This window comes from Streptomyces sp. NPDC001732 (assembly GCF_053596315.1).
The window spans coordinates 1-45,269 of the sequence record NZ_JBSFFY010000057.1 but is presented as its reverse complement, the minus strand read 5'-3'; the positions used below and the strand labels follow the sequence as shown (position 1 = coordinate 45,269).

The 45,269-nt window shown below is 71.0% G+C and carries 40 protein-coding genes, 4 pseudogenes and 2 riboswitches; of the genes and pseudogenes, 19 read left to right on the top strand and 25 right to left on the bottom strand.

Annotation, left to right across the window (positions count from 1 at the left end; all coding sequences use genetic code 11):
• Positions 1-155: 155 nt before the first annotated feature.
• On the bottom strand, positions 156-773 hold the full coding sequence (locus tag ACWCXX_RS32845; protein WP_451133668.1) for a TetR/AcrR family transcriptional regulator C-terminal domain-containing protein: 618 nt from the start codon (positions 771-773) through the stop codon (positions 156-158).
• A 67-nt stretch (positions 774-840) separates the two neighbouring features.
• Between ACWCXX_RS32845 and ACWCXX_RS32840 the strand changes: the two genes are divergently transcribed.
• Entirely contained in the window at positions 841-2,103 is a 1,263-nt protein-coding gene (locus ACWCXX_RS32840) for a beta-ketoacyl-[acyl-carrier-protein] synthase family protein (RefSeq protein ID WP_451133666.1), read from the top strand.
• A gap of 296 nt (positions 2,104-2,399) precedes the next feature.
• Positions 2,400-3,573 (top strand): annotated as a pseudogene (locus ACWCXX_RS32835) (transposase).
• Positions 3,574-4,013: 440 nt separating this feature from the next.
• On the opposite strand, the pseudogene ACWCXX_RS32830 reads toward ACWCXX_RS32835, so the two are convergent.
• Positions 4,014-4,124 (bottom strand): annotated as a pseudogene (locus ACWCXX_RS32830) (HipA family kinase); the annotation flags it as partial.
• A 408-nt stretch (positions 4,125-4,532) separates the two neighbouring features.
• Here ACWCXX_RS32830 and ACWCXX_RS32825 point away from each other — a divergent pair.
• The 3 genes from ACWCXX_RS32825 to ACWCXX_RS32815 all read left to right on the top strand — a co-directional run bounded on the left by ACWCXX_RS32825 (position 4,533) and on the right by ACWCXX_RS32815 (position 8,374).
• Positions 4,533-5,240 (top strand): TetR/AcrR family transcriptional regulator, encoded by a 708-nt coding sequence (locus ACWCXX_RS32825; RefSeq protein WP_451133664.1) that lies wholly within the window; start codon positions 4,533-4,535, stop codon positions 5,238-5,240.
• 158 nt (positions 5,241-5,398) lie between these two features.
• Complete coding sequence (locus ACWCXX_RS32820) at positions 5,399-7,021, top strand: amidohydrolase (protein ID WP_451133662.1); 1,623 nt, start codon at positions 5,399-5,401, stop codon at positions 7,019-7,021.
• Between the two features lie 78 nt (positions 7,022-7,099).
• The gene (locus ACWCXX_RS32815; protein ID WP_451133660.1) at positions 7,100-8,374 is read left to right on the top strand and encodes an ankyrin repeat domain-containing protein; all 1,275 of its coding nucleotides are present in this window, start codon (positions 7,100-7,102) and stop codon (positions 8,372-8,374) included.
• A gap of 106 nt (positions 8,375-8,480) precedes the next feature.
• Here the strand turns inward: ACWCXX_RS32815 and ACWCXX_RS32810 are convergent, their stop codons facing one another.
• A complete protein-coding gene (locus tag ACWCXX_RS32810) occupies positions 8,481-8,861 on the bottom strand; it encodes a YunG family protein (RefSeq protein WP_451133658.1) in 381 nt (126 codons plus the stop codon).
• A gap of 172 nt (positions 8,862-9,033) precedes the next feature.
• On the opposite strand from ACWCXX_RS32810, the gene ACWCXX_RS32805 reads away from it, so the two are divergent.
• Positions 9,034-9,483, top strand: a complete 450-nt coding sequence (locus ACWCXX_RS32805; RefSeq protein ID WP_451133656.1) for a Rieske (2Fe-2S) protein — start codon at positions 9,034-9,036, stop codon at positions 9,481-9,483.
• Here ACWCXX_RS32805 and ACWCXX_RS32800 read toward each other — a convergent pair.
• Positions 9,467-10,120 (bottom strand): cysteine hydrolase, encoded by a 654-nt coding sequence (locus ACWCXX_RS32800; protein ID WP_451133654.1) that lies wholly within the window; start codon positions 10,118-10,120, stop codon positions 9,467-9,469. The two genes, ACWCXX_RS32805 and ACWCXX_RS32800, sit on opposite strands and share 17 nt — an antisense overlap.
• 109 nt (positions 10,121-10,229) lie before the next feature.
• On the opposite strand from ACWCXX_RS32800, the gene ACWCXX_RS32795 reads away from it, so the two are divergent.
• Positions 10,230-10,706, top strand: coding sequence for a pyridoxamine 5'-phosphate oxidase family protein (locus tag ACWCXX_RS32795; RefSeq protein WP_451133652.1), 477 nt, complete (start codon positions 10,230-10,232; stop codon positions 10,704-10,706).
• Between the two features lie 91 nt (positions 10,707-10,797).
• On the opposite strand, the gene ACWCXX_RS32790 is transcribed toward ACWCXX_RS32795, so the two are convergent.
• The 4 genes from ACWCXX_RS32790 to ACWCXX_RS32775 form a co-directional block, all read right to left on the bottom strand.
• Positions 10,798-11,436 carry a response regulator gene (locus tag ACWCXX_RS32790; RefSeq protein WP_451133650.1) on the bottom strand — a complete coding sequence of 213 codons (639 nt, stop codon included), beginning with the start codon at positions 11,434-11,436 and terminating at the stop codon, positions 10,798-10,800.
• The gene (locus ACWCXX_RS32785) at positions 11,433-12,665 is read right to left on the bottom strand and encodes a sensor histidine kinase (RefSeq protein WP_451133648.1); all 1,233 of its coding nucleotides are present in this window, start codon (positions 12,663-12,665) and stop codon (positions 11,433-11,435) included. The genes ACWCXX_RS32790 and ACWCXX_RS32785 overlap by 4 nt, the downstream gene beginning before the upstream one ends.
• A gap of 5 nt (positions 12,666-12,670) precedes the next feature.
• Positions 12,671-14,869, bottom strand: a complete 2,199-nt coding sequence (locus ACWCXX_RS32780; protein ID WP_451133646.1) for an MMPL family transporter — start codon at positions 14,867-14,869, stop codon at positions 12,671-12,673.
• Between the two features lie 122 nt (positions 14,870-14,991).
• On the bottom strand, positions 14,992-15,900 hold the full coding sequence (locus tag ACWCXX_RS32775) for a LysR family transcriptional regulator (protein ID WP_451133644.1): 909 nt from the start codon (positions 15,898-15,900) through the stop codon (positions 14,992-14,994).
• Positions 15,901-15,938: 38 nt separating this feature from the next.
• Between ACWCXX_RS32775 and ACWCXX_RS32770 the strand changes: the two genes are divergently transcribed.
• Positions 15,939-16,979, top strand: coding sequence for a DMT family transporter (locus tag ACWCXX_RS32770; protein WP_451133676.1), 1,041 nt, complete (start codon positions 15,939-15,941; stop codon positions 16,977-16,979).
• A 19-nt stretch (positions 16,980-16,998) separates the two neighbouring features.
• Here ACWCXX_RS32770 and ACWCXX_RS32765 read toward each other — a convergent pair whose 3' ends face one another.
• Positions 16,999-18,330: an aminotransferase class I/II-fold pyridoxal phosphate-dependent enzyme gene (locus ACWCXX_RS32765; RefSeq protein ID WP_451133642.1), complete on the bottom strand. Its 1,332-nt coding sequence runs from the start codon at positions 18,328-18,330 to the stop codon at positions 16,999-17,001.
• Positions 18,331-18,365: 35 nt separating this feature from the next.
• Here ACWCXX_RS32765 and ACWCXX_RS32760 point away from each other — a divergent pair, with 35 nt between their 5' ends.
• Positions 18,366-19,058 carry a pyridoxamine 5'-phosphate oxidase family protein gene (locus ACWCXX_RS32760; protein ID WP_451133640.1) on the top strand — a complete coding sequence of 231 codons (693 nt, stop codon included), beginning with the start codon at positions 18,366-18,368 and terminating at the stop codon, positions 19,056-19,058.
• Positions 19,059-19,275: 217 nt separating this feature from the next.
• Here the strand turns inward: ACWCXX_RS32760 and ACWCXX_RS32755 are convergent, their stop codons facing one another.
• Positions 19,276-20,304 (bottom strand): EamA family transporter, encoded by a 1,029-nt coding sequence (locus ACWCXX_RS32755; RefSeq protein WP_451133638.1) that lies wholly within the window; start codon positions 20,302-20,304, stop codon positions 19,276-19,278.
• 109 nt (positions 20,305-20,413) lie between these two features.
• Positions 20,414-20,992: a Clp protease N-terminal domain-containing protein gene (locus ACWCXX_RS32750; protein ID WP_451133636.1), complete on the bottom strand. Its 579-nt coding sequence runs from the start codon at positions 20,990-20,992 to the stop codon at positions 20,414-20,416.
• A 244-nt stretch (positions 20,993-21,236) separates the two neighbouring features.
• Between ACWCXX_RS32750 and ACWCXX_RS32745 the strand changes: the two genes are divergently transcribed.
• Both ACWCXX_RS32745 and ACWCXX_RS32740 read left to right on the top strand, forming a co-directional pair.
• Entirely contained in the window at positions 21,237-21,458 is a 222-nt protein-coding gene (locus ACWCXX_RS32745) for a hypothetical protein (protein WP_451133634.1), read from the top strand.
• 61 nt (positions 21,459-21,519) lie between these two features.
• Complete coding sequence (locus ACWCXX_RS32740; RefSeq protein ID WP_451133632.1) at positions 21,520-21,951, top strand: type II toxin-antitoxin system Rv0910 family toxin; 432 nt, start codon at positions 21,520-21,522, stop codon at positions 21,949-21,951.
• A gap of 89 nt (positions 21,952-22,040) precedes the next feature.
• On the opposite strand, the gene ACWCXX_RS32735 is transcribed toward ACWCXX_RS32740, so the two are convergent.
• Complete coding sequence (locus ACWCXX_RS32735; RefSeq protein WP_451133674.1) at positions 22,041-22,658, bottom strand: PadR family transcriptional regulator; 618 nt, start codon at positions 22,656-22,658, stop codon at positions 22,041-22,043.
• Positions 22,659-22,821: 163 nt separating this feature from the next.
• On the opposite strand from ACWCXX_RS32735, the pseudogene ACWCXX_RS32730 reads away from it, so the two are divergent.
• The 4 genes and pseudogenes from ACWCXX_RS32730 to ACWCXX_RS32715 form a co-directional block, all read left to right on the top strand.
• Positions 22,822-23,331: pseudogene (locus ACWCXX_RS32730) on the top strand (maleylpyruvate isomerase N-terminal domain-containing protein); the annotation flags it as partial.
• The gene (locus ACWCXX_RS32725; RefSeq protein ID WP_451133672.1) at positions 23,316-23,627 is read left to right on the top strand and encodes a hypothetical protein; all 312 of its coding nucleotides are present in this window, start codon (positions 23,316-23,318) and stop codon (positions 23,625-23,627) included. The pseudogene ACWCXX_RS32730 and the gene ACWCXX_RS32725, both read left to right, overlap by 16 nt.
• A gap of 207 nt (positions 23,628-23,834) precedes the next feature.
• A pseudogene (locus ACWCXX_RS32720) lies at positions 23,835-23,960 on the top strand (HAD family phosphatase); the annotation flags it as partial.
• Positions 23,961-24,433: 473 nt separating this feature from the next.
• A complete protein-coding gene (locus tag ACWCXX_RS32715) occupies positions 24,434-25,255 on the top strand; it encodes a PhzF family phenazine biosynthesis protein (protein WP_451133630.1) in 822 nt (273 codons plus the stop codon).
• A 95-nt stretch (positions 25,256-25,350) separates the two neighbouring features.
• Here ACWCXX_RS32715 and ACWCXX_RS32710 read toward each other — a convergent pair whose 3' ends face one another.
• The gene (locus ACWCXX_RS32710; protein WP_451133628.1) at positions 25,351-26,130 is read right to left on the bottom strand and encodes a CPBP family intramembrane glutamic endopeptidase; all 780 of its coding nucleotides are present in this window, start codon (positions 26,128-26,130) and stop codon (positions 25,351-25,353) included.
• Between the two features lie 183 nt (positions 26,131-26,313).
• On the opposite strand from ACWCXX_RS32710, the gene ACWCXX_RS32705 reads away from it, so the two are divergent.
• Positions 26,314-28,104, top strand: a complete 1,791-nt coding sequence (locus tag ACWCXX_RS32705) for a substrate-binding and VWA domain-containing protein (RefSeq protein WP_451133626.1) — start codon at positions 26,314-26,316, stop codon at positions 28,102-28,104.
• A gap of 227 nt (positions 28,105-28,331) precedes the next feature.
• Here ACWCXX_RS32705 and ACWCXX_RS32700 read toward each other — a convergent pair whose 3' ends face one another.
• Positions 28,332-29,837, bottom strand: coding sequence for a glutamate-cysteine ligase family protein (locus ACWCXX_RS32700; protein WP_451133624.1), 1,506 nt, complete (start codon positions 29,835-29,837; stop codon positions 28,332-28,334).
• 481 nt (positions 29,838-30,318) lie between these two features.
• Between ACWCXX_RS32700 and ACWCXX_RS32695 the strand changes: the two genes are divergently transcribed.
• Together ACWCXX_RS32695 and ACWCXX_RS32690 are read left to right on the top strand one after the other, a co-directional pair.
• The gene (locus ACWCXX_RS32695; protein ID WP_451133622.1) at positions 30,319-30,915 is read left to right on the top strand and encodes a hypothetical protein; all 597 of its coding nucleotides are present in this window, start codon (positions 30,319-30,321) and stop codon (positions 30,913-30,915) included.
• Positions 30,916-31,228: 313 nt separating this feature from the next.
• Positions 31,229-31,435 carry a DUF5999 family protein gene (locus ACWCXX_RS32690; RefSeq protein WP_451133620.1) on the top strand — a complete coding sequence of 69 codons (207 nt, stop codon included), beginning with the start codon at positions 31,229-31,231 and terminating at the stop codon, positions 31,433-31,435.
• A gap of 90 nt (positions 31,436-31,525) precedes the next feature.
• Here ACWCXX_RS32690 and gcvP read toward each other — a convergent pair whose 3' ends face one another.
• Positions 31,526-34,411: an aminomethyl-transferring glycine dehydrogenase gene (gcvP, locus tag ACWCXX_RS32685; protein ID WP_451133618.1), complete on the bottom strand. Its 2,886-nt coding sequence runs from the start codon at positions 34,409-34,411 to the stop codon at positions 31,526-31,528.
• Between the two features lie 61 nt (positions 34,412-34,472).
• A riboswitch (glycine riboswitch) is annotated at positions 34,473-34,605 on the bottom strand.
• Positions 34,606-34,702: riboswitch (glycine riboswitch) on the bottom strand.
• Between the two features lie 101 nt (positions 34,703-34,803).
• Between gcvP and ACWCXX_RS32680 the strand changes: the two genes are divergently transcribed.
• The gene (locus ACWCXX_RS32680; protein ID WP_451133616.1) at positions 34,804-35,184 is read left to right on the top strand and encodes a PRC-barrel domain-containing protein; all 381 of its coding nucleotides are present in this window, start codon (positions 34,804-34,806) and stop codon (positions 35,182-35,184) included.
• Here the strand turns inward: ACWCXX_RS32680 and ACWCXX_RS32675 are convergent.
• The 10 genes from ACWCXX_RS32675 to ACWCXX_RS32630 form a co-directional block, all read right to left on the bottom strand.
• Complete coding sequence (locus tag ACWCXX_RS32675; RefSeq protein WP_451133614.1) at positions 35,109-36,587, bottom strand: DNA polymerase IV; 1,479 nt, start codon at positions 36,585-36,587, stop codon at positions 35,109-35,111. The two genes, ACWCXX_RS32680 and ACWCXX_RS32675, sit on opposite strands and share 76 nt — an antisense overlap.
• A gap of 57 nt (positions 36,588-36,644) precedes the next feature.
• Positions 36,645-37,262: a MerR family transcriptional regulator gene (locus tag ACWCXX_RS32670; protein ID WP_451133612.1), complete on the bottom strand. Its 618-nt coding sequence runs from the start codon at positions 37,260-37,262 to the stop codon at positions 36,645-36,647.
• 168 nt (positions 37,263-37,430) lie between these two features.
• The gene (locus tag ACWCXX_RS32665) at positions 37,431-37,904 is read right to left on the bottom strand and encodes a bifunctional nuclease family protein (RefSeq protein WP_006123076.1); all 474 of its coding nucleotides are present in this window, start codon (positions 37,902-37,904) and stop codon (positions 37,431-37,433) included.
• A gap of 53 nt (positions 37,905-37,957) precedes the next feature.
• Positions 37,958-38,701, bottom strand: coding sequence for a transcriptional regulator FtsR (gene ftsR / locus ACWCXX_RS32660; RefSeq protein WP_451133610.1), 744 nt, complete (start codon positions 38,699-38,701; stop codon positions 37,958-37,960).
• Between the two features lie 17 nt (positions 38,702-38,718).
• The gene (locus ACWCXX_RS32655) at positions 38,719-39,636 is read right to left on the bottom strand and encodes an FHA domain-containing protein (RefSeq protein WP_451133670.1); all 918 of its coding nucleotides are present in this window, start codon (positions 39,634-39,636) and stop codon (positions 38,719-38,721) included.
• A gap of 61 nt (positions 39,637-39,697) precedes the next feature.
• A complete protein-coding gene (locus ACWCXX_RS32650) occupies positions 39,698-40,510 on the bottom strand; it encodes a DUF881 domain-containing protein (RefSeq protein WP_451133608.1) in 813 nt (270 codons plus the stop codon).
• A gap of 5 nt (positions 40,511-40,515) precedes the next feature.
• Entirely contained in the window at positions 40,516-40,848 is a 333-nt protein-coding gene (locus ACWCXX_RS32645; RefSeq protein WP_003970459.1) for a small basic family protein, read from the bottom strand.
• Positions 40,845-41,765: a DUF881 domain-containing protein gene (locus tag ACWCXX_RS32640; RefSeq protein WP_451133606.1), complete on the bottom strand. Its 921-nt coding sequence runs from the start codon at positions 41,763-41,765 to the stop codon at positions 40,845-40,847. Before ACWCXX_RS32640 ends, ACWCXX_RS32645 begins: the two co-directional genes overlap by 4 nt.
• Before the next feature lie 98 nt (positions 41,766-41,863).
• Complete coding sequence (locus ACWCXX_RS32635; protein ID WP_451133604.1) at positions 41,864-44,359, bottom strand: sugar phosphate nucleotidyltransferase; 2,496 nt, start codon at positions 44,357-44,359, stop codon at positions 41,864-41,866.
• Positions 44,360-44,473: 114 nt separating this feature from the next.
• Positions 44,474-45,082: a CDP-alcohol phosphatidyltransferase family protein gene (locus tag ACWCXX_RS32630; protein ID WP_451133602.1), complete on the bottom strand. Its 609-nt coding sequence runs from the start codon at positions 45,080-45,082 to the stop codon at positions 44,474-44,476.
• Between the last annotated feature and the right edge of the window lie 187 nt (positions 45,083-45,269).

Below are 45,269 nucleotides of genomic sequence, written 5' to 3'. Positions count from 1 at the left end.
TCCCCGAGCTCTCGGCTGCGCTCGAGCAGGGGAGACCCCATCCTCGCTGCGTTGTCGGAACGTCCGAATACATCCAGTATGCGGACGCCCCTCCGCCTTGCGATGCACCGCATCCGACGCCGCGCGCTGATCCACCGGGGATTACGGGACAGCCCTTAGCCGCGCTCGGGTTCGTCGTGGATGGTCAATGCTCCGGCGAGGTCGAGGTCGGCGACAGTGCCATGCGCCCCGGCACGGACGAGCAGTACTGCGCCGAGCGCGGTGCTCCAGAACGTCCTGGCCTCCACGCTGAGTGGTCGACGGGACCTCCAGCCGCGACTGTCGATGAGCTGGCTCACGAAGCGCTCGGATTGCCGGAACAGCAACTGGAGGTGCCGGTCGACCACGGGGGCGAGTTCGGGCTTGGAGATCCCGGCGGCGAGTGCTCGCGCGACCGATGGGAGCGAGGGCATGGCCAGTACGGCGCGGGCGATGTTGCGTCGAAACGCCGCCGCATCGGGGGCTTGGCGACCGATGCGCTCGGCCCGTCGGGCGTCGTGCAGCAAGCCGAGAAAAGCGGCGTGCACGAGCAGCGAGTCCTTGGAGCCGAAGTAGTAGGTGACCTGATTGGGGAAGACACCTGCCGCGTTCGCGATCTCCGCGACGCTGACCTCAGCGCCGGGCCGCTCCTTGCAGAGCCGTGCAGTTGCCTCAATCAGCCGGCGCCTCGTCGCGCGACCGCGGTCCCGCGACCGGGCCGGCGTTGATCGAGCTTCGGTTCGCTTCTTCTCCACATCTGAATTGTATGTGATACAACAAGGTTTCGTTCGTTTGTATCGCATACAAGAAAGGCCCAAGGGCATGCACCGGACTGAAGTAGTCGTGACCGGACTCGGCGCGATCACGCCACTCGGTGGAGACGTGGAGTCCACCTGGGACGCCCTGCTCGCCGGCGAGTCCGGCATCCGCGGCGGCGTCCTGCCCGGCCACGAGGACGTCGGCCTTCCCGACACCGTCGCAGGGACGATGGCGATCGACCCCGCCGAGTCACTGCCGCCGGCGCAGGCCAGGCGGCTCGACCGCTCACAGCAGGCAGCCTTCACCGCGGCGGCCGAAGCCTGGGCCGATGCCGGTGCCCCGCGGGTGGACCCGGACCGGCTCGCATCAGCGATCGGCACGGGCATCGGGGGTGTACGGACGCTGCTGAAGGAAGACGACGTACTGGAGGCGGCCGGGACACGGCGCGTCTCGCCACGCACGGTCCCGATGCTCATGCCCAATGCGGCGGCAGCGCTGATCAGTATCGAATACGGTGCACGGGCCGGGGTCTACACGCCCGTCTCGGCGTGCTCTTCCGGTGCCGAGGCGATCGCCCTGGGGGCCAGGCTCATCCGTGCCGGCGAGGCGGACGTGGTCATCGCGGGTGGAACCGAGGCCGCGATCGCCGCGATCACCGTCGCCGGCTTCGCCCAGGCACAATCGCTGTCGCGATACACCGCCGAACCCGCCTCAGCCTCCCGGCCGTTCGCCGCCGACCGCAGCGGATTCGTCCTCAGTGAAGGCGCGGCTGTCGTAGTGCTCGAAAGCGCCGAACACGCCGACGCCCGAGGCGCGCGCGTCCACGCGGTACTCGCGGGCGCCGGCATCGCCGCCGACGCTCACCACATCACGGCGCCCGCTCCCGACGGCTCCGGTCAGATCTCGGCCATGCGGAAGGCCCTCGCGCAAGCCGGCTTGGCTCCCGAGCAGATCAGCCACATCAACGCCCACGCCACCGGAACTCCGGTCGGCGACATCGCCGAGGCGCGCGCGATCGGGGAGGTCTTCGGCCGCGCCACCGTGACAGCCCCCAAGGCGGCGCTCGGCCATCTCTTTGGCGCCGCCGGCGCAATCGAGGCGCTCATCGCCGTCCTCAGCGTGAAGCACGGCGTCATCCCGCCGACCCGCAACCTCACCGCGGCCGGCGTCGGTCCCGACATCGACCTCGATGTCGTCGCAGAGCGACGGGACGTCCCCCAGGAAGCCGTGCTCAGCAACTCCTTCGGCTTCGGGGGGCAGAACGTCTCACTCATCGTCACCGGCGCACGGCACCAAGCGTCCTGTACCGCCTCGACCACATCATGACCCACGCGAACGCACCATTGTCCGTGGAGGTGCGCCGCCGATTGTTCCACCGCCCCCACAGCGCCGCTGACGGAGAACCTCCTGCGTCGCGGCTACGCCAAGGTGTCAGTATTTTCCTGACCTCCTACAACTAGCAGGAGCTTCGTCCTATTTCAGGCGACTGGACACAGCCCGCCCAGACTCTGTCTACACGGCGTTGGGGCTGGCCTCGCCGTTTCGGTTGGGTACGGCGGCTGTTGGGGCGGAAACGCGAAAGCGCCTTCCCGACCTGGGACGATGAACCTTGCTGAAAGGTTCTGTCGGTCCAGGCGGAGGGCACTTTCTACGTGCAGGCTATCGGGTTGCGTCCCAGGGTCCAGGTCAGTGCAGATGGTTCGGGGGTGGTCGGTCATGCCGGGGCACGGTTACTGGCCGATCTCGCTGATGCCACCGGGCTCACCGCCGCGTACTCCACCACGCTCAGGCCGCTTCGGCCGCGCGGGACTGGGCGTGATCCGGGCCGGATCGCCACCGACCTGGCGGTGATGCTCGCCGGCAGCGGTGAGGCCATCGCGGACCTGGCCGTACTGCGCGGGACCAGGTAGGGGTGTTCGGTTCGGTCGCCTCGACACCGACGGCCTGGCGACTGCTCGCCGACACCGGCGAGGCACTGTCGGGCCGACTGTGTCCTGGAAACGCCGGTGCCAACACCGCGAGCGACCACATCACGGTGTTCGACCAGGCATTCGCGCAAATCCCCGACGCGCATCGGCACGGCACCGACATCCTCGTCCGCACCGACAGTGCCGGATCGCGAAAGCCTTCCTCGCCCACGTCGGCAACGTACGGAAACGAGGAGTCCGTACCTTCTTCTCGGTCGGATACGCCATCACCGAGCCGGTCCGCCGCGCTGTCCGGGCCGTGCCCGACCGCCTCTGGCATCCCGCCCTGGACCAGGACGGAACTCTGCGTGATGGCACCAAGGTCGCCGAGCTGGACGGCTACCCGGCCGGCACCCGCATCATCGTGCGCCGAGAGCGGCCGCACCCCGGAGCCCAGCTGTCCCTGTTCGACCAGGACGAAGTCCTACGGCATCAGGTGTTCCTCACCGACACCCCGTACTCCGGTGGCGGTTCCGCCCAGTTCCCAAAGGTCCGCCACCGCGGACATGCCACTGCCGAGGACCACATCCGGTGCGGTAGGACCACCGGATTCGGCCGCGTCCTCTCCCGCGACTTCGGCATCAACGCCGTCCGGCTCGAACTCAGCCTCGCCGCGATCGACCTGCTCGCCTGGACCCGTGTCCTCCTCCTGGGCGGGGGCTGGCCACCGCCGAGCCCAGAAGAACTCCGCTACCGGCTACTGCACGTCGCCCGCCTCGCCTGCGACGGCCGAGGCCTCCACCTGCAAATATCGGCGACCTGGCCCTGGAGACCCGAACTGGCCACGGCCTTCCACCGCCTCGCCGCACTGCCCCGACCCGCCAGCTGACCGGCAAACCCCCGTCCGCCCACGACCCGGAAGAACCCGGAGAACCCGACCACCGCGCCGGGACTCCGACCTGCTCAAGCACCGAAATCACGTCGGCCACCCAACACTCGGCGATCAGCGACGCCGCCTCAGCCCAACCGAAACGGCGAGGCCAGGCCACTCGAAGACCGCAACGGCACCACGCATACGCGGATACTCAGCGATCAACTGGATACCCCTCTGTAACGCCTGTGAGGCACCTACCAAGGTGAGCACGGCGTTGCTGGTTCCTCGGTTGCGGTATTTCGTCGGGGAGGATCTGGGGAGCACGAGGGGCTCTGGGGAGCGTCCGGAGAGAATCGACTGCACAACGCAAGACAACTCTGAAAGACACCGAAAGGCCTATCTGCGCAGGTCAGAGACGATGCTGACCCCATCGCTGCAGGTCAGGGCACCTCACTGGACAACTTCATGACGCAGGTTCCGGAGTCGTCGGCCTCGACGGTCCCGGGGAGCGAGCCGCCCTCACGCAGGGGCGTGACGTAGCGGGCCGCTGTCACTTCCGTAAGCATTTCCCCAGACTATCCACTCGCCCGCCCCGGCCGGCCGGGTGAGGCCCGCCGCGGACCCGCCGGGCGGTGGGCTCCGTACGGCGGGCACCCCCGCCACGTGGGCGAGGGCCCTGGCGCCGCCCACGCCCACCTGCAGCACGTCCATGTTCGATGCCACCACGTGCGCCGGCGGTTTTCCGGCCCGCACGATGCCCACGCCGGTCCCGTCGCGCGACGACCCGGTCCCCGGGGCCACCGGTCCGCCCATCGACCTCTCCCCACACATCTCGCTCGCAACTGCGCTATCTGTGAACCAAGGAGACGGGCCGCCCGGCGGGCGTTCGCGGGCGGGTCCGGAATCGTGGGAGCCGGGGCGTCGGCCGCACCCACCGGTTGCTTATTGGTCGGACACTCAATAACATCGCCGGTATGTCGTCAAGCATGCAGCGGAAGCGGATCCGGAAGTCTCCCTCGGACCGGCGCGCGGAGATCGTCGACGCGGCGGCGGCCATCGCCCTGACCGAGGGGCTGGAGTCCATCACCCTGCGCCGGACCGGCGACCGGCTCGGCGTCCGGCCGGGGCTCATCAGCCATTACTTCCCCGCCGTCGAGGACCTCGTGGCCGAGGCGTTCGGCACCGCCGCCAGTGCCGAACTGGACACGCTCCTGCCCGCGGGCGCTGCGACGGCCGCGCCCACGGAGCGCCTGGCCCGCTTCTTCGCGCTCGCGACGGGCCCCGCGTACGACGACATCAGCCGCCTGTGGATCAACGCCCGGCACCTCAGCCGATACCGCCCCGTCCTCCGCGACAGGGTCAACCACCAGGAGGCCCTGTGGCGCGGCAGGCTGGAGGACCTCGTCCGTGACGGTGTCCGCCTCGGCGAGTTCCGGACCGCCGACGCCTACGTGGCGACCATCCAGATCCTGGTCGTCATCGACGGCCTCGGCGCGCACGCCAACACCGCCACCACCGACCGCCCCGAGGCGGTGACCCACATGGCCGTCAGCACGGCCGAACGCGAACTCGGCCTGGCGAGCGGCACGCTCACCGGTCTCGCCGCCCGGCTCGACACGAGCCGCCCCGAGGAACCGGCGGCATCCGGCGCGGACAACGCCCCCGCCGATTCCGGGACCTGAGCCCGCCGGCCCCTCCCCCGGGCCGACGGGCTCAGGCTCCTCTCCCGGGCCGCTCCCGGCGGTCCGGACGGCCCCGCCCCGGCAGGGACGGCAGGCCCGCACCACCCCCGCCCGGCCCGACCGCGACGGGCCGGCACGCACCACCTCAAGGAGTCACTGTGCGAACCAGTCTTGTCCTGCTTTCCGCCCGGCTGCTCGACCCGCTCGCCGGCGAGCTGCTGCCCCAGACGGCCCTGGCCGTCTCCGGCGGCCGGATCACCGACCTGGGCGACGACCGCCGGATGCGCGGGCTCGCGGACTCGTCGACGACGGTGATCGACCTGAAGGGCGCCGTGGTGACGCCCGGCCTCGTCGACGGGCACGTCCACCCGTTGACGGGCGCCGACCTCTCGCGCGGCCTGGACCTCTCCGAATGCAGCGATCTCGACGAGGTGCGAAGCGCCCTGGCCCGCGAGGTCCGGGCGCTGGAACCCGGCGCCTGGCTGCACGGCTGGGGACTGGATCCCAACGTGTTCGGCGAGGGGCCGGTCACGTCGGCCGCGCTCGGGCCCGTCCTCGACGGCGTCCCGGCCCTCCTCCTGCTCTTCGACGCGCACTCGATGCTGGCCAGTGCCCGCGCGCTCGAACTCGCGGGCGTCGACGGCCCGCGCCGCTTCGAGGAGGCGTCCGAGATCGTCTGCGACGCCGAGGGCCGGCCCACCGGACTCCTGCTGGAGGAAGCGGCCTGCGCGGTCGTCGAGGCCGCGGCCCCCCGGCCCAGCCGTGCCGAGCTGCGCGAGCGGCTCGCCGACACCCTGCGGAGCATGGCCGCCACCGGTCTCACCGGTGGCCACGCCATGGACGCCAACGGCGAGAGCCTCGCCCTGTACTCCGAGCTCGACGCCGACGACGCCCTTGCGCTCCGGCTCCGGGTCGCCCCCTGGTGCCGCCCGGACACCGACGCGGAGGCGCTGCGCGCACTCGTCGCCCAGCAGGGCACGGGCGGGCGGCTCTGGCGGACGGAGGGTGTCAAGCTGTTCATGGACGGCACGATCGACAACGGCACCGCCTGGCTGGAGCGCCCCGACCGCCACGGCGAGTCCACCCACGCCTTCTGGCCCGACCCCGAGACGTACACGAAGGTCGTCGCGGAATTCCATAGGGCCGGTGTGCCCACCGCCACGCACGCCATCGGGGACGCCGCCGTACGTCATGTGCTCGACTCCGTGGAGAAGGCCCGTGCCACCGGGAACACGGACGTGCGGCACCGGATCGAGCACATCGAGACGGTTCCCGACGACACTCTGGGCCGGTTCGCCGAGCTCGGCGTCATCGCCTCCATGCAGCCCACCCACTGCTGCGACTTCACCCGCGCCGACCACACCGACAACTGGTCCCGGCGCCTCGGCGAGGAACGTGCCGCGCGCGCCTGGCGCTGCCGCGACCTGTGGGACGCGGGCGCCACCATCGTACTCGGTTCCGACTGGCCGATCGCCCCCTACCCCCCGCTGACCGTCATGGCGGGCAGCCGGCACCGCCGCCCCACCCGCGACCTGACCCAGCCCCCGCACAACCCCGGGCAGGCGTTGACGCCGCTGGAGGCGCTCCGGGGCATGACCCTCAACCCCGCCCGCGCCGCGGGCGAGGAGGGCCACGCGGGACGCCTCGCCGTCGGTCACCGCGCCGACCTCGCCGTCTTCGCGGACAACCCGCTCACGGTGCCGGCCACCGACCTGTCCGACCTGCCCGTCCTGCTCACCGTTCTCGACGGCCGCCCCACCCACCGCGCCCCGGGAATCTGACATATCGTCACTTCGCGTGGGACGAAAGGGAACACGACGCGGGGCGGGATGTCAGAGGCGGCTCCTAGAGTCCTGCCCATGAGCGACTTGGCCAACAGAGCACTCTTTGCCGCCGTCACCCCCACGCCGGGTGCCGATGCCACGCGACGGGCCGCCGAGGTGCGCGCGCTGACAGCGGACGGCGCGGACTTGTCGGCCCGTGACGAGGAAGGAGCCACCCCTCTCCACCGGGCGGTCGGCGCTCCGTACGACGGCAGCGAACCGCTGTCGTCCCTGGAGGTCGTCCGGGCGCTGCTGGAGTGCGGTGCGGATGTGCACGCGGTCGACGGCCGTGGCAGGACACCGCTGCATTCCGCGGTCGGCTGCGGCCGTCCCCGGCTGGTGGAGCTGCTGCTGGAGCGGCACGCCGACACCGGCGCGGTCGACCGTCTCGGCCGGACGCCGCTGGGGATCGCGCTGCGGCTGCAGCAGCTCGGCCGGGAACAGCGCAGGACACGGGCAGAGATCGTGGCCCTGCTGGAGGCGGCGGGCGCGCCCGCCCACGTCGAGTACCCCGCGGTGGAGGGCGGGCCGCTGCCCGTGGACATGGCGGCCGTCCGCCGGGTCGCGGAGGCGATGCGCGGCACGCTGTCCGAAGCCTGCCGGACCGCCGGGGTCCCGGACGACAGCGGCTGGCTGACGGAGTTCGCACGGCCGGACTTCGACAGCTTCCAGGAGCTCGTCACCGAACTGCGCGACGCGTCCGGTCCCGACCACGTGCCGCTGATACCGAGGTTGTGCGCACGCGTACTCGGCGACGAGGCCCGTACGGACCGCACGCTGACCGGCGACCGGAAGATCCACGAGCCGTTCTTCCACCACGGCGACCTCCTGGTGAAGGGGCATCTGGACGTGGTGGCCCCCTTCGTGGTCACCGGTTCGCTCACCGTCGAGGGCTGTCTGGCCGACTGCGGTCCCGACTCCGTCGTCGCCGTCGGCGGTGACGTCACGGCCCGCGCGGTGCACACCGACGGCGAGATGTCCGTCGACGGTGACATCGAGGCCGAGGTCGTCTACGGCCACTACAACGACCAGACGCTCCGGGCGGGAACCATCCGCGCCCGACTGGTCGTCGAGGACGAGCACGAGACGATCGCCACGGTGGAGGCGGACGCCTACTTCGACCTGGACGACTTCCAGCAGGGATACGGCGAGGGTGTGCAGGAGCGGCTGCGCGAGCTGCTGGTGGACGAGGTGTTCGGCAACGAGGAGGAAGAGGAGGAGGAGGAACAGCTGGACCGGACGCTCCTCTTCGACCGTCTGCGCGCGGGAAAGCCGGTCTTCCGCGCGGACGGCGGCGCGGCGGAAGGCTGATCCCGCCGGCCCGTCGTTTCCGTCGGTGGGTCGTCGTCCCGGCGCGCCGTTCCCCTCCGGCGCCCGTGGACCGCCCCGGGTGCCGAAGGCCCCGGTCTCCCGGCCGTCAGCGGCTCAGCTCCGCCAGCACTCTGCCGCGCAGCAGCTCGTACTCCTCGCGCAGCCGCACGATCTCCGCCGGCCGCTCGATCACGTCGCCCCCGACGACGGTCTCGTGGGGGCCGAACTGCTCGCGGGTGAGGTCGACCTCGATGCCCATGCCCAGGCGGTTCCACCAGTGGTAGTCGACGCGCTCGCCGTCGACGTGGACCTCGCCCCGGATCAGCGCACCGCCCAGCAGGTCGTGCACCACGAGCGCGGTCACTCCGCACTGGTCGCGCGCCGGGTTGTCCGGGGTCCAGTCCTGGCGGTGGTCCGGTGTCGTGGTGTCCGCCCCCCAGCTGCGGCGGATGGCCCGTTCGAGGTCGCTGATGTTCTTCGGTGTCATGCCTTCAGCCTCGCAGACGCCTCTGACATACCGGTCCGACGGCCCCGGCCGCTCATGCCGGCGCACGGGGCTGCCGATGACATGATGACCGCCGCCCGCACCCGCCGGTTCCCCACCGGGCACCTCCCGGGTGGGCGGCACGGACGTGGACACCGCAGAAGGGAAAGTCGACTTGAGCACATCTCAGGACCGCAGCAGCCGCCCCGGCCGCCGGGCCGTCGTCATGGCTGCCGGAACCGCGCCACTGGCCGCCGTGCTCGCCGCGTGCGGCGAGCAGAGGCAGTCGGGCGGCTCGGACGTGGTAGAGCCCGCCAACGAGGGGATGGGCGGCGGGGCCGCCCTGACGAGGACGGCCGACATCCCCGAGAACGGCGGAAAGATCTTCGCCGACCGGGAGGTCGTGGTGACCCGGCCGAAGGCCGGCGAGTTCAGGGCGTTCTCGTCGAAGTGCACCCACCAGGGGTGCACCGTGGCGAGCGTGTCGGACGGCACCATCAACTGCCCCTGCCACGGCGGCAGGTTCGACGCCGCGACGGGCGCCGTGGTCCACGGGCCCCCCACCGAACCGCTGCCCGCCAGGAAGATCACCGTCTCGGGCGGCTCGATCACGCTCGCGCCCTGAGCCCTGTCCGGTTCGGCCAGCATCCGAGCACCTCGTCCGTGGTCGTGACGGTGGCGACGAGGGCGAGCGTGTTGCGGATCATCACGGGGGTGTAGTCGGCCGGCACCCCCGCGATGGCGTCGGACGGCACCACCGCCGTGTATCCGAGATTCACCGCGTCGAACACGGCGTTGGGCACGGCGACGTTGGCGGAGACGCCGGTGACGACGAGGGTCCGGCAGCCGAGGTTGCGCAGCAGCGCGTCCACCTCCGTCCCGGCGATGGGCGAGAGCCCGTGCAGTCTGCGCACGACCAGATCCTCGGGGGCCACCTCGATGGGCGCGGCGACCCGTACCGCTGCGGTGCCGGAGTGCTGTTGCAGGGGCAGTCGGCCGGCGGCCCGGAAGAGCCGGGCGTTGCCGTTGGAGCCCCGTCCGTCGGGGCGGCGTTCGGCCACCGCGTGCAGCACCTGCACCCCGGTCTCGTGGGCGGCCGCGACCAGCCGGGCGACCCGGTGGAGGGCCCCGGAGGATCTGGCCTGTCCGGCCAGTTCGGGCAGGGCGCTCCGGGGGCCGACGACCCCCTCCTGGCATTCGACCGTCATGAGCACGGTGGTGGCCGGATCGAGCTGCGCGGCGAGTTGTTCCGTCGACGGCACGGCTGCCCCTTTCGGCGGCGGACGGGGCGCGCGAGGCTATCCGCCATTGCGTGACGAGGGAAGAGGCTCCATGATTTCTGACATCCAGTCAGCAAGGGAAGGGGTACCCATGACCGCCGGTCAGCGACGGGGACGCCGGATCATGATGACGGACGCCGAACGCGACGCCTTTCTCGTGGAACAGCGCATCTGCCGGGTCGCCACCGTGTCCGCGGACGGCAGCCCGCACGTCGGCGCCCTCTGGTTCGCCTGGGACGGGACCTCCCTGTGGCTGTACTCGATCACCCGCAGCCTGCGCTGGTCCCAGCTGCGCGGGGATCCGCGGATCGCGGTGGTCGTGGACGACGGGGTGGAGTACGCCCAGCTGCGCGGCATCGAGCTGTGCGGCGAGGCCGTCCCCGTGGGCGAGGCTCCCCGCACCGGCGAGCCGTGTCCCGAACTCGACGTGCCGGAACGGCTGTTCGCGGCGAAGTACTTCGCGATGGACACCATGCCGCACGACGGCCGCCATGCCTGGCTGCGGCTGACGCCGCGGACGATCACCTCCTGGGACTTCCGAAAGCTTCCCGGACCGCCCCCGGCCTGAACCACGGACGACCGGGACCGGCGTGTCCGGCCGCCTGCGGTCGGGCCCGTGTGACTCCGCCGCGCGAGCGGTGCGAAGAGCTCGCCCTCCTTCAGGGCCGCCTCAGCAGTCCTCTCTCCATGGCCACCACCACCGCCCTCGTCCGGTCGCTCACGTCGAGCTTGGCGAACAGGCGCAGGAGGTGGGTCTTGACCGTGGCCTCCGCGATGACGAGACGTCTGCCGATCTCGGCGTTGGTCAGGCCGTCGGCCACCGCGTCGAGCACCTCGGTCTCGCGGGCGGTGAGCGGTTCCTGGGCCGGGCGCCGCATCCGCGCGACCAGCTTCTCGGCCACCCGGGGCGCGAGGACGGTCTCGCCGCGCGCGGCCGAGCGGATGGCGTCGGCGAGCTGCTCGCGGGTGGTGTCCTTCAGGAGGTAGCCGATGGCGCCCGCCTCCACGCCGCGTTCGATGTCCTGATCGGTGTCGTACGTCGTCAGGATCAGGACCCGGGTGCGCGGGTACCGGGCGACGATCCCGGCGGTCGCGCCCACCCCGTCCAGCACCGGCATCCGCAGGTCGACCAGGGCGACGTCGGGGTCGTACCGCCCGACGAGGTCGAGGGCCGCCCTGCCGTCCCCCGCCTCCCCGACGATCTCGATGCCGTCCTCACCGGCGAGCAGGGCGACCACGCCCGCACGCATGACGGTGTGGTCGTCCACCACGACCACCCTGATCCGTCCGCCGGTCATCGCGTCCCCTCGCTTCCCTCGTCGCCGTCCGCGCCGCCGTCCCCGGGCGCCGGTTCCAGGGGGATCACCCCCAGGATTCTCGTGCCGTCTCCCACCGAGCTGGTGACGGTGAGCCGGCCGCCCAGTTCCGCCAGGCGTTTGCGCATCCCGTCGAGCCCGAAGCCCGTCGACCCCTCCGGTACGAATCCGGTGCCGTCGTCGGTGACCTCCAGCTCCACCCCGTGGGGCCGACGGCTCAGCATCACACCGACCGTGGAGGCGCGCGCGTGCTTGCGGACGTTGGCCAGGGACTCCTGTGTGCAGCGCAGCAGCGCGATCCGGGTCTGCTGGTCGCACTCGACGTCCGTCAGGTCGCCGACCACCGTGAGCCCGGTGTCCTCCGCGAAACGGTCCAGGACACGGCGCAGGGTGTGCGCCACCGATCCGGCCTCCGTCCCGCCCCGCCGCCGGGCGGAGCCCACCAGTTCCCGGGCCTCGGCGAGGTTCTCCCGGGCCGTCGACTCGATCGAGCGCAGTTGTCGGGCGCTTCGCACCGGGTCCGACGCGAGGCCCGCCCCGGCCGCCTCCGCCAGCACGACGATCGACGCGAGGCCCTGCGCGAGGGTGTCGTGGATGTCCCGGGCCATCCGTTCCCGTTCGTCCGCCGCCCCCTGCCGCTGGTGCGCCTCGGACAGCTCCGCCTGGGTCCGTTCCAACTCGACGATCAGCCGGGCGCGTTCGGCGCTCTGCGCGACCACCGAGTGGGCCCACAGGCCGATCAGGACCCCCACGGCGACGACGATCAGGGTGGACATCATGGTCTCGCCGAAGAACTGCAGCGACCAGCCCTGCCGGCACCAGCTGCCCGCCAGCGTCGCCGCCGTCGCCAGCCCCAGGAACCCCATCGAGGCCCTGCGGGTCCGCCCGAACATCCAGTAGTGCGGCAGCGTCACCATGAACAGCGCCGCGTAGCTGCCGCGCAGATACGCGAGCCCGCCGAGTGCGAGCACCAGCACGGAGAGGTAGGTGTGCGGCCGTACGAGGGGGTTGTCGGGGAAGCGGTCGAGGAGGGCGTAGCAGAGCACCACACAGCCGAGCAGGGCGAGCGCCGCGTACGTGCTCCCGGCGGGTCCGTCCATCGTGGCGAGCCCGATCGCCATCGCGGCGAACAGCACCCAGCACACGGCGTTCCAGCGGCGCAGCGACGTGGTCCAGAGGGCGTCGGCGGAGGGTCCGGCGAGAGTGGTCATGCCGATCAACGTACGTCGGCCGGGAGTTCGCCGCGGACGATCGGGGCCGGGCCGGTCGGCTCGGCCGGAGCGGGGCGCGACGGCCACCAGGTCGCCTCGCCCAGCAGGAGCAGCGCCGCCGGCAGGATCATGATGCGGACGACGAAGGCGTCGAGGAGCACGGCCGCCGCGAGCACGAAGCCGATCTGCTTCATCTCGATGATGTGCAGCAGGACGAAGCTCACGAAGACGGTCGTCATCACGACCGCCGCGCTGGTGACCACGCTCGCCGACGTGCGGATTCCGTCGAGGACCGCCTGCCGGGTGGGGACCCCGGCGAGCACGGCCTCCCTGATCCGGCTCACCACGAACACCTGGTAGTCCATGGAGAGTCCGAAGAGGATCACGAAGAGGAAGAGCGGGACGCGCGACCCGATCGAGCCCGTGGACGTGAAGCCCAGCAGTCCCTCGGCCCAGGTGTCCTGGAAGACGAGGACGAGCAGTCCGAGGGCGGCCGCGGCGGAGAGCAGATTGAGCACGACCCCGATCAGGCCGAGCGCCACGGAGCGGAAGGCGTACACGGTCATCGCGAAGGTCACCAGCAGCAGCGCCCCGAGGACGAGCGGGATCCTGCTGTTCTGGTGGGCCGGGTAGTCGGTGTACCGGGCGACGTCCCCGCTGACGCCGTACTCCGCGCCCCCGATCCGTCCGACGGTGGCCGGCAGGTACGTCTCGCGCAGATGGGCGAGGGAGTCGTGGGCCCGGGGGGAGTTGCCGAGGTGCGGCACCTTCAGCCGCAGCACGCCGATCCGGTGGTCGGCCGAGGTCTCGATGCGCGAACCGTCGGCGAACAGCGGGTCCTCGCCGGCGAGCCGGGCGAGTTCGCGCAGCGCGGCGGTGACCTCCCGGTGGCGCGAGGCATCGGCGCGCACGACGACGTCGTGGGTCACCCGGTGCTCGGGGAACGCCTCGTTGAGGCGGTCGTAGACCCGCATCGCGGGAATCTCCCGGGAGTGCGTGTCCCGGCTCATCTCCGTGATCTTCAGCCCGGTCAGGGGCAGGGCGAGCGCGAGCAGGGCGAGGACCGGGACGCAGAGCGTGGCAAGGGGGTGCCGGCCCGCGGGCCGCAGCAGCGCCGTCCAGATCCGGCCCGTGCCCTCGCGGCGGGGGCGCCGGGCCGGCTTCCCGCGCCCGGCCCGGCGCCGGGCGCGTCGTTCCGCCCGCCGTCCGAGCACGGCCAGCAGCGCGGGCAGCGCCGTCAGGGAGCTGGCCACGGCGACCAGCGTGACCACGATGATGCCGGTGGCGAGCGAGGAGAAGATCACGTCGGAGGCCAGGTACAGCGTCGCGGTGGAGACGGCGACCGCCAGTCCCGAGACCACGACCGCCCGGCCCGATGTGGCCGCCGCCAGCTCCACCAGTGCCTCGGTGCTCAGTCGGCCGCCGCTGCGGGCCCGTTCCTCGCGCTCCCGTTTGAGGTGGAAGAGCGTGTAGTCGACGCCGACCGCGAGGCCGATCATCAGGATGACGTTCGTGCCGACCCCGGCGTCGGGCGACAGGTGCGAGACCACCATCGACAGGCCGATGGCCGCCACGATCGAGGAGAGCGCGAGCAGCAGCGGCACCGCGGCCATGACGACCGATCCGAAGACGATCAGCAACGTGGCCAGGGTGACCGGCAGGGTGATCTTCTCGGACAGTGCCAGGTCGTCGCCGCGCTGCTGTTCGACGCCCTTGCTGATGGAGGGGCTGCCCGTCTCCTCCATCAGCAGGCCGGGGCGGGCCTCCTGAACGGCCGAGGTCTGCGCCACCAGCGCGTCGACCTTGTCCTTCGCGTCCCGCTCCTCGCCCTTCAGGGCCACTTCGACCATGAGGACCCGGCCGTCGTGCGACCACAGCGGCGCGGCCACTTCGGCGACCTCCGGCAGCCTTCTCATCCGGACCGTCAGATCCCGCGCGGCCGCTTCGGCGGTCCGCCGGTCCGGGGCTCCCGAGCGGGCGGAGATCAGCACCTGTTCGGTGGAGCGGCGTTCCAGGTGGCCTTCGGCCGCCATGGCCTCGGCCCGGCCCGCCTCGCCGACGCGGTAGTCGGCCGTCCTTGCCTCGTTGGTGCCGACGGCCCCGCCGACGACCAGGCACAGCACCACGAACACCAACCAGCCGACGAGTGCCCGCCAGGGGTGCCGCGCGCTGCGGCGCGCCATGCGCACAGTGAATGAGTTCATGCCCAAAATCTTGTTGACCAGGGCAGTTGGCGGACAGAGGTGTCAGGTTGAACCTGTCGTCCACCGATCGGTAGACCCGGTTACGGGGGAGAACCCCAGGCCTCCGCACCGGCGTTCGTGTTTCACGGCGCGTCCAGGGAGCGGCCGGCCGCGCGCAGGGCGGCCACCGTGGCCCTGATCGAGGGGCGCCGGTCCGCGTCGGTGCGCCACACGGCGTGGACGTGCCTGCGCATCTTCTGTCGCACGGGGACGAGGCGTACCCCTTCGGGCACCGGTCCGCGGCCGAGCCTCGGCGCCACGCAGACGCCCATTCCGGCGGCGATCAGGGCGAGTTGGGTGTGGTGTTCGCCCGCCAGGTGCGCGATGCGCGGCTCGATGCCCTTGGAGCGGAGGGTGAACATCAGCCAGTCGTAGCAGAACTCGCCCTCGGGCCAGGACACCCAGTCGTCGGTGGCGAAGTCCTCCAGGTCCACCTCGGTCCGGTCCGCGAGCCGGTGGTCGGCCGGCATCGCGATGTCCGGTGCGTCGTCCAGCAGCTCGGCCTTGGCCAGGCCGCCGGGCACGGGCAGTCGCTTGTTGCTCCAGTCCAGCACCACGGCCAGGTCCGTGTCGCCCCTGAGCACCGCGCGGATTCCGTCCTCGGGTTCCAGTTCCCAGGTGCGCACGCGCAGTTCGGGATGGTCCACGCGCAGCGTGCGGAGCGCGGTGGGGAAGAGTCCGCGCGCCGCCGTCGGGAAGGCCGAGAGCCGGATCTCGCCCACCACTTCGCCGCGCTGTGCCTCGATGTCGGACTGGGCCAGCTCGACCTGGGACAGGATCCGGGCGGCGTGGTCGGCGAGCAGTTGACCGGCGTCGGTGAGCCGGACCCCGCGCCCGTTCTTGGCCAGGAGCTGCTGCCCCACCTCCCGCTCCAGTTTCGCCATCTGCTGGGAGACGGCCGAGGTGGTCACGTGCAGCCCCTCCGCGGCGCCGCTGACCGATCCGTGCCGGGCGAGGGCGTCCAGGGTGCGCAGGCGCTCCAGATTCAACATATAAGCAATGCTACGCAGACACTCGTATGAAATCTCGCTTGTTCTACGCGGTCGCGGCCTCCATCGTTGACCCCATGAGCACCGCTGCCGCACCGGGAACCACCTCTCCCGACGAGTCCCCCGTCCCCGCCCACGCCCTGCCGACGAGTACCGCGGCGGAAACGGCCGCGCCGGCCGCGGGCCCGGCTCCCGCCCCTCGGCCGGTGCTGGACTGGCGGATCCGTTTCGGGGCGCTCTCGCTCATCTGGGGCTTCAGCTTCCTGCTGATCAAGGTCGGCACCGAGGGGTACGCCCCGTTCCAGGTGACCCTCGGCCGTCTCGTGGCGGGCACGGCGGTGCTGGTGGCCGCGATCGCGGTCCGGCGCGAGCGGCTGCCGCGCGGCGCGCGCACCTGGGGTCACCTCGCCGTGGCCGCGTTCTTCCTGAACGCGCTGCCGTTCTCGCTCTTCGCCTACGCCGAGCTGAGCATCCCGTCGACGCTGGCGGGCATCTGCAACGCGACGTCGCCCCTGTGGGGCATGGCGCTGTCGCTCGTCGCGCTCTCCGAGGACCGCCCGACCCGTCGCCGCGTCGCCGGACTGGGGCTCGGCTTCCTCGGGGTGCTGACCGTGCTCGGCGCCTGGCAGGGCTTCTCCGGACTGGACTTCGGCGGTACGGCCATGGCCCTGCTGGCCTCCCTGAGCTATCCGGTCGGCTGGATCTACGTCCGCAGGACGCTGGCGGGCAGTGGTTCGTCGACGCTCGCGCTGACCGGCAGCCAGCTCTTCCTCGGCACGGTGCAACTCGCCGTGGTGACCCCGCTGTTCACCTCGGTCCCGGACGGCTTCCCGCCGCTGCCGACCCTGGCGGTGGTCGCTCTCGGGGCGCTCGGCACGGGCTTCGCGGTGCTGGTGCAGTACGGCCTGGTGGAGGAGGTCGGGCCGACGACCGCGCAGATGGTCACCTACTTCATTCCGGTCATCGCCACCGCGGCCGGGGTGGTCCTGCTCGGCGAGCAACTGAGCTGGAACACCCCGGTCGGCGCCCTCGTCGTACTGGCGGGCGCCGCGCTCACCCAGAGCAGGGCCCGCGGCCGGTGACGGCGCCCGGCGGCCGGGGTCACCCGTAGGTCAGCGGTTTCGCCGGGCCCACCGCCGCCGCCACCGCGTCGGCCAGCGGCTCGATGTCGGCCGCGGCGAGCGGTGAGACGGTGATCCTGATCCCCTGGGGCGCGGCCACTCTGAACCGCGCGCCGGGCGCGACGGCCCAGCCGGAGTGCAGCAGCCGCGCCACGGCGCCCGTCTCGTCGCCGACGGGCACCCATACGTTCATTCCGCTGCGTCCGTGGGCCTCCACCCCCCGCGCTTCCAGCGCCCGCACGAGGGCGTCCCGCCGCACACCGTACGCCCGCGCCGCCCTGCCGGGGTCCACGGCGTCCGAGGTCCACAGGTGCACCACGGCCCGCTGCAGCAGTCTGCTGACCCAGCCGGGCCCCAGCCGCTGCCGCCCCGCGACCCGGTCCACGGTGACCGGGTCGCCGGTCAGCACGGCGAGCCGCAGGTCCGGGCCGTACGCCTTGGCCACGGAGCGCACGAACGCCCAGCGGTCCGTGGCGCCCGACAGCGGGTGCAGCGGCAGATCGACGATGCCGTGTCCGTGGTCGTCCTCGATCAGGAGGACCCCGCGGTGTCCGGCGAGGACGCCCCGCAGTTCGAAGGCCCGCCCGGCACCGATCGCCGCGCCGGTCGGATTCTGGGCACGACCGGTGACCACGAGAGCTCGGGCCCCGGCGTTCAGTGCCTGCTCGACGGCGTCGGGCAGCGGCCCCTCGTCGTCGAGCGCGACGGGCACGGGGCGCAGCCCCAGCGCGGGCACGAGATCCAGCATGCTGCCCCAGCCCGGGTCCTCGACCGCCACCGCGTCACCGGGTCTGAGGTGCGCGACCAGGACGCGCTCGATCGCGTCCAGCGACCCGGAGGTCACGACCACGGATCCGGCCGACACACCGTCGGCGTCCAGCGCGGCGCGGGCGAGCGCGGCGAACTCCGGGTCCACCGGCGCCTGCCCGTACAGGCCGGGCCGCCGGGCGTACTCCTGCGCGACCGCCGCGAAGACGTCCCCCAGCGCGGGCAAGAGGGCCGGGTCGGGGTTTCCCTCGCCCAGGTCCCGCACCCCGGGGGGCGCCTCGACCCGGAGCGAGCCGCGCGCCGTGCTCGCGGGGCGCGGCCGCACCCTGCTGCCCCGACGCCCGGCCGTCTCGATCACCCCGCGCTCACGAAGCGTGCGGTACGCGGCGGCCACCGTGTTCGCGTTCACCCCCAGCCTCTCCGCCAACTCCCGCATCGGCGGCAGCACTTGACCGGGTGCGAGCTCACCCGACCCGACCCCGCGCTCCACACTGGCGGCAATCTCCGATGCACGCCGCCCGACGATCCGATACTCTCCTAGCACAAACAAGATTATGCACTAGTGCAATGGAGTGCGCAATGCCGGACACCCCTTCCTCACAGATCACGGACCCGGAATCGGCCGGATACCGGCCGACCGGACGGACCGTCCCGACCCGTTCCCGGGAGCGCGCGGCATACGACCGGGAGCTGATCCACTCGATACTCGACGAGGCGTACGTCTGCCATCTCGGCTTCGTCCGTGACGGCGCGCCGGTCGTTCTGCCGACCCTCTACGGCCGGGTCGGGGAGCGGCTCTACGTGCACGGCTCCACCGGCTCGCGTCCGCTGCGCGAGGCGGGCCGCACCGACCCCGGCCTGCCCGTCTGCCTGACGGTGACGCAGGTGGACGGCCTGGTGCTGGCCCGTTCCGCCTTCCACCACTCGATCAACTACCGCTCCGTGGTGGTGCACGGCATCGCCCGTACCGTGACCGACCCGCAGGAGCGGCGGACCGCCCTCGACGCGATCGTCGACCACGTGGTGCCGGGCAGGTCCGCGGACTCGCGGCCCGCCGACGAGAAGGAGCTGGCGGCGACGGCGGTGATCCGGCTGGACCTCCAGGAGGTGTCGGCCAAGATCCGCACCGGGGACCCCAACGACGAGGCCCGCGATCTGGCACTCCCCCACTGGGCGGGGGTCGTCCCGCTCGCCCGCGGCTACGGGACGCCGCTCCCCTCGGACGACCTGGACCCCGCGATCGGCGTCCCGGACTATCTCACCGCGCTCTGACCGGGCGGGGCTCGGCTCGCGCGAGAAGCGCCCGCCCGGCGCGTGGATGCGGCGGCCCGTCGCCTCCTGGGCATGCCGGGCGGGGTGCGGGTGCGGGGCCTCGTGAGCTCCTCGGCCCAGCACGCGAATGCGGAGTCCGGGCCGGTTCGGCCGGTTCGGCCGGTTCAGCCGGCCGGCGGCACGCGGTACGAGCACGGCCGAACGCGTGCTCGGCGCGCTACCCCGCGGTCCGGCCGACCGACAGTTCTCCCCCGGCGGCCCCCCGGCCGCCGTCCGCCTCCTCCGGGCTCCTCCCGCCCGGCCCGGACGCGACGGGCCCCGAAGGCGCCTTCGGGGTGGCCGACTGGGCGATGAAGGCGCCGACCAGGACCGTGGCACCGCCGATGAGCTGGGGCGCGGACAGGTGCTCACCGAGCATCACCCAGGCGAGCACGGTGGCGATGACCGCCTCCAGACAGGCGACCACTCCCGCCACGGCCGGTGAGAGCAGCCGCACCGAGATCACGCCGGTGACGTAGGCGATCACGGTCGCCAGCAGCACGATCCAGACAAGCAGCAGCCAGGCGGGAACCTCCGCGTCGTTCATGTCGGCGCTGCCGCCCAGGACCGCCCAGTCCATGCCCCAGGGCCGCGCGACCAGCGTGAGGACGAGCGCGCCGATCAGCAGCCCGTACGCGATGACGCCGACCGGATGCGGCGGCTCGACACCGTCCGCCCCGTCGCCGCTCCCCTGGTCCGACAGGACGAAGTAGCCGACCTGGCAGCAGGCGGCACCGAGCGCGAGCAGCAGCCCGACGACGTCGAAGCTCAGCCCCGACCAGACCTCCACCACGCAGGCGAGCCCCCCGGCGGCGAGGACCACACCGACCGCGGCCCGCCGGGTGACCGGTCTGCGCTGCACGAAGCGCACCCAGCCGAGGACGAGCGCGGGCGCCAGGTACTCCACGAGGAGGGCGACACCGACGGGGATACGGGAGATCGCGGCGAAGTAGCAGGCCTGTACACCCGCGACGGCGAGCAGACCGAAGCCCAGCAGCAGGACCGGCCGACTGCGCACCAGGTCCCGGTGGCGCCAGGCCACGGGCAGCATGACGAGGGCGGCGCCCGCCACCCGCAGCCACACCACGTGGAGCGGATCGAGTCCCGCCTCGATCAGCGGCTTGGCCGCCACCCCTGAACCACCGAATGCGAAGGCCGAGGCCAGGGCGATTCCCAGCCCGGCGCTTCTCCCCTGAGACGCGTGCATCGGCACATCATGACAGCTGCGGTCAGGAGCGTCACCCCTGTGACCCCTGACTCGCGCGCCCTGTTGAATGTGTGATTCCGCTCCGCCCGGCCGGTCCGGTCGACCCAGGTCAGCCGCCGGCCTCCCACGCCCCCCGTGCCTCCCGGCCGGAGGTTCCCACGATTCGGGCGGCGAGCCGCTCCGCGTCGACCCCGGCCCGCTCCAGCACCTCGACGGCCCGGCACTCACGGTCCTCGGCGAGCGCCGCGAGCAGGTCGAGCCCTGCGGCCCGTACGTCACCGCGCAGCTCCGCCCGCTCACGCGCTCCGGCCATCGCCGAAGCGGCCGAGGGCGACCAGCCCTCCGCCGCGACGTCCCGCACGGCGGATTCCGGGTCCGGAACGACCGGGACGGCACCGGAGTCCTCCACCGAACCCTGCCAGCGGAGCCCGTACCCGATGCTGCGCTGGACGAGATAGCCGAGCACTTTGGCCAGTTGCGGCCCCCCTTCGAAGGCCGACCGCACTTCGGGGTCCGATTCGATGAGAGAGTGCAGCAAATGAGCTGTGTCGATCTGCCGGTCACCGTCACGAAGTGCGCGCCTGCGGGCGCCCGTCACCACGACGGCCAGCTCCGCAGTGAGGCCGGCGTCGAGCCCGGCATGGCCAAGAGCGGGCTGCTGAGGGATCCGCGACGTCCGGTTCTGCACGCCTCCCACCCCATCAGTTCCACGGCACCGGGACATCGCCGGAGGGGCCCATTGCGGCATCCCACGCAAGTTGGGCACACCAGAACGGTTTCTCCTCCTTACGGATGAGATCTCGCCATTTCTGGATCCGATCGGGAAAAACGGCGCGCGCCGCCTTGCCACGCGCTCCCCCGGCAACCGCGGACGGCCCTCCGCACGTCCCACAGCCCACACCCATGCGACAGCCGGAAGGGAGGCCGCGGACGTGTCCTGGCTGGTCGCCTTGCCGGCTCTCGACGGACGGGAGTACGTGTACCGGGTTCACGCACCCGCGAACGCGCTGCGCGCCGACCTCTTCTGGGCCGCGTTCCACTGCCACGACGACGGCCCGCACCCGCGCGCCTGCGACCGGTTCGACGCCGCCCTGATCTGGCGGGCAGGAGCCGAGGGAACCGACCGAACCGACCTGACAGTTCATCAGTATTGAATGTTCGCGCCGCTGCGGCTACGTTCCGCGACACCGTTACCCGTCGAGAAGGGGTGGTCGCATGGCCGAAGTCAGCGCGGAGGCACGCATCGGAGCACCGGCCGAGAAGGTGTGGGCCCAGTTGACGGACTTCACCGCGTACGGCCGGTGGAACGCCACTCACACCAGCTTCCCCAAGGGCGGCCCCGAGACGCTCGAACTCGCGGCCACCTACGAGGAGAACATGAAGCTCATGGGCTTCCCCGCCGAGGTGACGTGGACGGTGGCGGAGCTGGAGACCGCGCGCCTGCTGACCACCAGGGGCAAGGGGCCGATGGGGGTCGCGCTCGCCATGCGCTACTCCCTGATCCCCGACGGGGACGCGACCACGGTCCGGATAGACGGCGAGTTCACCGGCGCCGCGGTGTCCCTGATGGCGGGCAGGCTCAAGGACTCGGCGACGGCCGCGCTCGTCGAGTCGCTGCGCAGGCTGGACGGTCTCGTCGCCGCCTGAGGGGCGCAAAGGCCGCCCTGCAGAACGCCCCGCCGACGGGAAAGGGCCTCGCGGTCCGGCCGCGAGGCCCCGACGCCGTACCCACGGGCTCAGTGCTCGTCGGCAAGGATCAGATAGAGCTTCTTGCGGGCGTCGTTGATGACCGTGAGAGCCTTCTGACGCTGATCGGCGGAGCCGGTCTTCCAGACCTGGCCGAACGCCTCCATCAGCCCGAAACCGGCCTGCCGGATCTCGTTCAGGCTCTCCCAGTCGACGCCGCGCCCGGCCTCCTCCCAGGGCGCCTCGGCGCCCGACTCGGCCTCGGCGCGGCCGGCGTCGGTGAGCGTGAACAGCTTCTTGCCGCCCTCGCTCTCGCTGACGATCAGGCCCTCGTCCTCCAGCAGCTGGAGGGTCGGGTAGACCGAGCCGGGACTGGGCCGCCAGGCCCCGCCGCTGCGCTCGCCGATCTCCTGGATCATCTCGTACCCGTGCATCGGGCGATCCTTCAGCAGCGCCAGGATCGACGCACGCACATCGCCACGGCGCGCCCTTCCCCTGCCGCCGCCCCGGCCGCGCCCGCCGCCGAAGGGGCCGCCCCCGAAGGGCCCGCCACCGAACGGCGGCCCGAACTGCCCGAAGGCCGCCCGGCGCCCCTCGAAGTCACCGAACCCCCGGTGGGGGCCGCCGCGCCCATGCCCGCACTCGTGCTCGTGCCCATGTGAACGCATCACTGCACTTTCCTCCCATCGTTGATCTGTCGCGATGCCTCAACGATATATCGGAACTGTTCGCATGCCAATCCTTTCCGGTCTGTGCCCCTGTGGTGAAGCCGGCCCGACAGGGGCGAAAACCCATGTCTGGTCGGCCGGAACGCGGTGATAGAGAATCCGTGTGACAACAACACTTGAGTTCGCCGCGCTGCTGCGACTGATCGACGAACGGTCGGCCGCGTTCCGGGCCGCGGTCGCCTCCGTACCCGGCCTCGACGTGCGGGTGCCGACCTGCCCCGAGTGGACGCTGTTCGATCTGGTGCAGCACCTGGGCGAGAGGCGTCGCTTCTGGGCCGCCGTCGTCGCCGCGGGCCCGGCCGCCGCTCCCCCTGACGGCTCCGCGTCGGAGGGCGCCCCGGCCGCGCCTCGGGAGCGCGAGGCCCTGTCGGCCTGGCTGGCCGAGTCGACGGAGCTGTTGCTGGGCGCGCTGCGCGAGGCCGGTCCGGGTCGCGGCTGCTGGACGTGGTGGGGTTCGTCGCAGTCGCCGCGGACCTGCGGTGCCGTCGCCCGGCACCAACTCCAGGAGATCGCGGTGCACACCTACGACGCCCAGATCACCGCGGGCGCCCCGGAGCCGCTGCCGGACGAGGCGGCACTCGACGGCGTCGAGGAGTTCTGTTCACCTGCTGCGCAACGCCGAGCGCCTGGCCGCACGAGCCCGTCGCCATCGACTTCCACGCCACCGAAGGCCGCTCCTGGCGCCTCTCGCTCTCCGCCGACGGCGCACGGTCCGTCCGTCTCGCCGCGCCCGGCACGATGCCCGCCACCGCCGTCGACGCGGCCCCGGCCGGCGCCGACGCCTCTGCTCGGGGCACGGCCGGTGAGCTGGTCCTCTTCATGTACGACCGGATCCCGATGGACTCCCTGGAGCTCGACGGCGACCGGCGTCTCTTCGACCTGCTCCGGGCCTGGGAGCCGGAGGAGTAGGACGTGACGACGCGGTGCCGTGCCATCTCGACCACGTGATCCGCTGGTGCTGGTGGCCAATGCGACCGTGGAACCGGAGGACGATCCGGCGGCGTCGGGACCGGCCGCTTTCGCGGATCACGTCGTCAGCAGCGCCGGGTCGAGGCGGCCGGGCCGGACCGGAGGGTCTACGAGTTCGCGGCCGAACGGGCAGGCGTCGCCGCGGACCGGTGCCTCTTCGTGGACGACCGGCTCGAAAATGTCGAAGCCGCGGTCGGGCTCGGCACGACCGGTGCGCGCTACCACGAATCCGTCGGCCTCCGCGGGCCGTTGGGCTTCCTGCTGCACAGTTGATCCACCGCTCCCGCTGTTTCTGTCGCTCCCGTCGCGCACGCGGTCCGAAGCGATGGGCCGTACAGCCAGGACTGGTGTTCCGTCGTTCCGGCCGTACCCCGCCCCCTCCCCGCTTTCGGGGAAGGGCGAGGCTTTTAGGGAAGGGCGAGCGCGTCCTCGATCGCGGCCCGGAGCTCCTCGTCCTGGAGGAACGCCCGGTGGTCCCAGTACGGCGACAGGCTCCCGTGGCGTTCCCGCATCACCCGAAGGACAGTACGCAGCGCGGGGTCCGGATCGGCCGACAGCGCCCGGACCGTGTCCCTGTGACGCCGCCGTGCCGCGGAGCACCCCGCATCGGTGGGACGCGGCCCGTGCGGCGGTCCGGGGCGGGGCCGTGGACCGTGTCGGCCCGTCGGCCCGTCGGCCGGGTTTTGGGGCCAATGCCATGAAATTGGCCTTGGCCTGCGGTTTCGCTCCCCGCGTACGTTCACGTCATGAGGATTCGCACCGTCGACACGTTCACCGACCGCCCCTTCACCGGCAACCCCGCAGGAGTCGTGCTCCTGGACGCCGACGCCTTCGCCGACGACGATCTGCTCCAGCGGATCGCCATGGAACTGAACCTTTCCGAGACCGCCTTCGCCCGTTCCCTTCCTCCGGGCGGCGAGGCCGACTGGGGACTGCGCTGGTTCACCCCGACCACCGAGGTCGACATGTGCGGGCACGCCACGCTCGCCACCGCGCACGTCCTTCGCACCACGGGAGCGGCGAGCGGCACGGTGCGTTTCGCGGCCCGGTGCGGAATCCTCACCGCGACCGCCGGACCGGACGGCGCGATCACGCTCGACTTCCCCACGGCCCCGCTCACGCCGGAACCCGTACCGGCCGGGCTGGCCGACGCCCTGGGCGCACAGCCGCTCTCCGTCCACGACACGGGGCCGCACATCGGCGATCTGCTGGTGGAACTGTCCGACGAGGCGACCGTGCGGGGGCTGAGGCCCGACCTCGTCGCGCTGGCCGGCCTCTCGCGGCGGGGCGTCATCGCCACGGCCGCCGCGCAGGACCCCTCCCTCGGCCACGACTTCGTCTCCCGGGGCTTCTTCCCGCTGCTCGGGATCGACGAGGACCCCGTGACCGGCAGCGCCCACACCGCGCTGGCGCCCTTCTGGTCCGCCCGGCTGGGCCGCAACGAGCTGACCGGTCTCCAGGTCTCCGCCCGTTCCGGCCGGGTCCGCACCTCGCTGCGCGGCGACCGGACCCTGTTGACCGGCAACGCCGTGACGATCATCGACGGCGAACTGCTGACGGCGCCCTGAGCCCTCCGGCAGAGAACACCGCGTCCCGCCCCCTTCGGCGAAGACGCCGGGGCCGTACGGGAGAGTCCCGTACGGCCCCGGCGCAGGTCCCCGTCTCACGGTGTGGGCAGCCAGCCCACCTTCCCCGCGAGCAGGGCATAACCGACGAACGCCCCGATGTCCAGCAGCGTGTGCGCCGCGACCAGCGGCCCGACCCGGCCCCAGCGCCGGTACAGCAGCACGAAGACGACGCCCATCACCAGGTTGCCGATGAAGCCGCCGATCCCCTGGTAGAGGTGGTACGAGCCGCGCAGCACCGAACTCGCCGCCAGGGCCGCCATCGGCGTCCATCCCAACTGATCGAGTCTGCGCAGCAGATACCCGACGACGATCACTTCCTCGACGACGGAGTTCTGGAGCGCGGACAGGATCAGGACCGGGAACTTCCACCACACGTCGGGCAGGGACTCCGGCACCACGGTCAGGTTGAACCCGGCGGCCCGCGCCCCCAGGTAGAAGGCGAGTCCGGCGCTCCCGATGCCTGCCGCGATCATCGCGCCGCGCCCCAGGTCCGACCACGGCCGGGTGCGGTCGAAGCCGATGGCCCGCAGGCCGGCTCCCTCTCTGAGCAGCAGGTGCGCGACCAGGGCGACAGGCACCAGGGCGGTCGCGATGCCGAAGAGTTGCCAGGCGAGATCCAGCCATGGGCGCCCCGGTGCGTACGACCCGTTGAGCGTCGCGGCCTGGTCCTTCAGAACCCCTGGCTTCGTCAGCGACCCGACAAAACTGATCAGGGCAGACACTCCGCTGGCACCCAACGAGAGGGCCAGCACAAGCACTGTCTCGGACCGCAGAGTTCGTCGCGGCACGGCCTCCCGGGGAAAAGAATCAGCCATAAGCCCCGTCTCCACCTGTACACCTGCCTTGAGTTGTGCATTCATGCCCCATCCCGTTCCCCGGCCGGTTAAGGTCTCGAATGCAGGTACGAAGATCATGCGCGACTGGCCGGGGGCGACCACCATGGGCGATGGTGTGGTCCCCCTTTTCCTTGTTCATCCTCAAGGAGGGGCACCACAGACATGGGACGTCACAGCTTGCCCGACGACCGTGCGAGGGGCGGAAGCGGGGACGGATCACCGCCCCGCCGTCGACGTACCGTCGTGATCGCGACCGTGCTCGTCCTCGCGGTGGCTGCGGGAACGGCGGTCGCCGCCCGGGGCGGTCTGCTGCCGTTCTCGGAATCCTGCGAGGACTCGGCCGTACGGCTGTCCATGGTGGCCTCGCCGGACATCGCTCCCGCCGTGCGTGCCCTCGCCGACCGGGCACGCACGGACGAGGTGCGGTCCGACGGACGCTGCCTGTACGTGACGGTGACCGCCCGGGACTCCTACAAGGTCGCCGAGGCCCTTTCCGGCGGCGCACGCACTCCGGACTACCAGATCTGGCTGCCCGACTCCGACCTCTGGCTCGACCGGGCCAAGGGTTCCGGTGACGGCGTCCCGACGACCCCGGGCGATTCCATCGCCTCCTCCCCCGTGACCATGGCCATGGTGCCGTCCGCGGCCAAGCGGCTGGGCTGGCCGAAGAAGCAGTACTCCTGGGCCGGACTGACGGCCGCGACCATGGAGTCGGCCGGGGTGGGCCTGGGCTCTGCCGACCCGGCGCGCAGCGCCACCGGGCTGCTCGCCCTCTCCAGCATCGGCACGTCCTCCGGGAAGCAGGGCGGTGACAGCGACACCCGGGTCGCGGCGACCGCCGAGCTGCTCGCCCGGCGCATGTCGGACAGCGACAGCCAGGTGCTGGAGACGCTGGCCCAGGACGGTTCGGGAACCGGAAAGGGCAAACCGGCCCGCAATCAGGCCCTGCTGCTCTCCGAACAGGCCGCGTTCGCCCACAACGCGGAGTCGGCCGACGACGCGAAGCTCGACCTCTTCTATCCCGAGGACGGCATCCCGCTCCTCAACTACCCGTACACCATGGTCGACGAGAGCCGGATGAGTACGGCCGAGGGCCGGGCGGCGCTGCGGTTCATGACGCTGCTGAACGAGCCGGCCTCGCAGGCCGTCCTGGCGAAGCACGGCTTCCGGAAGGTCGACGGAACGGCCGGGGAGTCGGTGGTCGCCCCGGCGGGCGGCCAAAAGCCCCAGCCGTACGCCACCGCGGCCACCACCCAGCCGACCGTCGAAGAGCTCCAGCGGACGCTCGGCATGTGGACGATCACGGTCCAGAGCGCACGGCTCACCACGGTCGTCGACGCCTCGGGATCGATGGCCACGATCGTGCCGGGGCGCAACCAGTCCCGGATGGACGTGACCAAGGCATCCCTGATCCAGGCCCTCGACCAGTTCACCCCGAACGACGAGATCGGGCTCTGGGAGTTCGCCACCACGCTCGACGGCGACAAGGACTACCGCAGGCTGATGCCGACCCGGCGGCTCGGCGCCCCGGCGAAGGGCGGCGGCACCCACCGGAAGAAGCTCTCCGAGGCCTTCGCCGCGCTGCAGCCCGTGCCGGGCGGGGCGACCGGTCTGTACGACACCATGCTGGCCGCCTACAAGGACGTCCAAGCGACCTATGTGAAGGGCAAGTTCAACGCCGTGGTGATCCTCACCGACGGATCGAACCAGGACGCCCGGTCCCTCTCCCGCAGCGCCCTGATCGCGGAGCTGAAGCGGATCGCCGATCCGGAGCGCCCGGTGCCGCTGCTCGCCATCGCGGTCGGTCCCGAGGCCGACCGCGAAGAGGTGAACGAGATAGCGAAGGTGACCGGCGGCGGGGGCTACCAGGTCACCGACCCGGCCGACATCCAGGCGGTGATCCTGCAGGCCATCATGACGGCCGGGCAGAACGGGCACGTCACCCAGGAGTAGTTCCGGACGCCCCGGGCCCGGCGCCGGACCACACCCCGGCCCGGGGCGCGGTACACCCTCCCCTTCCGCTCACCGTCGGACCCCGCCCTCGCACGGAACCGCCCCGGCACCGCAGCCCCGCACACACCGCACGGAACCGCCCTGTCACCGAAGGCCCGTGCACACATGCCGCGCGGGGCCGCTCCCTCCGTCGCCGGGGCCCGCACGGCAGGTCCGCCGCGTCGGGATCACGGCCTGGGGGCGCCCGTCGGCCAGCTGTGCACCGGCTCCCCGCCGTGCATCAGTTCGGCGTACCGCCGGGTGGTCGCGGCCAGCGCCGCATGCCGCCCGAGCCCGGCCTCCCGCGCCCTGTGGTAGGTGTCCGCCTGCCAGGACGCCCCGTTCACCCGTCGCCTGCAGCGCTCCTCGATGATTCCGAGGTAACGGTCGCGGTCCGCGGCCTCGATGTTCCAGGCGTCGAGTCCCGCCGCGGCCAGCGGCAGCAGTTCGTCCCGTACGAGCTTGACGACGGGCACCCGGCCCAGGCCGCCCGTACGGCCGGGACGCGGCCAGATCAGCTCCGCGTCGATGCCCCGGCGGCAGGCGGTGTCGAAGTTCTCCGCCGCCGCCTCGAACGGCATCCGGGTCCACACCGGGCGGGACTCCTCGGCCAGTGCCCGCACCAGCCCGTAGTACAGCGCCGTGTTGGCGATCACGTCGGCGACCGTGGGCCCGGCGGGCAGGACCCGGTTCTCCACCCGCAGATGGGGGACGCCGTCGGCCAGGCCGTACACCGGCCGGTTCCAGCGGTAGACGGTGCCGTTGTGGAGCACCAGCTCCTGCAGTCGCGGGACGCCGCCGTCGTCGAGGACCCTCAGCGGGTCCTCCTCGTCGCAGATCGGCAGCAGCGGCGGGAAGTAGCGCAGGTTCTCCTCGAAGAGCTCGTACGCCGAGCCGATCCACTGCTCGCCGAACCAGGTCCTGGGCCGCACGCCCTGGTTCCGGAGTTCGGGCGGGCGGGTGTCGGTGGCCTGCTGGAAGAGCGGCGGACGCGATTCCCGCCAGAGCTCCCTGCCGAACAGGAAGGGTGCGTTGGCACCCAGTGCCGTCTGTACCCCGGCGACGGCCTGGGCCGCGTTCCACACTGCCGCGAACCGCTCCGGCGTCACCTGCAGATGGAGCTGGACCGAGGTGCACGCGGCCTCGGGAGCGATCGACGCGGATGTGCAGGCCAGTTGCTCCACGCCCTGGATATCGAGCGAGAAAACCTCGCCCCGGGCGGCCACCATTTGATCGTTCAGCAACGTGTAGCGGTCCGCGTCCGAGAGGTTCGCCGCCACGAGGTCCGCCTGCCCCACCGTGGGCAGAATACCGATCATCATGATCCCTGCATCGACCTCGCCCGCCTTCCGATGGGCATATCCGAGACCGGCTCTGAGCTCTTCGGCCAACTGGTCGAAAACCCGCCCCTCCAGACGGTGCGGGGCTATGTTCACTTCCAAATTGAACATCCCGAGTTCCATCTGGAAATCGCGGCTCGCGATGCGCGGGAGCACCTCCCCATTCAGCATCTTCGGCATCCCGTCGGGGCCGGCGAGATTCAGCTCGATCTCCATGCCCATGAGGTTGCGGGGGCGGTCGAACCTCCGCTCCGCCAGAAGTCGCCCCAGCCCCTCCAGGCACTGATGAAGCTTCCTCCGGTACCTCTGCGGATCGGACAGGTCAAAGGCTCCGGACACGACCTTCTCCCCCATCGGAGCGTCCTTCCCTCAAGTGGGCGACCCACGGCCCAGGCCGCTCGCGTCACGATCGATAATGCCCAGACCGAGTGATCCATAACGCCTCTGCGAACGCCGCGGACACAGTAGTCTGAGCCCCGCGGCCCGCGGCACATTCCATGGGCATGGAGCGGCACACGGTATCCCTTCGAGGACGTGGTGAAAACGCCGACACGATTCGGCCGACCGCGCCCGGGGGAAAACACCAGGCGGCGACTGCGCGGCGGGCACGAAAACAGCAGAATCTCCGCATAATAAAGTCCTGATACCGCCTTGCCGGCAATAGCTGCGACGGCTAGTGGAATCACCGCGTGAACGCGTGTCGTATAAACTCCGCGGACGAGGCAGAGAGTTGACGCACCGGATCGGTCACCGGCCCCTCTGGCCCCGCACGCCGACAACGCCGTCTGCACCCGCCCACGCACCACCGTGTCTCCGAAGTGAGAGGCGACCCATCATGCCGCTGCATGTTCCCCCGGCTCCCGCGCCCGCTCTGCGCAGCGTCCTCGCGGCACTCGGTTCACCCACCGCCGTCCGCGAGGCCCGCACGCCCGCCCTCCGGTCCGCCCAGGGCCCGCTGAGTCCCGAACTCCCGCTTCCCGTCCATGTGCTGGACCGGATCGGACCGGGCGGCATCGCGCCCGCCACCAGGCTCGCCGCGTGGCGCTTCCTGATCCGCGGCCCGGAGCAGGCCGTCGCCGCGGCGGACACCATCCTCACCGCGGACGGCTGGACCTTCTCGCACTTCTTCGAGGGGCCCTACATCGCCTCGACCGAACTCGCCCTGCACCAGGCCGAGACGGTGACGTCGCACTACCAGCCGCGGCTGCTGTCCATTCCGGAGCTCTACATGCTGGCGCTGTGGCTGCACGGCGACGCCGAGGCCGATGCCGCCGGCGGCGCTCTCGCCCCCGGGGACCTCCTGGTTCCGCTGGCCCCCGCCCCGCCGGGCATCGCGGCGCACCGCCCGCACCGGGTCGCCGATCTGCTCCGGGTGATGACCCTGCGCATCACCCGGCCCGGCCCCGGCCCCCTGCTCGGATCGCCCGCCTGAGGACGGCCGCGCCCCTCAGCACCTCGTGCCCCGCCCCGGCCGGCGGGGCACAGTGCTGCGGAGGGGGCGCACTCCCGCCCGTCCGGACTAGCCCGCTCAGGCCACCCCGAACCACCCGAAGGGACAGTGCAGTTGCAGTGAACCGTCCTCCCGGGTGACGCGTCCTCCGAGTAAGAAGAAGTGCTGCTGCGAAATCCCTGCGGAAAGACGCCCGTGGGGCAACACTGGGAGCGGACCGATCGAGACGGGGGCGGCCATGAACAGCTCAGCCAGTCGCAGGACACTCACCACCACGCAGCGAAAGAACCCAGCCATGTGCCAGCATCAGCCACCATGCCCGACCGCCGACTCAGCCGACCGGGAAGCCGCCCGCCTGACGGCTCACCACCCGGAACAGGGCTGGAGTCTGCTGTGCAACGGTGTCCTGCTCTTCGAGGACACCGGTGAGCTGCTCCCGGACGGGCAGATCATCGCTCCGCACCGCCCGCTGGAGGCCGACCGGGTGGCGAAGGCCGCCTGACCGCGGGCGGTACGAACAACGGGGGCCGGCCCGGAGAAACCTCCGAACCGGCCCCGACGCGCGTCCGCGTCACTCCCCCGCACCCACGGCTCAGCTGTCGTACTCGTCCAGCGGCGGGCAGGAGCAGACGAGGTTGCGGTCACCGAAGGCGCCGTCGATCCGGCGCACCGGCGGCCAGTACTTGTCGGCGGCCGAGACCCCGGCCGGGAAGACCGCTGTCTCCCGGCTGTAGCCGTGCTTCCACTCCCCGCCCAGCATCGCCGCGGTGTGCGGGGCGTTGCGCAGCGGGTTGTCGTCCGCGCTCCACTCGCCCGAAGCCACCTTCTCGACCTCGCCGCGAATGGCGATCATCGTGTCGCAGAACCGGTCGAGCTCCGCGAGGTTCTCGCTCTCGGTCGGCTCGATCATCAGCGTCCCGGCGACGGGGAACGACATGGTCGGCGAGTGGAAGCCGTAGTCGATCAGGCGCTTGGCGATGTCGTCGACGCTGACGCCGGTGGCCTTGGAGATCGGCCGCAGGTCCACGATGCACTCGTGCGCGACGAGTCCGGCCGGGCCGTTGTACAGGATCGGGTAGTGCGGCTCCAGCCGCTTGGCGATGTAGTTGGCGGCGAGCACGGCGACCTGCGTCGCGCGCTTGAGGCCCTCCCCGCCCATCAGGCGGACGTACGCCCAGGAGATGGGGAGGATGCCGGCCGAGCCCCACGGGGCGGCCGAGATCGGCCCGACGCCGGTCTCGGGACCCGCCGCGGGCTGGAGCGGGTGGTTCGGCAGGTACGGGGCGAGGTGCGCGCGCACACCGACCGGGCCGACCCCGGGGCCGCCGCCGCCGTGCGGGATGCAGAAGGTCTTGTGCAGGTTGAGGTGCGAGACGTCGCCGCCGAACCGTCCCGGCCTGGCGAGACCGACCAGGGCGTTGAGGTTGGCACCGTCGACGTACACCTGGCCGCCGGCGTCGTGCACCTCGGCGCAGATGTCGGCGACGTGCTCCTCGAACACACCGTGCGTCGACGGGTACGTGATCATGAGCACGGCGAGTTCCTCGCGGTGCTTCTCGATCTTGGCGCGGAGGTCCTCGATGTCGACCTCGCCGTCGTCGGCGGTCTTGACCACGACGACCTTCATGCCGGCCATCACGGCGCTGGCGGCGTTGGTGCCGTGCGCGGAGGACGGGATGAGGCAGACGGTCCGCTGCTCGTCGCCGTTGGCCCGGTGGTACGCCCGTACGGCCAGGAGACCGGCGAACTCGCCCTGCGAGCCCGCGTTCGGCTGGATGGAGACCGCGTCGTAGCCGGTGACCTCGGCGAGGCGCTCCTCCAGCTCACGGATGAGGGTGAGGAAGCCCTGCGCCTGCTCGGCCGGAGCGAAGGGGTGCAGCGCGCCGAACTCGGGCCAGGTGATCGGCTCCATCTCGGTGGTCGCGTTCAGCTTCATGGTGCAGGAGCCGAGCGGGATCATGCCGCGGTCCAGCGCATAGTCCCGGTCGGCGAGCCGGCGCAGGTAGCGGAGCATCGCGGTCTCGGAACGGTGCTGGTGGAAGACCGGGTGGGTGAGGATCTCGTCGGTGCGCAGCAGCCCCTCGGGCAGCGCGTCGGCGACGGTGGTGTCCAGCGCCTCGATGTCCCCGTCGACGCCGAAGGCGGCCCAGACGGCGGTGATCTGCGTACGGGTGGTGGTCTCGTCGCAGGCGAGGGAGACCAGGTCGGCGTCGACGAGCCGCAGGTTGACCCCTCGCTCGCGGGCGCTCTCGACGACCTCCGCGGCCCGGCCCGGGACGCGCACGGTGAGGGTGTCGAAGTGGGCGCCGGTCACGACGTCGACACCGGCGGCGCGCAGCCCCTCGGCCAGGATCGTCGCGTAGCGGTGGGTGCGCCGGGCGATCGTGCGCAGCCCGTCCGGGCCGTGGTAGACGGCGTACATCCCGGCCATGACGGCGAGCAGCACCTGCGCGGTGCAGATGTTGCTGGTGGCCTTCTCGCGGCGGATGTGCTGCTCGCGGGTCTGCAGGGCCAGCCGGTAGGCCTTGTTGCCGTCCGCGTCGACGGAGACGCCGACGAGGCGGCCGGGCAGGCTGCGGGCGAACTTCTCGCGCACTGCCATGAACCCGGCGTGCGGTCCGCCGAAGCCCATCGGCACGCCGAAGCGCTGCGTCGTGCCGACCGCGATGTCCGCGCCCAGGTCGCCCGGCGAGGTGAGCAGGGTCAGGGCCAGCAAGTCGGCGGCGACGGTGACGATCGCGCCGAGCTCGTGGGCCCGCTCTATGAGGGGGCGGACGTCCCGGACGGTTCCGGAGGCACCCGGGTACTGCACCAGCACGCCGAAGACACCGCGCTCGGCGATCTCCGCCGGGATGCCGTCGGACAGGTCGGCGACGACGACCTCGACGCCGGTCGGCTCGGCGCGGGTCTCGATGACCGCGATCGTCTGCGGCAGGGCGTCGGCGTCGACCAGGAAGACGCCGTCCTTCACCTTGCCGACGCGCCGGGAGAGCGCCATGGCCTCGGCGGCCGCGGTGCCCTCGTCGAGCAGGGAGGCGCCCGAGGTGGGCAGCCCGGTCAGCTCGGCGACCATCGTCTGGAAGTTGAGGAGCGCCTCCAGGCGGCCCTGGGAGATCTCCGGCTGGTACGGCGTGTAGGCCGTGTACCAGGCGGGGTTCTCCATGACGTTGCGCAGGATCACCGGCGGGGTGAAGGTGCCGTAGTAGCCGAGCCCGATCATCGGGGTCAGCACCTGGTTGCGGTCCGCGAGGGAACGCAGTTCGGCGAGGACCTCGGCCTCGGTGCGCGCGGCCGGGAGCCGGAGTGCCTCGGTGCTCTTGATGACGTCGGGCACCGCGGCCGCGGTGAGCTCGTCCAGCGAGCCGTACCCGACCTGGGCGAGCATCTTCGACTGCGCCTCGGCATCGGGGCCGATGTGCCGCTGTTCGAACGGAATGCCCTGCTCCAGCTGGGAGAGCGGGGTGCGACGGGGGGTCATGGTGGAGGCCTCCTGGTCTGTCACGACCTGCGAGGGGCACCTCGGCGCGGGTGCCCGGACGGCCTCCCCCTCTGTCATCTCAACCTGAGAGCTTCACCGGCATGCTTTGCGGCGTGCCGACTTTCACCGTCGGTGAGGAAGGGAACCGCTCCGGCACCCGGCCGCACGGAACCCGCCCTGCTTTCCAGAGTGACCTCGTCCGTGCGGTACGGGGGCCTGAGAGATTCCGGGGAGGATTTGCTCCTTCGGCGCCTTCGGATCGGTTCCGGAGGACTCTCCCGCACGGGGTCAGCGGCCGCCACCAGCCTACCAGCGGGGTTCGTGGCCGAACCCTCGAGTGGCCGACCCCCCGGATCTGCCCTTTTGTAGTGCTTGTGGAGTAGCCGCGACCAATGGGAGGGATCGTGCAGACCGACATCGATCCGCGCAGCCTGATCGGCCGCAAGGCATTCGACCGCAAGGGCACCAAGATCGGAACCGTGGACGAGGTGTACCTCGACGACGCGACCGGGGTACCCGAATGGGCGGCCGTACGCACCGGACTCTTCAGCCGGGACGCCTTCGTCCCGCTGGAACCCAGCGAATTCGTGGACGACACGCTCCGCGTTCCCTTCGACCGTGCGCTGATCAAGGACGCACCCGACTTCGGCGTCGGCCGCCATCTCTCGCCGGATCAGGAACTCCAGCTCTACCGGCACTACGGTCTGGACTCACCGCCCGAGGGGGTCGGCCCCGACAGGGACTTCGGCAGGCTGGCGGGCCAGGAGGAGTAGTCCGCCGGTTCGCGCACCAGCGGGAGCGGATCGGCCGACCGCAGCGCCATGTCGTCGATCCGGAACGTACGCACCCGGCCGGGCGCCGAATCGGGCTCCTCGAACCGCACCGTCACCCGGCCGATGCCACTGCCCTGCACCCAGCCGTGGCCGTAGGTGTCGTGGCGCACGTCGTGTCCGGCGGGCCAGTGCCGCGCGGCCGGGTCCTCGGGGGTTTCCGGGGGCTCGTGCCGCGGGCCGTCCGCCGGTCCGCCCCGGTCGTCCTCCGCCGTCGCCGCCTCCCCGGCCGCGGCCCCGTCGTCGGCGGCCCGTCGGCCTGTGGCCTGTTCACCGGCGGCCTGGGCGAAGAGGTCCTCCTGCGTGTAGTCGGCAAGCCCCGTGACGCCCACTCCGAGCAGCCGGACGCCCCCGGTGGTGTCCACGGCCTCCAGGAGCCGTGCGGCGGCCTCACGGACCACCGTGGGGTCGTCCGTGGGCCCGCGCAGCGTCTCGGACCGCGTGAGAGTCGAGAAGTCGTACCGGCGCACCTTGAGGACCACCGTCCGCCCGGACCGCCCGGCGCCCCGCAACCGCTGGACGCACCGGTCGGCCAGCCGCTCCACCTCTGTCCTGACCCGTACCCGATCGTGCAGGTCGACGTCGAAGGTGTCCTCGACCGACACCGATTTCGCGTCGCGCTCCGCGACCACGGGCCGGTCGTCGTGGCCGAACGCCATGCGGTGGAGCGAGCCGCCGTGCGCCTTGCCCAGCAGCCGGACCAGCTCGGCCTCCCCCGCCGTGACCAGGTCGTCCACCGTCGTCATCCCGGCACGGCGCAGATGGTCCGCCGTGGCGGGGCCGACGCCGGGCAGGATCCGCACCGGCATGGGCGCGAGCAGCTCCCGCTCCGTACCCGGCTCGATGACCCGCAGCCCGTCCGGCTTGGCCTCCTCCGAGGCGATCTTGGCCAGCATCTTGGAACCGGCGAGCCCGACCGAGCCGGTGAGCCCGGTGACCGCTCTGATGGCGGTGCGCAGCTGCTCACCGATCTTCCGCGCCGAAGCCGTGTCGTCGGCCGTCCCGCCGGCCTCCAGGTCGACGAACGCCTCGTCCAGGCTGAGGGGCTCCACCAGCGGGGAGAGCCGCGCGAGCAGCTCCATCACCTGGTTGCTGACCGTCCGGTACAGCTGGAAGCGGGGCACCAGATAGGCCGCGTTGGGGGCCAGCCGCCGCGCCTGCGCGGTCGGCATCGCCGAGTGCACCCCGAAGCGCCGCGCCTCGTACGAGGCGGTCGCCACGACCCCTCGGGGCCCCAGCCCGCCCACCACGACCGGTTTGCCGCGCAGGCTCGGCTTCGCCGCCTGCTCCACGGAGGCGTAGAAGGCATCCATGTCCAGATGCAGGATGGTGGGAGCGGTTCTCACATCAACCGATGCTGCACCACGGCACTGACAATCGGCGGGGCCGGGGCCTCGGCGGGGTCAGCCGGCGCGGTTGCGCCGCCGTGCGAGCTCGTCTGTGGGGTTGTTGCCGATCAGCGTCTCACCGGTGTCCACCCGCTCGCCGTGCAGCTGTGACAGGGCGACGTCGACGTCCTGCCAGACCACGCCCACCGCGATGCCGAAGACGCCCTGGCCGCCCCGGAGGAGGTCGACGACCTCGTCGGGCGAGGAGCATTCGTAGACCGTGGCCCCGTCGCTCATCAGGGTCATCCGCTCCAGGTCCTGGAATCCGCGGGCCCGCAGGTGCTGCACCGTGGTGCGGATGTTCTGCAGGGCGACGCCCGTGTCCAGGAAACGCTTCACGATCTTCAGCAGGACGACGTCCCGGAAGCTGTAGAGCCGCTGTGTGCCGGAGCCGTACGCCGGGCGCACACTCGGTTCCACCAGCCCCGTGCGCGCCCAGTAGTCGAGCTGCCGGTAGGTGATGCCCGCTGCCGCGCAGGCCGTGGGCCCGCGGTACCCGATGCCGTCGGCCGATGCCACGCCGCCCCCTGCCACCACAGCCGATTGAACCGGCTGCACGATGGTGTGGTCGGCTGTACTCCCCTGCTGCAGATACGGCCCACCGGCTGCCGTACCGTCGCCGCTGCTTCTCACGCCGACCTCCGTCCTTGACCTGCCATCTCGAAGGTAGGCAGTCACTCGGGGTGCGTCAACGATCGCCACACTCGGCACGCCGAGTGATAATCACCCCGAGGGTGGTTTCCCGTGCCTCGCGAGCGGGAAAGGCTTGCCGAATGCGCTGAGGGCGCCCCCGCGGAACGGTCACTGGCTGTTGGTACCGAAATCCTCCGGAGAGATCTGATCGAGGAACTCGCGGAACTTCTCCACCTCGTCCTCCTGCTCGTCCGGGATGGCGATGCCCGCGTCGTCGAGCACGCCGTCACTGCCGTAGATCGGCGTTCCGGTACGCAGCGCGAGCGCTATGGCGTCGGACGGCCGCGCGCTCACCTCGACACCACTGGCGAACACCAGCTCCGCGTAGAAGACCCCTTCCCGCAGGTCCGTGATGCGGACCTCGGTGAGCTCCTGGCCGACGGCCTCGAGCACGTCCTTGAAGAGATCATGGGTCAGCGGCCTGGCCGGAGCCATGCCCTGCTGGGCGAAGGCGATCGCAGTCGCCTCACCAGGACCGATCCAAATGGGGAGGTACCGGTCGCCTCCCACTTCACGCAGGAGCACGATCGGTTGGTTGGAGGGCATTTCCACCCGGACACCCACAACGTCGAGCTCGTTCACACAGCAACCCTAGGACGTGCTCGGCAGGTTTGGGTAGTCGGGCACCCCCGTGATCAGTGCAGCCGGATCCCCAGAGCGGTCTGGACAAGCGCCGAATGAAGCCGCACGGACAGCTCCGCCAGCTCCTTCGTGGTGGCCTCCGCATGTGCTCTGGTCTGCGGATTCCGGTGCCTGCGCAGGGGCGCGACCACCTGCTCGATGAGTCCCGCCTCGCGATCCGCGGCCGCCCGCATGGCACGCAGGTGGCGCGGTTCCAGACCGAATCTGCCCAGATCCGCCACAAGCTTGGCCACCGTGACCATCTCGGCGTCGTAACCGCCTTCCGCCGTCGGAGCGACCAGGCCGTACGACTCCCACTCCTCGAGCTCGCTCTCGCCGACCTCGGCGGCCGCGAGCAGTTCGGCACGGCCGATACGGGCCGCGGTCGTCCGCCCTGGTTCCGCCTGTCGTCCGCCGGCGGCGAGCTCCCGCACACCGCCCGCGGACGGCAGGGCGGACTGCTCGCCGCGGGCGAGGGCGTCGAGATGCTCGCGGATGACCTTCAGCGGGAGGTAGTGGTCCCGCTGCATGCGCAGCACCTGGGCCAGGCGTTCCACGTCGGCGCTGCGGAACTTTCGATAACCGGAAGGGGTCCGCTGCGGCTCGACGAGCCCTTCGGCCTCCAGGAAGCGAATCTTGGAGATCGTGACCTCGGGGAACTCGTCCCGCAGGCGCAGGAGCACCGTGCCGATGCTCATCGGGCGGTCGTCGGCGGTGGCGGTGCCGTGACCGGCACCGCCCGTCGGTGTTCTCAGCATGGACCTTCCCTGGCGGGTCAGATGCCGCGCTGGCTCGCATAGAAGACCAGCCGGTACTTGCCGATCTGCACTTCGTCGCCGTTGGACAGCGCCACGGAGTCGATGCGCTCCCGGTTGACGTAGGTGCCGTTCAGACTGCCCACGTCCCCGACCGTGAAGCTGCCGTCGGGGCTTCTGCGGAACTCCACGTGCCGACGCGACACCGTCACGTCGTCGAGGAAGATGTCGCTCTGCGGGTGGCGGCCGGCCGTGGTCAGCTCACCGTCCAGCAGGAAGCGACTGCCGGAGTTCGGCCCGCGACGCACCACCAGGAGCGCCGAACCGACCGGAAGGGCGTCCACGGCGGCCTGCGCCTCGGGCGAGAGGGAGGGCACCGCAGTCTGCCCGGTGACCTCCGCCTCGTACGCCTCGAGACCGGAAATGGAAATGGTCGAGGTCGTCTCCGAGGCACGCTCGGGAACCCCGCCCCTCAGCGGCGCACCGCAGTTGGAGCAGAACCGACTGTCCTCGGCATTGCGATGCCCGCACCTCGTGCAGACCGGCATGGACGAGCCCTCCTGCCTGGGGGTGAACCCTCCACCCGTACCTGAGGTCGACGGTTCTCCGAAACCTATGCGGCCGGGACCGGCAGGGTCAACAGACGACGCGCCGGAAGCTCCCGAATTGTCACTGCCCGGACCCGCCACCTCATCACGGAAGAGCGGGCGTTCCGTGCCCTGCTCATCCACCTGGCCATGGCGCGGTGCGCGATGGCGGGCGGCCTCGTCGCGAGCGCTCTTGCCGAACAACTTCCCAAACAACTTCACGGGCGATTCCCCTTGACCGAAATAGACCCGCCCGTGGGGCAGGACGAACCCTGAATGAACACACCTGCCGACCCGGACATCTTCACAACGTCCGTATCCACTCGACAGTTTCCACCACGCGCCACCAATACGATGCGGCGACCCCCCGCAACCTCGTGCCTGTCTCCTCCGGCCCCTTCACGCCGCGGACTCACGGTGACGACGACCGAGCGTAGTCAGGCTGCTTCGCCGGTCGCAAGGCGTCCACCACGATGTCGTCGGCCCGCGCGACCTGCACGGTGGCCTGCTCCTTCTCCAGCGTCTGCACGACGCCGCCCGGAATGTTCAGCGCAGGCTCCAGATCCTGGGGCTTGCCGATCACCTCGAAGACGTACGGCGCGGTGATCTTGCGGTCGTCAACCCTGACGTTGCCGCCGTCACCGGAGAAGTACGTGTTGGCCACCACGCGCACCCCGTTGACCTGGATCGCCTCGGCGCCCGCGGCACGCAGCTCCTGGAGCGCGTCGAGCAGCATGTCCGCCTTGACCCCGTTCCCCGGGTCGTGGACGGTGAGCGTGATGCCGGGGCCGTGGGCCGCCACGGTGCCCGCGAGGACACCGAGTTGCCGTTCCTTCTCCACCGTCTGCTTGCGCGCCTCCTCGGCCTGGTCGGAGCTGTTCTCCAGCTCCGTGCGCTGGGCGTCCAGCCGCTGTTTCTCGTCCTCCAGGCGCTGTGTGCGGTCGTCCAGCTCGTCGAGGATCCGGACCAGGTCCTCCTGGCGGGCTCCTCGCAGAGCGCTGTTGTCACTGTTGGACCGCACCTGGATGGCGAGCCCGAGGCCGAGCCCGAACAGCAGCATCGCGACGATGAGTTGGGCCCGTGTCACCCGAGGTGGCCACAGTCCGGCGATCAGCCGCTGGCGCCCGGTGATCTCCTGGGCGGGGCCGGCCTGCCGCTCGCTCGCGCTTTCCTTGCTCTCCTCGTCCCCGGGAAGTCCGCCGTCGGGGAGTTCTTCGTTGCTCATCGGCCTCAGGCCCTGAAGACGTGCCGGCGGATGGCCGCGGCGTTGGAGAAGATCCGGATCCCGAGCACGACCACCACACCGGTGGACAGCTGCGCTCCGACGCCCAGCTTGTCGCCCAGGAACACGATCAGGGCAGCCACCACGACGTTCGACAGGAACGACACGACGAACACCTTGTCGACGAAGATCCCGTCGAGCATGGCTCGCAGGCCGCCGAAGACCGCGTCGAGGGCGGCCACGACGGCGATGGGCAGATAGGGCTCGACCACCGCCGGCACCTCGGGCCGGACCAACAGTCCGACCACGACTCCCACGACGAGGCCCAGTACGGCGATCACGATGTGCCCTTCCCTGTGTCTGCCGCACCACTGCCGGTGTCTGCGGCCTTGTAAGGCTCTGCTGTACGTACGATCAGGCTCGGCGCGACGGGGAGGCTCACCTTCTGTTGCACGGACATGCTCGTCCGTATGTCGAAGGTGTCCTTGAGCGCCTGCAGGTACTGGCCGTCGGCGCTCTCCCGGAACGCGGTGCCGAGCTGCTTGGCATTGCCCACCGCCAGCACCGTGTAGGGCGGCACGAGCGGCCTGTTGTCGACCAGTATGGCGTCGCCCGCCGCGCGGATCGCGGACAGGGCCGTCAGGCGCTGCCCGTTGATCGCGATCGCCTCCGCACCCGACTGCCACAGGCCGTTGACGACCCGCTGGAGGTCTCTGTCGCGCACCCGTCCGGTGTCGGCGAACCCGCTGGTCTCCCTCGGCCCTCCGCCGCCCTGGGCGGTGTCCTCGGCGTCGTCGACGACGAGTTTCAGGCCGGGCCCTTCCACGGAGGTGGCCCCGGCGAGCAGCGCCACCCGTTCGCCCTGGTCCCCGCCGTGCTTCTCCAGAGCCTTGCGCTGGCGCCTGCCCACATCGGCCCGGAGCTTGTCCACCTGGGACTCCAGGGTGTCGGCCGCCTCCGTCTCGTCGTCGATCCGGTCGATCAGCTCCTGGCGCTCCTTGGCGAGAACCGGCGCGGCGACGCGTGCCTCCGCGGCGCCGAGCGTGACGACGAGTGCGGCGAGCACCAGACAGGCGGCGAGGCCGAGCTTCGCCTTGAGCGTGCGGGGCATGCCCGCGCTTCCGTCCGCCTTGCGACGTGCCGAGGCTTCGGCGTATCCGTCGTCCAGGCTGTGGTCCATCACATTGGTCAGCAGCGACATGGACGCGTCGGGACGCGCGGGCGGGGCGGTACTCCGTTCGGGGGGCTGCTGCGACATGCCGCACATCGTCGCACGTCGCCGCCGCTACCGCCGAATGGCCCCACCGGTGTGCCCGGAGGCGTCCGGCAACGCCTCCTGGCACACCGCTCGGGCAGTCACCGACCTGCGCTCTCCACGACCGTCGCCCACTCGTCCAGCAGTGCCTGCGCGGAGGTGTCGTCCGGGCCCTCGGCCCACAGATGGGTGATCGCCTCGGCCCGGTCGGGCAGCACCATCACCCAGCGCCCGTCGGCCTCGACGACCCGTACACCGTCCGTCGTGTCGACGCTGCGGTCCCCTGCCGCTTCCACGACCCGGCGCATGACCAGGCCCTTGACGGCCCAGGGCGTGGCGAGATCACGGCGCAGGACATGGGCCCGGGGGATGCGGGCGTCGATCTGGCTGAGGGTGAGCTGGGTCCGGGCGACGAGTCCGAGGAGTCTCACGAACGCGGCGGATCCGTCGAAGACGCTGCTGAATTCGGGAACGACGAAGCCCCCGCGACCGTCTCCACCGAAGATGGTGCCTTCCTCGCGTCCGACGCGCGTCAGGTCGTCGGGCGATGTCGTCGTCCACTCGACCTGCGTGCCGTGGTACGCCGCGACCTGCTCTGCCACGCGGGTCGTGGTGACCGGCAGTGCCACCCGTCCGCTGCGCCGTTCGGCCGCCACGAGGTCGAGCAGCACGAGCAGGGCCCGGTCGTCCTCCACGATCCTGCCCCGTTCGTCGACCAGGGAGAGCCGTTCGCCGACCGGGTCGAACCGCACCCCGAACGAGGCCCGTGCCGAGGAGACGATCTCGCCCAGGCGTACGAGCCCGGAACGCCGGGACTCGGCGGTTTCGGTGGGCCGGGACTCGTCGAGGCCGGGGTTGATGGTCAGCGCGTCCACGCCGAGCCGTCCCAGCAGGCTGGGCAGCACGAGCCCGGCGCTTCCGTTGGTCGCGTCGACAACCACCTTGAGACCTGCATCGGCGATCCCCGTGGTGTCCACGTTCCGCAGCAGGGATCCGGTGTACGAGTCGAAGACGCTGGACGGGAAGTGCAGGTCCCCGATCTCCCCGGGGAAGGCCCGCCGGTATTCCTGGCGTGCGTAGACGCGGTCCAGCTTCCGCTGTCGCGCCTGGGAGAGGTCTGCTCCCCGCTCGTCGAAGAACATGATGTCGACCGAGTCCGGAACCCCGGGGGACGTGCGGATCATGATCCCGCCGGCGCTGCCCCGCGCGGTCTGCTGGCGTGCGACGGGCAGCGGTACGTTCTCCAGGTCCCGGACGTCGATGGCGCTGGCCTGGAGGGCCGAGATCACCGCCCGTTTCAGGGCGCGGGCACCACGGGAGTGATCACGTGCGGTGGTGACCGTGGAGCCCTTCTTCAGAGTCGTGGCGTACGCTCCGGCGAGCCGGACCGCCAGCTCGGGCGTGATTTCCACGTTCAGGATCCCGGACACTCCTCGGGTTCCGAAGAGGTGCGCCTGCCCACGCGACTCCCAGATGACCGAGGTGTTGACGAAGGCGCCGGCCTCGATGGTCTTGAACGGATACACGCGGACATTGCCCTGAATGATCGACTCCTCACCGATCAGGCATTCGTCCCCGATGACCGCGCCGTCCTCGATACGGGTGGCCCGCATGACGTCGGTGTTCTTGCCGATCACGCAACCGCGCAGATTGCTCTGCTGGCCGATGTAGACGTTGTCGTGCACCACCGCCCTGTGCAGGAATGCGCCGCTCTTGACGACCACGTTCGACCCGATGACCGTGTGTTCGCGAATCTCCGCGCCGGCTTCGACCTTTGCGTAGTCACCGATGTAGAGCGGGCCGCGCAATACCGAGTCGGGGTGTACTTCCGCGCCTTCCGCGACCCATACGCCCGGCGAGATCTCGAATCCGTCGATGTCGACGTCGACCTTGCGTTCAAGAACGTCGGCCTGGGCCTTCACATAGCTCTCATGGGTGCCGACGTCCTCCCAGTAGCCCTCGGCGACATAGCCGTAGATGGGCTTGCCCTCTTTCATGAGCTGCGGGAAGACGTCCCCGGACCAGTCCACCGATACGTCGGCCTCGACGTAGTCGAACACCTCGGGTTCCATGACGTAGATGCCGGTGTTGACGGTGTCCGAGAAGACCTGGCCCCAGGTGGGCTTCTCCAGGAAACGCTCGACCTGCCCGCCCTCGTCCACGATGGTGATGCCGAATTCCAAGGGGTTTGGCACGCGGGTCAGGCACACCGTGACGAGGCCGCCCTTTTCCTTGTGGAAGGCGATGAGCTCGGTGAGGTCGAAGTCGGTGAGCGCGTCACCGGAAATGACGAGGAAGGTGTCGTCCTTCAGCGCTTCTTCGGCGTTCTTCACACTTCCGGCGGTACCGAGCGGTTTCTCTTCGTTGGCGTAGCTGAGCTCCATCCCGAGCTCTTCGCCGTCCCCGAAGTAGTTCTTGACCAGCGAGGCGAGAAACTGGACCGTCACGACGGTCTCATTCAGTCCGTGCCGCTTCAGCAGCCGAAGCACGTGCTCCATGATCGGCCGGTTGGCTACGGGCAGAAGCGGCTTGGGCATGCTCGAGGTCATGGGGCGAAGGCGAGTGCCTTCGCCACCAGCCATCACGACGGCCTTCATGTCGGAAACGTCCTCCTTGAAGAGACGACGGTTTAGCCGACTTCGCCCGTCGGGGGCATCATCCGGTTCATCAGCGGCAGGCCGGCCACACTGCGCGGCACCGCGTCAACGAGCTCAATCGGCTACTACATCCGCCTTGACGAGCCGGCGGACCTGAACCACGTAGAGGATCCCTGCCCACCAATAGAGCGTTGTACCCCAACCTGCGAACGCCCATCCGAAAATGGCGGCCAGCGATGCAAGCCAACCACTTCCGTCGCTGAGCAGCAACAAGGGGAAGGCGTACATCAGGTTGAACGTGGCCGCCTTGCCCAGGAAGTTCACCTGAGGCGGCGGGTAGCCGTGCCGACGCAGGATTCCGACCATCACGAGGAGCATCAGTTCCCGGGCGAGAAGTGCCGCGGTGAGCCACAGCGGAAGGATCTCGCGCCAGGTCAGGCCGACAAGCGTCGAAAGGATGTAGAGGCGGTCCGCGGCGGGGTCCAGGAGCCGGCCGAGACTGCTGATCTGGTTCCACCGGCGGGCGAGCTTGCCGTCGAGGTAGTCACTGACACCGCTGAGCATCAGCACCAGCAGTGCCCACCCGTCACTCTTGGGCCCGCCGAACTCGGGGCGGAGGATCAGCCACAGGAAGAGCGGAACCCCGACAAGGCGAGCCATGCTGAGGATGTTGGGGATGGTGAGCACCCGGTCCGTCTGAACCCGAGTCTCCTGGACCTCCACCCGGGGGCCTCCTGTGAAGAACGTGCCAATGATGCCCCCCGACCCTACCTTCAGCCGTCACGGGGAGAGTCACAGGGGTGACGGAAGCACTTGCGGTATGGGTGGTGAAAACAGAAGAGCCCCGTGCCGCAAGGGCACGGGGCTCTCCCAAAAGGAGTCCGGCGGCGTCCTACTCTCCCACAGGGTC

Coding starts and splice junctions, on each gene's coding strand:
- ACWCXX_RS32735 (WP_451133674.1), bottom strand. CDS start 22,658: ATGCGTTCACATGGGCACGAGCACGAGTGCGGGCATGGGCGCGGCGGC.
- ACWCXX_RS32740 (WP_451133632.1), top strand. CDS start 21,520: ATGGCCGAAGTCAGCGCGGAGGCACGCATCGGAGCACCGGCCGAGAAG.
- ACWCXX_RS32825 (WP_451133664.1), top strand. CDS start 4,533: ATGTCGTCAAGCATGCAGCGGAAGCGGATCCGGAAGTCTCCCTCGGAC.
- ACWCXX_RS32700 (WP_451133624.1), bottom strand. CDS start 29,837: ATGGGGGAGAAGGTCGTGTCCGGAGCCTTTGACCTGTCCGATCCGCAG.
- ACWCXX_RS32795 (WP_451133652.1), top strand. CDS start 10,230: ATGACCGCCGGTCAGCGACGGGGACGCCGGATCATGATGACGGACGCC.
- ftsR (WP_451133610.1), bottom strand. CDS start 38,701: ATGCTGAGAACACCGACGGGCGGTGCCGGTCACGGCACCGCCACCGCC.
- ACWCXX_RS32815 (WP_451133660.1), top strand. CDS start 7,100: ATGAGCGACTTGGCCAACAGAGCACTCTTTGCCGCCGTCACCCCCACG.
- ACWCXX_RS32650 (WP_451133608.1), bottom strand. CDS start 40,510: ATGAGCAACGAAGAACTCCCCGACGGCGGACTTCCCGGGGACGAGGAG.
- ACWCXX_RS32705 (WP_451133626.1), top strand. CDS start 26,314: ATGGGACGTCACAGCTTGCCCGACGACCGTGCGAGGGGCGGAAGCGGG.
- ACWCXX_RS32810 (WP_451133658.1), bottom strand. CDS start 8,861: ATGACACCGAAGAACATCAGCGACCTCGAACGGGCCATCCGCCGCAGC.
- ACWCXX_RS32755 (WP_451133638.1), bottom strand. CDS start 20,304: ATGCACGCGTCTCAGGGGAGAAGCGCCGGGCTGGGAATCGCCCTGGCC.
- ACWCXX_RS32840 (WP_451133666.1), top strand. CDS start 841: ATGCACCGGACTGAAGTAGTCGTGACCGGACTCGGCGCGATCACGCCA.
- ACWCXX_RS32775 (WP_451133644.1), bottom strand. CDS start 15,900: ATGTTGAATCTGGAGCGCCTGCGCACCCTGGACGCCCTCGCCCGGCAC.
- ACWCXX_RS32760 (WP_451133640.1), top strand. CDS start 18,366: ATGCCGGACACCCCTTCCTCACAGATCACGGACCCGGAATCGGCCGGA.
- ACWCXX_RS32635 (WP_451133604.1), bottom strand. CDS start 44,359: ATGAAGGCCGTCGTGATGGCTGGTGGCGAAGGCACTCGCCTTCGCCCC.
- gcvP (WP_451133618.1), bottom strand. CDS start 34,411: ATGACCCCCCGTCGCACCCCGCTCTCCCAGCTGGAGCAGGGCATTCCG.
- ACWCXX_RS32695 (WP_451133622.1), top strand. CDS start 30,319: ATGCCGCTGCATGTTCCCCCGGCTCCCGCGCCCGCTCTGCGCAGCGTC.
- ACWCXX_RS32640 (WP_451133606.1), bottom strand. CDS start 41,765: ATGTCGCAGCAGCCCCCCGAACGGAGTACCGCCCCGCCCGCGCGTCCC.
- ACWCXX_RS32715 (WP_451133630.1), top strand. CDS start 24,434: ATGAGGATTCGCACCGTCGACACGTTCACCGACCGCCCCTTCACCGGC.
- ACWCXX_RS32710 (WP_451133628.1), bottom strand. CDS start 26,130: ATGGCTGATTCTTTTCCCCGGGAGGCCGTGCCGCGACGAACTCTGCGG.
- ACWCXX_RS32680 (WP_451133616.1), top strand. CDS start 34,804: ATGGGAGGGATCGTGCAGACCGACATCGATCCGCGCAGCCTGATCGGC.
- ACWCXX_RS32690 (WP_451133620.1), top strand. CDS start 31,229: ATGTGCCAGCATCAGCCACCATGCCCGACCGCCGACTCAGCCGACCGG.
- ACWCXX_RS32790 (WP_451133650.1), bottom strand. CDS start 11,436: ATGACCGGCGGACGGATCAGGGTGGTCGTGGTGGACGACCACACCGTC.
- ACWCXX_RS32785 (WP_451133648.1), bottom strand. CDS start 12,665: ATGACCACTCTCGCCGGACCCTCCGCCGACGCCCTCTGGACCACGTCG.
- ACWCXX_RS32780 (WP_451133646.1), bottom strand. CDS start 14,869: ATGAACTCATTCACTGTGCGCATGGCGCGCCGCAGCGCGCGGCACCCC.